Here is a 57,671-nt window from a genome sequence, read left to right as displayed (position 1 = left end):
GCATACGTACGAGAACCTCAAGAAGAAGTATGGAAGGGATACCGGATCGGTACTCAGCCACCTTGATGAATCCAGGAAGCAGCTTGATGAAATCGTCAACCAGGAAGCGATAATCGAGGAGATAAAGGGATCGATAGCTAAAACTGAAGATTCTCTGAGGGAACTTGGCAAAGTCATCACCCTTAAGAGGGAGGAAGGCGGAAGACTTCTTTCTGAACGGATAAACAGCGAAATGAAGTTCATCGGCCTTGAAAAGGCTGACTTCTCCGTAGAGGTGGCTAACGAAGGGAACCTTACCGAATCAGGAATGGACAGGGTCAGCTTCCTGATTTCCACGAACCTTGGTGAACCAAGGAAACCTCTGGAAAAGGTGGTATCGGGCGGAGAACTTTCGAGGATAATGCTCGCCATGAAGGTGGCATTCATTGCCAAGGACAGGACTCCATCGGTGATCTTCGATGAGATCGACACCGGTATCAGCGGCAGGGTGGCTGAAGCTGTAGGTGAAAAGATGTACTCGCTCTCAAACGGCTTCCAGGTCTTCTGCGTTACACATCTGCCCCAGATAGCCGCATTCTCGGACAACCATTTTGTAGTCGAGAAGCTTGAGAAGGACGGAAGGACGATAACAAGGGTCAGAAGCCTTGATCATGAGGAGAAGGCAATGGAGCTTGCAAAGATGATCGGCGGCAGCGTGATCTCGGATATAACAGTAAGCTCTGCCAGGGACATCATCGGGAAATCGGATGAGCTTAAGCGGAAATATGAAAAATGAATTCAATCAGGATTTCGGATTAAAATAATAATTCCAGATAATTAGCAATAATATAACAAATCGGATGATTTTTGAATTATAATAAAAATAATACGAAATTCTTGATAAGGGGACAATGACATGGGAAAGAAAATCAGCGTAGTCATTGCTGACGACAACAAGGACATCAGCAATTTGCTAAGGGAATACTTATCTACGGATCCTGAGATAAATGTGGTAGGCCTCGCAAGAAACGGACTGGAGACTATCGATATTGTCAGGGAGAAGGAGCCGGATCTTCTTCTCCTTGATATCATAATGCCTCAGCTGGACGGACTTGGTGTCCTTGAAAAGCTCAAGAATCTGGATAACAAGCCTAAGATCATTGTATATTCGGCAATTGCCCAGGATAAGATAACACAGACAGCAATCCAGCTTGGTGCCGACTACTACATGGTCAAGGACATTGACATGAAGGTCCTTAAAAGCAGGATAAAGCTCCTCTTCAACATGGAGGAGAAGCAGGAAAAGACTGAACAGCACTATGAACCGGCAGAGAAATTCCAGAGGAAGACTGAAATCGGTGAAGGCGCTGACCTTGTATCAGAGGTCTCATCCATACTCCAGGAGCTGGGGATACCTCCTCATATCAAGGGATACCAGTATCTGAGGGAAGCCATACTGCTTGTCATTGGTGACCTTGAGCTGCTTTCAGCAGTCACAAAGGAACTGTACCCTGCGATAGGCAAGAAGTTCAACACAACGCCATCAAGGGTTGAAAGGGCCATAAGGCACTCCATAGAGGTTGCATGGTCAAGAGGCCAGATAGACAACATGAACAGGATCTTCGGCTACAACATAATCCTTGACAAGGCAAAGCCAACAAACTCCGAGTTCATCGCCATGGTAAGCGACAATCTGAAGCTTACTATCGGAAAGAACCAGTAGCGGCCATTTCAAATGATTTGAATGCATAAGGCTCCGGGAAAACAGCCCGGAGCCTTGATTCTTGAAATTAATTCCAATAAATTCAGCCAGTTGTTCATTTTTATGTTGCTTTAGTCCCTGGATTTTGTTAAAATAACTTTGTGCTCCTGCGGGTATAGCTCAATGGTAGAGCATCGGCTTCCCAAGCCGGTAATGGGAGTTCGATCCTCCTTACCCGCTCCAGTGACCATGGGACGTTAACTCAGCTGGTAGAGTGTCATCTTGACGTGGTGAAAGTCACAGGTTCGAGTCCTGTACGTCCCACCAGAATAAAACCGCCTGTCGATTGAAAAATCGGCAGGCGGTTTTGTGTTGTCTTCATTTCTTAGCATTAGTGTGATATAAATACATTTATTTATTTCGACTTAACCAATCAAGATATAATATTGTGATATAATGGTAGAAGTCTCAGGATTGATTTGAAGTGAGATGGATAAAATATTATGTGAGCGCCAGGTTATTCTAAGATGTTACTAGATGTGGATCAAGGAATATAGATTCAATTCATCGTTGGGGGGAAGCTATTGGAAGTAATAAGAGTGAATAACATACTCAAATCGTATGGGAAATGTGATGTTCTTAAAGGTATCAGCCTTTATGTCAGAAAAGGGCGTATCGTCGGATTACTTGGGCCGAATGGTTCGGGTAAGAGTACACTTCTAAAGATCATTTCAGGGCTAGTGATACCTGATGCCGGGGATGTTGAAATCAATAAACTCAGCTTGAGGACTGACCTTAACAGGATAATGGAAAGCGTGGGTGTGCTTATCGAAGAACCAGGCATTTATGAATACATGAACGCCATGGGAAATATGAATGTCAGTTCCATGCTGCATGGAAAAAATGACAAGCAGAAATCCAGGAAACTATTGAACAGGTTTGAACTTGACCCAGATTCCAAGGTCAAGGCAGCCAAGTATTCGACTGGGATGAAGCAAAGGCTCGGTATTTGCATGGCAATGGTACATGATCCTGAGATACTTATCCTGGATGAACCTACAAACGGTCTCGATGCTGATGGAATAGTGCTGTTAAGGAATACACTTAAGAGATTCAAGGAGGATGGCAATACAGTAGTTATTGCCACCCACCTTCTTTCCGAAGCTAAAGAACTGTGTGATGATATAGTGCTGAATAACACTGGTGTAATCTTAGAAGAGTTCAGTTATAGAAATAATGAAGGCTCTGAAATGGAGATACATTCTATAAATCTTAGCGGCCTGGATCAAAGGCTTTTTGAAGAAAATCTAGCTCAAATCAGTACATACAGATATTGGTTAAGCAGTGAAAGATTGGAAGTCTTAATAGCCGAAAGCGAACTTGGAAAGCTTGTACTTAAGCTCAATGAAAGAGGAATGGAGTTAGAGAGCTCACAATTTTCCAAGATAAGCCTTGAAGAATTCTATTTGAGAAAGGTGAGTGGTGTGCAGTGATAAGAGTTCTGAAGGCTGAATTCTATAAGCACAACCATTCGGGCTTGTTTATAGGTTTATCTGCCGCTTTGACATTACTATCAACAATTCTGTATGGAGTAAGTTATGTAATCATGGATGGCAATATTGGTTTTTATTCGATTGCAATGACTAACCTGGTCTGGTTCATACAACTATACTTCCCTGTTGCCCTCATAGTAATTTATGCCTCGATATTTTCTCAGGAAGCAGGTAAGAAGGTAATCAGGAACAACATTATTGGGGGGGTAGACAGGACTAAGATTCTTGACGGGAAAATCCTATTCGGCGTTATGGTATCCGGAGCATGCATGGTAATGGTCACAATAATTCCATTACTTTTAGATATTTCAACGGGTGCAATATACATCGAAGAAAGCACCATACCTACTTCAGAGTTAATATTGAGGACTGGTGGGGCGTATCTATATTCATTCTTGTATCTCACTTCCTACGCTCTTTTTTGCACTATGGTCAGTCTTCTATTTAATAACCATAAAATAGCGATATTACTTACACTTTTTATTCATTTTTTTATCATTTATGTTTCGCAGTTTCCTGTAATTGGAGATGTGATAAGGCGATTAACATTCTGGACCGGGCCAGGATGGCTTGAAGCATTTTCGGTCAAGGACATCCCATCATTAGACTTGACCCGGAATATTGTGGTTTTTGCAGTCAATATTATTTTGTTTTACCTTGTATCCTTGAGGATAATGAATAATAAGGATTTTTAGGTATAGCTGAAAACTGAGGGAGTGAAGAATTGTTAATGAAAACTAGCAGGACAAAGTTCCTGACTATAATACTAATAGTACTGATAGTAGTAATTGGAGCATTCCCATTACTGCAGGATTTTTATGACAGCAAGGATGATCTGTACGGTAAGGATACCCAGCTTGAGGCAGTCTTGAAACAGGCGGATATTTCATCTATTACCGATGAACAACTAGTTGACTTTGCAAGAATATTGCTGATTAGACGAATGTCGAAAGAACTCCAGCCGTATCTATCCGAGCTTAAAAATAGAGCTGATGTGGGAAATTGGTATTATGTATTCAAATATCGGGATAAGCTCAATGGTTTCATGTATGATGATGCTTTTAGTATACTTACTGAGTGGATTTCAGCTTATCCTGATGATGCAGCAGCATTGCTGAGGTATTCGGAGCATGTGCTGGAATCCGATCCTGAAAGAGCGTTAATGGTTATTGAAAAAGCTAAAGCAAACTCACCTGCAGATTCGATATACTATGAGAAGCTAATCAGAACTGTCAAAGACTTCATCGATATGATGGAAGTTGACCAAGTTAAAGCATATGCCATATTCCTCGAAAGCGAGTTTAACCAACTTGAACCAATCCGGATCAAATATCTTGAACTACTTGTTAAGGAGAATGAGGTTAAAAACCTGTCAGGATACGGGAAATTCTACATCGAACTTGGAAACCTCTATAGCATCTTTGGAATTTCTGAAAAGGCTATTGAGGCATATGAAGGGGCAAAATTACATGGAAGTGATGCATCGGCTTATGTGGGGATGGAGTATTTTAAAAACAATGATATTGGTGGGATAAATGAATTGGTCTCAGCCGAAAGTCGAGATAGCAGCGACGGACTGATGCTCATGGGAGTAAAGGAATATCTATCAGAAAACTACGAGAGTGCCTGCAATTATTTTGAAGACTCTCTGGCTAAGGATCCGGACAATATTCTTAATAACTACCTCCTTGTCTACAGCTATGACGCTATTGGAAAAAAAGTTAAGGCAATCGATGCACGAGAAAAATTTGTAGGAGCATACGGTAACTACGAGCTGCAATTCTCCTTCGATTACTATAATGACCTGCTTTCAAGACAGAACCAGATTTTCGGAGATAACCCATGAAGCCGGGCATTGCATGGGTAGAGCTTTATAAGCTTAGCAAGAAGAAGGAGATGGCAGCGGTCATTATTCTTTTTCTCTTTTCATTCATAGGTAACATCGTCCTTAGCTACAAGAACAGAACTGATTTCCCCGTGAGTACATACTGGATCATTTTGTCTTACCTTAGCAATGTATATAACTTTGCAGTTCCTGCATCGATCTGCATGCTTATGGCAAGTTCCATAGCTGGGGAGAACAGCGCAGGAAACCTAAAGACAACCTTCTTAAGTGTGATTCCAAGGAAAAAAGTATACCTGGCAAAGCTTACAGTGACAGCTGGAATGATCATAACATTGAATATCATGCTGATAACGATACTCTTTGTTGTCCTCTTTGCTTTTTTGGGTTTGCTGCCGACAGCTGAGGAGCTTGCAGATATTCTTATCAAGACTGCTTATTACCATGTCCATATGGTCTCACTGTCTGCATTCGTCCTTGCAGTGACACTTTTGTTCAAGTCGAGCATGAAGGCAATGGTATCCATATACATCCTGATAAGTTTTTCAAGGGCAATAGCAGGAACTGGAATATTCGGGTCCAGATTAAGCCCCTTTATCAGGACTTGGATGAAAGTAGGGGTGATTCAAAGAGAGTTCATGACACTGACCATGGCTGTCTACACTATTGTGACAGTGCTATCAGTGCTTTTCGGCCTCTATGGATTTTCAAGGTACAGAGCAAGAGCCTGAGGACCGAAGGGTCATCAGGCTCTTGCTTTTAGTTAGCAGGTATATTTTTTAAAGTACTGGTCATTTGATCATACTCCGGATGTAGTTCTCTATTTCTTCAAGTGTTTTTGCTTCTGAAATTACAGGGTACATATCCCTTGCAAACAAAATTCCATCTCCTGATTTAAGGAATGCAAATCTCATACCGTCAGCTAACCCATATGGTGCGACGTCCTGAAGCTTCAAAGTGTATCCGTTCTGTTCCCAGTATGCACTTCCATCATACTCAATAGGCATGAAGATCCCAGTGGAACCGAGAGTGAGCTGTGAAATTATCTCAGTACCTGTCATCAGCATTCCTCCACTGATTGGACAGGGCAGAAGCACTGATACTGTATCACCTTTGTCAATGGCACCCCTAAATATGTTGTCGACTTTTATCTCCGCAATAGCCCTGTATGCTTTGTCACCCTTGAAGCTTATGACTATGTTGTTAAGCTTTGTGACAGTACCGCTGAATATTGCAGTGTTCCATTTGTTGAAGATATCTTCCTGTGAAAGCCACATGAGGTCAGCTTTGGTAAATGGCAGGTCCGTTGGCGGACTTTCGATGTATTTTGCTATGCCGCTTTGAAATGCCGCTGGCATGCTGGCGCTCTCAAGAGGCTTATTGATTGAAGGTAATGCAAGGGTGAATATGAGCGCCAGGCAGGCAGCCATCGTACCCAGAGTTATGATTATCCTTCCTGAATTTCTCCTCTTCTTATTTTCGCTTCGTTCCAGGATGTCTTCATCCAGCATGCTTATGCTTTCAAAAAGTGTTTCTCTGTTCATACTAAATAGACCTCCTTTTCCAGATGTTTCTTGAGCTTTTTTCGGGTTCGGCTCAGGGACACCACTACATTGCTTTCTGTAATTCCGTATTTAGCGGATATTTCCTGTACTGATTCTACGTAGAAGTATCTTCTGACAAACAAACTGCAGTCCCTTTCCGACAAGGTATGGACGAACTGGTTTATGCTTTCACCAAGCTCCTTCATGATAAGGTCTGATTCAACATCTGATGGGCCCGCCATGCACTCCTCAAGCTCATCAAGGACAGCTGATATCTTGCCGCCTCCACGCTTTATAGCCATAGCTGATTTGTATCTGTTGAATGAAAGGTTCCGGGTGATCTTTGCAAGATACATGCGCAGATTATCAGGAACATGGGGAGGTATTGAATTCCACGCATTAAGCCATGTGTCATTCAGGCATTCCTCCACACTTTCCCTGTCCTGAAGGATATTGTTTGAAATGGCACGGCAATAGGACCTGTATTTTCTTTCAGCCTCAATGATGGCCTTCTCATCTCTTTTATTAAACAGCTCGATTATATCAGAATCATCCAAATCATCACCTCCAGAATCCATGATAAAGGGCCTTACACTTATAATGACAGCAAATGGGCTAAAATATTACAACATGAATAAAAGAATTGGGAATATGAAACAATAAATCAAGTTGGTGTATAATATTATTATACATTGATGGCATAAAGATGTGTATAGATATATGAAGAATAAAATATGTTCCTTTATGGTATTATTGCTTGTTCTTTCAGCTGTCGGCTGCACAAAGTCAAATCAATACCGAAATCTGAACAAGGATGACCCGGACCTGTCTTATTCAATGGAAGCCTTCTTTTCACTTGGTATGGAGCCAGTGGTTAGTGAATCATTTCAGGCTGTCTTCAGCGACCTGACTGAAGTGAAGTATCATGATGCTGAAACCTCGGTTGGATACACATATTATGTATATGAGATATTTTTTGCACCAGTAACTTCAAGACCGCTTTCCCTGAAATCTGTGACAGTCTCACCGACCGGAGAGGCATATGGATATCTGAACAGAGACTTAAACAATGGAAGGAGCAGCCTCAAGGACTGGCAGGGATTTACTGATAAGCTGGTCATTCCCAAGTGGTCCGCAATCAGCGATTTTACCGCCTACAGGCTCCTCATTACCTATAGTGATTTAGGTAATGACACCATGGCATCATACGGTATAGATACTGACATGCTTGATCAGGGAATGGAAAATGTCATACTCAGGATCAGATATGACGGTGGTGAAGATGAGATTAACCTGAGCTTTGGAAAGAAGCCCCATGTAGTTGATTCTAAGGCTGACCCGTTATTGCTTGAAAAGCCATACCTTAAGCCAGTGCTCTCAGATGGCATACCTGAGTTCAGGCTCGAGCCATTGCGTTGATATGATTGCTTTATCTGTTAATCGTCATAATTATCGTTATTGTCATGACTAAATGACATAGGATCATGTTTTCATATCGGGTAATCAGGATTGGATTTATCGTATAAAGTGTCTGATACCTGAAAGCAAGAATCTACCAAAAATAGATTTCGATACAACGAAAAGTAAGACGGATCTTACACAGAGGTTTCGATATAACGAAAAGTAAGATGGAGTTGTCACTGAGATTTCGATATAAATAAAACTAAAAGCATGGTTTACATAACAATTAATATAATTAACAATTTATCCATTTAAACTCAGTGGAACAATATTGTAGAATTAGCGTGTAGACATGGATAATCGGCTTAAAATACTGATTCTTAGTAATAAATAAGGATGGTGGATCGATGGATTTTTTTGAACATACCCTCGAGAGGAATGAGGTGTTCCAGGGGAAGATCATTACCCTTGAGACCCAGACTGTGGAGGTCCAGGACGGGAACACAGCATACAGGGAGATAGTCAGGCACCCGGGTGGTGTATGCATACTTGCAAGGGATGAGAACGACAAGATCCTTCTTGTGAGGCAGTACAGGAAGCCCATGGAAGAGGCGTATCTGGAGCTTCCTGCAGGAAAGCTTGAGAAGGACCTTACACCCTATGAGAATGCTGTGAAGGAGCTGGAGGAGGAGACTGGCTACAGGTGCGATGACCTTATACATCTGGCGACTCTCGCAACCTCTCCTGGCTTCTGTGATGAGAAGATCCACCTGTACATGGCCAAGAAACTGGAAAAGGGGACCAAGGGCGGTGACGACGACGAGTTCATATCCATAGTCAGGCTTTCTGATGCTGAGTTCATAGAGCACATAAAGACCGGTCAGATAAAGGATGCGAAGACAGTTGCGGCATACAGCCTGAGCAAGATAATATGATGGACCCGTTTGTCGGTGAGTTTCTTGAAGAACTTAAGAGCAAGGGAAAGTCTCCAAATACCATTGATGCGTACGGGCGTGACCTGAAGCACCTGACTGACTTCCTGTTGGATGAGGGGATAGACCTTGAGGAATTCAATGAGATAGAAGTGTCCAACTTCATCAACAACCTGCTGGACCTAGGCATGTCAAGGACTACTATATCAAGGCATCTTGTAAGCGTAAGGAACTTCTACAAGTTCCTGAGGAGAAAGAACAAGGTGCTTGAAGCCCCCATACTTTACTTTGAGCTTCCCGAGATAAAGAGGGCGCTGCCAGTATCACTTACCATAGAGCAGGTGGAGGAGCTTTTGGCAATACCGGACACATCTACTGCGAAAGGCAAGAGGGACAGGGCCATACTTGAGATACTGTATGGTGCAGGACTCAAGGCAAGCGAGCTTATAGAGCTTAACTACAGGGATGTGGACCTGTCGAGGGGCTATGTCTCGATCAAGGGGCGGAAGAACAAGGAAAGGCACATTCCGATAGGGTCATATTCAGTGGGTACTCTCAGGGAGTACCTGTCAACCAGGGAGAATATCGTGGGAGCATCGATTCTCTTCCCTTCAATGAGGGGGGAAAGGATGACGAGGCAGGGCCTCTGGAAGATACTGAAGGACTATGCCGATGAAGCCGGTATTGAGGAGAACATCAACATCAACACTTTAAGGCACAGCTATGCGGTGCACATGCTTTCTGGAGGAGCCGACCTTACCACGCTGTCTCTGCTTCTGGGGCACAACGACATCAAGGCAACGTCGATCTACCTGAAGCTTGTCAAGAACAGAAAATTCAAGGATGTATATGAAGAGGCCCATCCAAGGGCATGATTCATCAGAAAGGAGTATTTATGAAAAGAGCGATACTAATAGTCCTCGACAGCGTCGGAATCGGTGAACTGCCTGATGCGGCCGATTACGGAGACGTGGGGAGCAACACATTGGGAAATATTGCGAAGGCAGCAGGAGGTCTCGAACTGCCTAACCTGAAGGGTCTTGGACTAGGAAACATAAGCCCGATACTTGGGGTGGAGCCGGTATCCGACCCGAAAGGAAGCTTTGGGAAATCCGATGAGCTTTCCAAGGGCAAGGATACGGTAACGGGGCATTGGGAGATGGCTGGAGTTATCCTTGAAAAGCCTCTTAATACCTATCCTGAAGGATTCCCGAAGGATATCATAGCTGAATTCGAGGAAAGGATAGGCAGAGGGGTAATCGGCAATACGGTGGCCTCAGGCACTGAGATCATAAAGGAGCTTGGAGATGAGCATGTTGCGACAGGAAAGCCAATAGTATACACATCTGCTGATTCAGTGTTCCAGATAGCCGCGCATGAGGAGGTTATCCCTCTATCAGAGCTTTACAGGTACTGTGAGATTGCAAGGGAGATGCTTGTGGGTGACAGGCAGGTAGGAAGGGTAATCGCAAGGCCTTTCATAGGGACAAGCGGAGCATATGCAAGGACCTCCAACAGGAAGGACTATGCTCTCGCACCGTTCAACAAGACCGTGCTTGAGTATGTCAATGAGGCAGGACTCAATGTCATGTGTGTCGGAAAGATCGAGGACCTGTTCAACGGGCTTGGAGTGACGCATGCAGTCCATACCAAGAACAATGAGATGGGAGTCGACGAGACGATAAAGTACATGGACATGAAGCTTCCTGGATTCATATTCACGAACCTTGTTGACTTCGACATGCAGTTCGGACACAGGAATGACTACATGGGCTACAAGAAGGCACTGGAGGATTTCGACAGGAGACTGCCTGAGATACTTGTAAGGCTGCAGGAGGGAGACCTCCTGATAATAACAGCGGACCATGGCTGTGACCCTACAACCGCCTCAACGGACCATTCAAGGGAGTATGTGCCTATGATAGTAGTGGCAAAGGGCTTAAGGAACGGCGTTGACCTTGGAATAAGGAGAACCTTCTCAGACATGGGAAAGACTGTGCTAGAACACCTGGAAGCGCAAAATGAGATGTTCGGGACAAGCTTCCTCGGACTCCTGAAGTAGGTGAGAATATGAGGATGCTCGACATCATACAGAACAAGAAGCATGGAATGGAGCTTTCAGCTGAAGAGATAGATTTCTTCGTGCAGGGCTATACCAAAGGAGAGATACCTGACTATCAGGCTTCAGCTCTCCTTATGGCCATATGGTTCAAGGGGATGAGTGAAGCTGAGACCGCAAACCTTACAAAATCCATGGTGAACTCGGGGGATACCCTAGACCTGTCTGGGATAAAGGGAGTGAAGGTCGACAAGCATTCCACCGGAGGAGTCGGCGACAAGGTAAGCCTTGTTGTCATACCACTTGTTGCTGCCCTGGGGATAAAGGTTGCGAAGATGTCAGGCAGGGGACTTGGACACACGGGAGGAACGATAGACAAGCTGGGGAGCATTCCCGGCTTCAACACTTCAATAACCATGGACCAGTTCATATCAAACGTCAACAGCCATGGCATGGCAATCGTAGGCCAGACCGCGAACCTGGTGCCGGCAGACAAGAAGCTTTATGCCCTTCGTGATGTAACTGCAACCGTAGACAGCATACCGCTCATAGCAAGCTCCATAATGTCAAAGAAGATAGCATCAGGCTCTGATGCGATAGTCCTTGATGTCAAGGTCGGAAGCGGAGCATTCATGAAGACGATTGAGGACGCAAGGACGCTTGCAAGGGCTATGGTCGGGATAGGGAATAACCTTGGCAGGAGGACTATAGCGATACTTTCCAACATGGACGAACCTCTTGGAAGTGAGATCGGGAATGCCAACGAGGTAAGGGAGGCGATACTGACCCTCAAGGGTGAGGCTGAGAAAGACCTTATCAACGTGGCCTGCGCAATAGCGGCACAGATGGCTGTGGCAGGAGGAGCGTTTACGGATGTCAGTGAAGCTGAAAAGGCTGTGATGGAACTCATAACATCAGGGAAGGCGGTTGACTTCCTTGCGGAGCTTGTGGAGATACAGGGAGGAGACAAGAGAGTCATATACGACCCGGAGCTTCTTCCAAAGGCAGGCTTCGTGATACCTGTGGTTTCGGAAAAGGAAGGATACGTCCATTCAATAATGGCGGAGGAGATAGGTACTGCGGCAATGCTGCTTGGAGCCGGAAGGGAGACCAAGGAGGATGAGGTCGACCATTCAGCGGGGATCACCCTGAAGAAGAAGGTAGGCGACAGGGTAGAAAAGGGAGATGTCCTCTGCATTCTTATGACGAACAGGGAGAACCATGATGCGGCACTCTCGAAGGCACATGAGGCCTATGTTGTCACAGAAGTCCCGCCGGATAAGGTCCCATACATTCTTGATGTGATAGGCTGATTGAAAGGGTATGCTCCCGTATGGAAGTATACCCTTTGTTCATTGTTTTGACTTTAGTTTGAAACCAAAGCAGAAGGCTCTGGTGATAGTATCAGTATGAAAACAGAATAAACTTCGATAGTTCATTCTTCTTGTTTCAAGGTTCCTCGGGAGGTGCTGAGATGAGACACGGAGGAAGAAAGGCACTTATTGCAAGATTTGCTGTTTCTGTTGTCATCACAATGCTCTTATCGGTAACCGGCACATTATCATCGGGACGATTTCATGATGTAACTGCTGCGGAGATTAAATTCACTACTGCTAACCTGAACCTCAGGACGGGACCGGGTACCATATATCCGGTAATAACAGTTATCCCGAAGGGGGCTGAGGTTTCTGTAGACAGCTATTCAGGGAACTGGGCCCATACAACGTATGGCTCATATGTCGGGTATGCCAGCAATACCTATCTGGCATCGCATTCAGATGGTACCGCCATGATGACTACCGCTAACCTAAACTTCAGGACAGGACCCGGTACGGGATATCCAATAATCATGGTGATTCCAAAGGGCTCGCAGGTCATGGTGGACAGCACCTCAGGAGGCTGGGCACACGCGTCTTACTCAGGGAAGACGGGATACCTCAGCGTGGCATATCTTACGGGCTCGCTTCCAGATACCGGGGGAGCTGTAACGAGGTATACCACAGCGGACCTTAACCTGAGGGCAGGACCGGGAACAGGTTACGCGATACTTGCGGTGATCCCGAGGGGTACTCCTATCAGCATTACGTCATCAGCCAATGGATGGGCAGCCACAACCTATGGAGGCAAATCTGGATACGTAAGCACATATTACCTTTCTACCACACCACCGGGAAGCACAACACCTTCAGGATCAGCTGCAGCCATAAGGAAGGGCAACGAACCATATTCAGGAAAGCGGATAGCACTCACATTCGACGACAGCGGAACTGTATCACAGATCAGGAACATCCTTGATATTCTCGATGCATACGGAGTCAGGGGCACATTCTTCCCTACCGGGTCGTTCGCTTCAGCCAATCAATCAATAATACGTGAGATATCGACAAGAGGGCATGAGGTTGAGAACCATACGCTTTCCCATGTGGAGCTCACAAAGTCAAGCGATGCCGAGATAAGGAGACAGATAAGGGAAGGAAACAACATAATACGAAATATAACTGGTAAGACGCCATACCTTCTCAGACCTCCGTACGGCTCATATGACTCGAGGGTCCTAAGGATCGCCGGTGAGGAGGGCATGAAGTATGCGGTCCTGTGGTCAGTTGACCCAGCTGACTGGGCATCCTATTCCACTGTCACAAGTATAATAAACAACGTCCTCAGCAACGCTTCTAATAACGGCATAGTGCTCTTCCACATGCATTCCTACAAGTCCCAGAAAGCTCTGCCGACCATAATACAGGGACTGAAGGACAGAGGCTACACATTCTGCACAGTTGAGGATATGGTGAACTGATTATATTGCCGGGAAATACCCGGCTTTTCTTTTTTTCTTTGGATGCATATAATTGAGGTGTGGGTTAAGGAGGGGTATAGTTGGCAAAGATAGACGAAGATAAGGATAAGTTCCGGAAAACAGTGAGAAGGATAGCGGATACGTTCGGTCATCTCAACATGACGGAATGGAGCGGTGAAATAGCGGAAAGGGTATTCACACTTCCCGAATACAAGGCAGCCAAGACCATATTCACCTTCATTGGAGTGGACAGTGAGGTTGATACGAGGCCCATAATTCAGAGGGCGATACTTGAAGGCAAGAGGGTTGCGGTGCCCAGGACCTTCGGTAAGGGGATAATGGTCCCATGTGAGATAATGGGGCTCCATGACCTGATACCTGGAAGGTATGGCATCCCTGAGCCACAGGATGATGCTCCTGAGGTTCTTCTGGGAGAAGGGGACCTGATCCTTGTCCCCTGCCTTGCGTGTGACCTGGAGGGAATGAGGATAGGTCACGGGGCAGGCTACTATGACAGGCTGCTGGCGGGAAGCAAGGCCTTTAAGGCTATCCTCTGCTTTGATGCGCTTGTGGTTGAGGATATTCCATACGATGAGCATGACATAAGGTCGGATATGGTTATTACAGAGAAAAGGCTGGCAAGGACCGGGAAAGGCAGTGAACAGCATGAAGCTATTTAAAGCCATTGGACTCAGGAAGGAAGCTGTGCTTTTGGATTCGTGGCTGTATATACTCAAGTCCATGATGGCTATAGCCGCCGGATTCCTTATAGGAAGGGTGGTGCCGATTGCGAACCTTGACATGATTACAGTTCTTGTAGGGGTCATGTACACCCTTGAACCGGTAAACCTGCACGGTATAAGGGGAGGTCTCAGTCAGCTGCTGACATCTGCTCTGGGTGCTGCAGCCACTGCAGCTGTGGTTCAGGTGTTCGGGCTGAACGCCTTCACAGTGGCCATATCGATGGGGCTTGTATTGTACGTATCGCTTAAGATAAACTGGAGGATGGTGTCACCTGCCGCCATCTTCACAAGCATATACATGACACAGAATATACGCATTGGTCCGCAGGGAACTCCCAGTATGATATATACCTTCCTGATCAGGATTGCGGCTCTCGGCTTGGGAGTCCTGGTGGCTATAATCTTCAACTGGCTATTCTCAGCTCTTTACTACAGGAGGCTTCCGGAGAAGAGGCTGGAGCTTGTAAAGATGAATACGATCGAAGGCTTTGAGCATTCAAGGGAGATATTGTCAGGTGATAAGGCCTTTTCAAGGGAAGAATTCACAAGTCTCCTTACAGGTATTTTCTCCAACATAGAGATGGTATCAGGAAACATGGCTGCCATGCTCGGCGAGGGGAAAAGGTCTGAAGAAATCAGACGATACATGGAGATACTATGGAGACTCAAGGAAGTCAACCACCTGACCTATGATACAGGGTACGCGGTTGGAGGGGGGCAGGAGGTAACCTTGGAACTGAAGGACAAGGTCCTTAAGGTGCTTATGGAGGCAGAGCGTATGCTGTCCATTATAGATTACTCAAGGAACAATGCAGCAGTGGATTCGGGCAGCATTGAAACCCTGTCTGGTTTTGCCTCCGATGTATCAGGGGCATCATATGGAAGGATCGAAGAGAATATCAGAAGGATCGCAAAGAACCTGCTTGAAATAATCGAAATTACGAATGTCAGATAATCAAACGTGACAAGAAAGGAAGCTGCCGATGTCTGAACTAAGGCTCAACATAACAAATTTCGAAGGACCGTTCGACCTCCTGCTGCATCTTATCAAGGCTAACAAGATGCAGATCAGGGATGTCAGGATCTCTGAGATAACATCACAATACATAGCCTATCTCAATGAGATGAACGAGCTGGACATGGAAATCGCTTCGGAATTCCTGGTGATTGCAGCTACACTCATAGAGATCAAGTCAAGGGAGCTGCTTCCGAGAAACGCAGAGCCCGAGGATGAGGATGACATCAAGGAGAAGCTGGTGCTGAGGATCGAGGAATACGAGGCGTTCAAGCTTATTGCAGAAAAGCTCTCTGAAAGGTTCGGCCGCGACATCTGGATCTTCACCAAGATGCCTGAGACCATCGAAGCGGAGGAGGTTCCTGTATCAGAGCTCCTGAAGGGACTCACCATGGAGAAACTGCACAAGACCTATGCGGACCTGATGGACAGGAAGAAGGCCAAGATCAACAAAGAGTCGACAATGACAAAAAGCATAGAGGCTGAAAGCTACAGGATTGAGGATAAGATGGAGGAGCTGGAGAGGGTGATCATAAAAGGGAAACCTCTGAAGCTGTTCGACATGCTTGAAAGGTCCAACTCAAAATACGAAGCAATTGTCATTTTCCTTGCAGTATTGGAACTTGCAAGAGGAAGAAAGGTGACACTGTCACAGGATGATATTTTTACGGAGATCATAGTAGCGAAGGGAGACGCGGATGGAGACCACAATACAGACGGAAATGACATTGGGCCATGACTTGAAGAAGCTTGAGGGCATCCTGGAAAGCCTGCTCTTCGCATCGGGGGAGGCTGTCAAAGGTTCTGACCTTGAAAGGATAATGGGGATTTCAGCTGATATCCTGGAACAGGTAGCTGAAGGCTACAGGTCTTCCCTGGCACAGGAAGGCAGAGGATTGAAGCTGATGCTGATAGAAGACAGGTATCAGCTTGGTACATGTGAAGAAAATGCTCCCTACCTGAGGCAGCTTCTTGGTGTCAACGAGCGTCAGAGCCTTTCAAAGGGTGCTCTGGAGAGCCTCTCGGTAATAGCGTTCAAGCAGCCTGTGACAAGGGTTGAGATTGATGAGATAAGGGGAGTCAGCAGTGAATATGTTCTGCAGAAGCTGATGGAAAAGGAACTCATCAAGGAAGTCGGAAGAAAGGATGCACCTGGAAGACCAAGGCTTTATGGGACAACTGACGAATTCCTTATGCAATTCGGATTTTCGAGCCTTAAGGAAATGAGGGGTGAAGTTACTCCCGTCCTCAAGAATGTGGAAAATGAATAGATAGGGAAAAGGCCGGACTGGCCTTTTTAAACGGATTCAATATTACATAATAAATATTATGGTGAATCGATTATTGTCTGCATGTAAAATCAGGATTCATATTTCAGAATCTTGATGCAGGAATATGGTCTTCCTGCAAAAAATAGGTTGCAGGAAATGCAAAATATAAATTCAAATGAAGCCGATTTGTAGTAGAATTGAATCAAGGAAGGTCTATAGGCCTTATAAGTTTGGAAGGTGGTATTTTATGGAAGGCAACAGAGACGACCTGATGCGCAACATACAGGGAAGATTCCCCAAGCTGAGCAAGGGACAGAAGCTCATTGCAGAATTCATACTCAAGCATTATGACAGGGCGGCTTTCATGACGGCGTCGAAGCTTGGCTCAAATGTAGGGGTCAGTGAATCCACAGTTGTCAGGTTCGCGAATGAGCTGGGCTATGAAGGATATCCTGAGCTGCAGAAATCCCTGCAGGACCTGGTAAAGGTGAAGCTCACCACAGTTCAGAGGCTTGAGATAACAAAGGACCTCGTAAGCTCTGAGAATGCACTGAAGGGCGTACTCAAGGCTGACATGGAGAATATAAGGGCGACACTTGAGAAGATCAACCAGAAAACCTTTGATTCCTTCGTGGAATCGATATTCAGCGCCAGGAACATATACATAATCGGCCTGAGGAGTTCAAGCACGCTTGCTGACTTCTTCGCGTTCTACCTGAACCTGATCCTTGAAAACGTAAAGTCACTTAATCACGGCATAAGCGACATCTTCGAGCAGATGCTGAAGATCAGCGACGAGGACCTTATCATAGGAATAGGATTCCCCAGGTACTCCAACAAGACCATAGAGGTCCTTGATTTTGCCAAGGAGAGGGGTACCAAGATCTGCGTAATTACTGACAGCCTGCTTTCACCCCTTGCAGCCAGGGCGGACCTCAGCCTCATAGCACAGAGCAACATGGCTTCCTTTGTCGATTCCCTTGTGGCACCGATGAGTGTGATCAATGCGCTTATCATCGCAGTCGGCCTGAAGAAGAAGGACCACGTTGCTGAAACCTTCAACACACTTGAAGACATCTGGAAGAGGTATGATATCTACAATTGACGAATAGTCAAAATTAGCGGGTTTGGATTCGATTTCACGAGTGAAATTCTCAATAATTTATGCAATAATTAATGATGTAAAGGTTTATATGGTAAGGTGACAAAGTTATCCATGATATTCATATCCTTCATCAAAAAGAGTAAAATGGAATTAAGGATATTGTGTGTTCAATCGATACATTGATTTGGGGGTAGTGAGAATGGCAAAGGCATTACTAGGTCCTAAGGAGTACATTGAAAAGGTAATTGAAGACGTAAAGCAGAAAAGTTCAGGTGAGCCTGAATTCATACAGGCTGTGGAGGAGGTTCTCCCGAACCTGGAGCCGGTACTTGCAATGCATCCTGAATACATCAGGATGAACCTTCTCGGGAGGTTCGTGGAGCCGGAAAGACAGATAATGTTCAAGGTTTCATGGATGGACGATGAAGGAGAAGTTCATGTCAACAGAGGGTACAGGGTCCAGTTCAATGGAGCCATAGGACCCTATAAGGGCGGCTTGAGGTTCCAGCCATCGGTAAACCTTTCAGTGATGAAGTTCCTCGGATTCGAGCAGACTCTGAAGAATTCACTCTCAGGGCTAGCAATAGGAGGAGGAAAGGGCGGATCTGACTTCGACCCGAGAGGAAGGTCAGATGAGGAGGTCATGAGATTCTGCCAGGCATTCATGACTGAGTTGTACAGGCATATCGGACCTGATGTAGATGTTCCGGCTGGTGACATCGGTGTCGGAGCGAGGGAGATAGGATATCTCTTCGGCTACTACAGGAGGATCAAGGGTGCATTCGAGAATGGTGCGTTCACAGGCAAGGGGCTGCAGTACGGCGGATCACTTATAAGACCTGAAGCGACAGGCTTCGGAGTGGTCTACTTCTGCAACGAGATACTGAAGCACGAGAACGATACGATTGAAGGGAAGACGATAGCTGCATCAGGCTTCGGAAACGTAACCTGGGGCGTATGCCGGAAGGCGACTGAGATGGGGGCAAAGGTAGTGACCCTTTCTGGTCCTGACGGCTATGTCTATGACGCTGACGGAGTAAATACCGAGGAAAAGTTCAACTATCTCGTAGAGATGAGGAACTCAGGAAGGGACAAGGTAGAGGATTACGCTGACAGGTTCGGCGCTGAGTTCTTCCCAGGAGAGAAACCATGGGGAAGAAAGGTAGACATCATAATGCCTTGCGCAACCCAGAACGACATCCATCTTGAACATGCGAAGAAGATTGTAGACAATGGAATAAAGTACGTATGCGAGGCTGCAAACATGCCATGCACCAATGAGGCCGTGAAGTACATGCAGGAGAACAAGGTCATAATAGGGCCTTCAAAGGCTGCCAATGCAGGCGGAGTATCAGTTTCAGCCCTTGAAATGGCCCAGAACAGCATGAGGCTTACATGGACTTTGGAGGAGGTTGACCAGAAGCTCCACCAGATAATGTCCAACATCCACAAGAACGCGAAGGATGCGGCTGAAGCATACGGATTCGGCTACAATCTGGTTGCAGGGGCAAACATAGCAGGCTTTGACAAGGTTGCCAAGGCGATGGCGGCTCAGGGAGAATATTAAAGTATATGAAAAGGACTGCCCGTCAATGGGCAGTCCTTTAGCATGTGGTCCGGTCAGAACTCCTGGGTCTCGTAGTCCTTGAGGCTCCTGCTCCTTATCACGAACAATGACTGCAGTGCCATGAGGATTCCGCAGACTACGAGAATTTGCTCAATTCGGATGACCTCGGCAAGAGGACCGAACAGCAGCATTCCAAGTGGCATCATTACAGAGGATGCGCTTATCAGGCTGAAAACCCTTCCCAGCTTATCCTCAGGGACATTTTCCTGAAGCAGCGAGTAAATGGGCACATTGAAGAACGGCATGAGGATACCCACAAGAAGCATCAGCCCGATATATACCGGGAATACCCTTGTAAGTCCCATCCCTACAGTGAGAACACCCATTGTGAAGATTGATGCACCGAGGGTATCTATCCTGTTGGTGAAGCCTTTCCAGTATCCAATCGCGATGCCTCCGAGGATAGTACCGCCGAAGAAGGAGATCTCGTTCACCGTCAGCCTCCAGTATTCCTCCCCATAGCTCCTTGCGACAAGGAGAGGGGTTAGCATCGCAAGAGGTGCCACCAGGAACGTGATGGCAAGCTGGGAGAAGATCAGCGTTATTATGAATTTGTTGTGTAACGCATAGCTCATTCCAAGCTTGAGCTCATCAAGGTATCCGGTATCTGGCCTTGTCGTCCTTGCATACGCAGGAATCTTGAGCGACATGAGAAGAAGGATCGCGGTCATGGCGGTTGCCACGTCTATGAAGAATATCCTGTCCATTGACGAGTAGGTCAGAAGCAGGGCACTCAGCGCCGGAGATGCTATCATAGTGGCAGACTGCAGCGACGAATTGAGCCCGTTGACCCTCATCAGCTTGTGCCTGGGCACCAGCTGAGGTAGTATCGCACTTACAGAAGGTGTCTGTATCCCGGCTCCTATTGAGCGTATGAAGGATACGGCGAAAATAGCCTCAAGGCTCCTCATCCCTGACATGAACATCAGGGCAAGGATGAAGGTCGACGACGCTATTGCAAGGTCAGACAGTATTATAAGCTTCTTCCTGTCATGCCGGTCAGCCCATACACCTGCAAAAACAGATACTACAAGCTGTGGAAGGAATCCGAAGAGCATTGAAAGGGTAAGCATGAACCCTGAATCTGTCGTAAGCGTTATGTACCAGGTTATCGCATATTGCACAAGGGAGGATCCGAACAGGGACAGGGACTGTCCTGCAAGGAATACTGCCGTATTCCTTTTCCAGTGGGTGAAGCTTTTGGTAATATTCTCTTCTTCTGATATGATTATGTTGTCATTCGTCATGTTCATTTGATACCTCGTCCATTCAAGTAAAATACGGTTGCATACAATTCATTATATGACATCCTGGTCTGAAGTGTATGACGAATACGTTAATTCGCAGAGAACTTTATTTTCATCTGTTCTGAAAACACTTGTTGAACCTTATCAGGTCCAAAGGCAAAATTCCCATACTGGATGAACGGCTGAAATAGGACTGTAAAAAACATGTCATAAAGTATAGAATGGTTATTGAAGACAAGTGAAAAAATGGATGAATACAGAGGATTGGACGTGATCTGGTGAAGGAGATAATAGTTGTGGGTGCCGGGCCTTCAGGCATCATGGCTGCAATAAGGGCAGCTGAGGACAGGAATAACAGGGTGACCCTGGTTGACAGGAACCCTGGCATAGGCAAGAAGCTGTTCATTACCGGCAAGGGCAGATGCAACCTTACCAGCAGCAAGGATATTGGTGAGTTTTTTGAGAACATACCGAGAAACAGGGAATTCCTGTATTCGGCACTGTATACATTCACGAATATGGATATCATGGATTTTTTCATCAAGCGCGGCTTGAAATTGAAGATTGAACGGGGAGACAGGGTGTTTCCCGAATCGGACAAGTCATCTGATGTCATAGACGTTCTCAAGCGGCAGCTTGAGGCTTCAGGGGTCAGGATGATGCTGTCAACGAAGGTTGAGGGCATAGAGGCTGATGGAGGCAGGATAGTTGCACTTGAGACGAGCAGGGGAAGGATTTCCGGAGACTCCTTCGTTTTCGCTACAGGCGGAGCATCATACTTCGGAACCGGATCGGACGGCATGGTCCTTGGTCTCATCGAGAAGCTCGGGCACAGCATTTCGCCGCTCAAGCCGTCGCTGATACCTTTTGTATGCAGTGAGCCCTTTGTCAAGGACCTTCAGGGACTCTCGCTGAGGAATGTGAGGTTCACATTAAGAGATGACAGGAAGGTCCTGTATGAGGATTTCGGAGAGCTGCTTTTCACACATTTCGGGATAAGCGGTCCTATAGTCCTATCATCCTCAGCCTACTACCATGGAGGCAAGGCGAGGGGGATCATTGACCTGAAGCCTGCTCTCGACAAGAATGAGCTAGATGCAAGGATACTCAGGGATTTCTCAAAGAACATCAACAGGGATTTCAGGAATTCACTTGATGAGCTGCTTCCATCAAAGCTGATACCTGTTATTGTCGCTCTTTCTGGAATTGATCCAGCAAAGAAGGTGCATAGCGTCACGAAGGACGAAAGGAGAACCCTTGTGGACCTCCTGAAGGGACTCACAGTCACTGTAACAGGTACTAAGTCACTTAATGAAGCGATAATTACACGAGGCGGTGTGGACACAAGGGAGATCGAACCTTCAACCATGAAGTCGAAGAAGGTGGAGAATCTCTACTTTGCAGGCGAGATGATTGATGTGGATGCGCTGACAGGTGGATTCAACCTGCAGATCGCCTTTTCAACCGGATATCTGGCCGGCAGCAACGCGTAAAGCCTTGCAGGTATGGCAGAACCTATTATTTTGTTGGATTATATTTTGAAAATATAGTATAATGTCTTAGTGCAGGCCAACTTATGTAGAAAAATGGGTTTATTATGAATTTTTAAATAACTCACTTTATTTTTCCATGAGGAAATATTAAACTATATACGTATAGCGTTGCAAATTTCTCTTTCCGGGAGTGAGCAAATGAGGGAGATCATCAGGGCTGAATACTCCGGCTTCTGCTTCGGAGTTGACAGAGCCGTGAAGGAGGCCTTTACAGTCAGGAAGTTCAAAGGCAGGACCTTCACCCTGGGGCCGCTTATCCACAACAAGGATGTCACAGACAGGCTGGAAGATTCAGGCGTGAATGTGATCACTGAAGCTGAGATAGGAAAACTTGACAAGGATGACACTGTCATCATCAGGACCCATGGGGTGACCAGGGCAGTCCATGACGGACTTAAGGCAATGGGAGTCGAGATAATCGACCTTACATGCCCTTATGTTATAAACATTCAGAGAAAGGTCAGTGAGTATCATGACAAGGGTTACCAGATAATAATCCTTGGAGATGGTAATCATCCGGAGGTGGTAGGTATCAATGGCTGGTGTGACAACACAGCTTACATCACACCAACGGGAGAAGTGGACATTCCTTTGAAAAGAAAGGTTTGTGTCGTTTCCCAGACCACTGAGAAGCAAAGGAACTGGTTGAACCTTATCATGAACATTGCTAAGACATCCAAGGAGTTCGTGGCTTTCAACACCATCTGCAAGGCTACTGAAGAACGCCAGAAGTCGGCTGAAGAGCTCTCGAAGGAAGTCGATGCGATGATAGTGATTGGCGGGAAATCAAGCTCCAACACTAAAAAACTCTACGAACTCTGCAAGGCTAACTGTGAGGAGACCTATATGGTCGAGAACGCAAAGGAGCTTGCAGCTATGATAAGCAAATTTGAAGGTGCGGTTCGAGTAGGGGTTACCGCAGGTGCATCCACACCCGAATGGATAATTAAGGAGGCAGTCGGATTATTATGATGGAAGAAAACAACAACATCGAGAAAAATGAGTCGGAGATGTCCATGCAGGACCTAATGGACCTTTATGAGAAGCCTGTAAGGATCGGACAGATTATAAAGGGCAAGGTCATCCAGCTGGATGAGAAGGAAGCTATTGTAGCGCTGGTAGGAGCAAGTCATGATGGTAAGATTGCTCTCGAGGAAGCAAGTGCAGGAAGCAGCGACAGCCTGGCTGAAGTTCTTCAGGTAGGACAGGAGATCGAGGCCAAGGTAATAAGAAGGCCTCAGGAGAATGACAGCTTCTTCATACTTTCCATGGTTGAAGTCCAGAGAGAGGAAGCCCTTGTTGATATAAGGAAGGCCTTCGAAACAAACGAGACCCTGACAGTAAAGATCAAGGAAGCGGTAAAGGGCGGACTTGTAGGATTCTATATGGGCCAGAGGGTATTCATACCTGCATCCCATGTTGAGCTCAACACAGTAAAGGACCTTAACGTATACCAGGGTCAGGACATGGAAGTCAGTGTCATCGAGATTGAAGAAAGAAGAGGCACCACAAGGATTGTTGCTTCAAGAAGAAAGAAGCTCCAGGCTGAGAAGGAAGTAATCGAGAGTTCAGCATGGGAAAACTTCGAAGAAGGGCAGGTCATCGAAGGAAGAGTCGAGAGACTTACTGACTTCGGCGCATTTGTCAATGTAAACGGAGTTGATGGACTTCTTCACGTTTCCGAAATTTCATTTGGAAAGGTAGGAAAGCCAAGTGACGTACTTAAGATCGGAGACTCTGTAAAGGTCAAGATCATATCCCTGGACAAGGAGAAGAAGAGACTGTCTCTCAGCCTCAAGGCTCTTGCTGAAAATCCATGGACCAACATCGAGGAGAAGTATCCTGCGGGAAGCATAACCCTCGGTAAGGTAGTAAGGTTCACGGACTTCGGAGCGTTCATAGAGCTCGAGCCAGGTGTGGATGGACTTGCCCATATTTCACAGCTCAGCCACAAGAGAGTAGAGTCACCTTCAGAGGTACTTACAATCGGTGAGACTGTAAAGGTCAAGATCCTTGATTCAAGCGAGGCCAACAAGAAGGTCTCCCTTAGCCTCAAGGCAATAGAGTAATATCGCACAAGCCCCGGCAAAAAGCCGGGGCTTGTTTCATCAAAGGAGATCCTTCAGCAGGATATAAGGCTCAAAAATCATTAAGTCAGGTCCATGAAAGGATAATTTGAGTTATAATGACAGTATAGCTATTAAGTACGAAAGTAGCAGGAGGATGCTATGGCTGTTGCCGAACATGTGACAAAGAAGGACATTGAAGAACTGGAAGGAGAGCTTGAGGGCTATAGGAGCTTCAACAAGTTCAATGAGGATTTTTTAAGCATATACAGGAATTCAAGCATGATAGTCAGGCACCAGATGAGGTCCTCGTCCAGGGTGATATGGATCGACGGAGTACAGGTTATGTTCCTTTGGTGTGATTTCAGGAGTTATTCGTCCACTATCAGGACAATGGTCCCGCTTAAAGCCCTGGGACCGGCAATGAAAGGCAGCAGTCTGCAGGAGATAATCCCGGCAGTCATGAGGAGCGCTTCTCTTTCTGACACCGGAAGATTCAGGTACAATGCTTCAGAAAGCCCGGAGAACAGGCAGCTGCTTGAAGAGATGGGCTTCTACCTTGATGAGATGTCACTCTCCATGAAGATAGATACTGCAGGTCTTCCTTCCATGGGCACCGTCCCTGAGGTCAGGCAGTACCGCGTTGAGGATATTGATGACAGGGTGAAGGTACAGAACCTGATATTCGAGGACAGGTACAGGATTCCCCTTGGAAGGGCAGACATACTGATTGAGATGGCCAAAAGGACATACATACCTGATGCAAGCTGGTTCCTAATCAAGTATGGCAGGATAGCGGGATACGGTCAGATAATGAAGAGCGGGTCAAGGAAGGTGCTTGTGAATTTCGGAGTCGTACCGGAGATGAGGGGCAAGGGGCTTTCAAGGGATTTTCTCATCTGGATACTTGAACAAGGCAAAGCGATGGGATATAAGGAAATCTACCTTGATGTCAATGCAGGAAACATACCTGCAGTGAATCTTTACCAGACCACCGGCTTCGAGATAGTCGAAAAAAAGGTGAAATGGTACTTCAAGGAATATTGAAGCCTGCATTCAGCTGAACCAGGGGTTCAGGTGAATGCAGGCTTTGTTGCTCTAGAAAAGTCTTGAATATTCTATAAGGGCGCTCCTTAGCACCTCAACAGCGATCTTCAGGTCTTCAGCCTTGATGCAGTAGGAGATCCTTACCTCATCCTCGCCAAGTCCCGGAGTATTGTAGAACCCACCTGCTGGTGCCATCATCACAGTGACACCGTTCAGGTCATAGGACTCAAGTATCCACTGGCAGAAATGCTCAGAGGACTTCACGGGGAACTTCGCGATGATATAGAATGCTCCCTCAGGCTTTCTCATGAACACGCCCGGGATGCTCGAAAGCCCTTCGAAAAGGATGTCCCTTCTGTGCTGGTACTCCGCCCTGGTCTTCTCGAAGAAGGATTCAGGCGTCCTGTAGAGGGCAGCTGCAGCGACCTGTTCGACAGTCGGTGCGCAGAGCCTCGCCTGTGTGAGCTTCATGATCTCATTGATGAGTGCCGTGTTCTTCGATGCAACAAGGCCGATCCTTGCCCCGCACGCGCTGAACCTCTTGCTTATGGAATCGGTGAGTACCACCCTGTCCTCTATCTCCTTGTAGGCGAGAGGGCTGTAGACCGTTAGGTCGTCATAAACAAGCTCCCTGTATACCTCATCAGTAATGAGGAAGAGGTCGTGCTCGATGGCAAGGTCCCTCAATAGCTCTATTTCAGCCTTTGTATAGACTGTTCCTGTAGGATTCGAAGGGCTTGAGTAGAGTATGGCTTTTGTATTCGGAGTGATACTGGCTTCTATCTCCGACTTTGAAGGCAAATGGAAACCATCTTCCTTGTAGGTCTTGAAGGAGGTCACCTTGCAGCCTGCCATCTCGGTGAAGGATGAATAGTTTGTGTAGAACGGTTCAGGCACAAGGACTTCATCCTCAGGATCGCATATAGCCATGAGGGAGAAGAGCAGGGCTTCAGACCCGCCGTTCGTTACGACCATGTTCTCGTCCTTGAAGTCATAGCCGAGCTTTGCGTAATAATCTGTGAATGCATCGAGCAGAACCCTCTGTCCCCTCGAGTCCGAATAAGCGAGGACCTTCTCCTCGTAATTCTTGAGCGTGTCAAAGAAAGCTGCCGGTGTTTCGATGTCCGGCTGTCCTATATTGAGCCCCAGGACCCGTTTCCCGTCTTCCCTTGCCTTGGCGGCATAGGGAGCGAGCTTCCTGATTGGCGAGAACTGCATTTTTGATATCCTGTTCGAAAGCTTCATAAATTTACCCCTTTGATGATAATCGTATTTCATGATACTACTTTTCCGTACTAAATTTCAAGACTTTGCAGAGTCTAATTGAATCTTCTCTTGAATTTCGTATTCTTCTGGTCTAATGATAGCACAATTGACAGCATTTGACCTTAATGTGCAGTATTTCTTCAAGCGGGTCAGTATCCTGTCAGAGGAGGGTTTTTGGCACTTCAATCATAATATGTGGTATTATATTGTAATGTGAAGATTCAATAATAAATTGTTTGAGAGGAAGATGATCTTGTCAAAGAGATACTACATAGAGACCTGGGGCTGCCAGATGAATGAGGAGGATTCTGAAAAATTAAGCGGAATGCTCGCAAACATAGGCTATGAGAAGACACTGTTCAAGGACCAGGCAAATGTCATAATATTCAACACCTGCGCTGTCAGGGAAAATGCTGAGCTGAAGGTCTACGGAAACCTTGGTGCGCTGAAGAAGCTGAAGAGAGACAATCCTGAGCTAATCATAGCCGTCTGCGGCTGCATGATGCAGCAGAAGGGAATGTCTGAGGAGATACTAAAGAAATACAGGCACGTGGACATAGTCTTTGGCACCCACAATGCCTATAAGTTCCCGGAATATCTGGAGAGGGCCAGGACCGAAGGCGTCCAGGTCAAGGAAATATTCGAAAAGGAAACGGACATAGTCGAGGGCATGCCAATAACAAGGGAATCCACTGTGACAGCTTACGTCACAATAATGTACGGCTGCAACAACTTCTGCACCTACTGCATAGTACCGTATGTCAGGGGCAGGGAAAGGTCAAGAAAGCCTGAAGACATACTGGCTGAGGTAAGGGACCTGGTATCTAAGGGGTACAGGGAGATAACGCTTCTTGGCCAGAACGTAAACTCATATGGCGTTAACCTTGAGCAGGACATCAATTTTGCAGGACTACTCAGGTTGGTCAATGAGGTCGATGGGCTTGAGAGGATCAGGTTCATGACAAACCATCCTAAAGACCTGACCGATGATGTCATCGAGGCCGTAAGGGACTGCAGCAAGGTAGTGGAACAGGTCCACCTTCCTGTGCAGAGTGGATCCGACACTCTTCTTAAGTCCATGAACCGCGGTTATTCGAAGGAAGGATACCTGGAAACCGTTCGAAAGCTAAAGGAAAGAGTGCCTGGTGTAGCGATAAGCACAGATATCATTGTGGGCTTTCCCGGCGAAACCGAAGAAGATTTTCTCGGCACCCTGGATGTCGTTGAAACAGTAGGCTACGATACAGCCTACACATTCATATATTCAAGAAGGAAACATACTCCTGCTGACAGGATGACTGAACAGGTGCCGGACAAGGTCAAGCATGAGAGGTTCAACAGGCTTGTCGAGGCAGTTAACAGGAAGTCACTGGAGAGGAATTCAGCCTGCCTCGGAAACATATGCGAGGTGCTTGTCGAGGGTCAGAGCAAGTACGACCCTGAGGTCCTCCAGGGCAGGACAAGGACTGGCAAGACAGTGAATTTCAAGGGAGAAGAGGAACTAATTGGAAACCTCGTCAAAGTGAGGATTTCAAAGGTGGGTACCTTCAGCATGAATGGAGACAGAGTGGTATAGGGAAAAAAACAGCCGGCATCTGATTTCAGATGGCGGCTGCAATGCTCTTTGGACCGGATTCTGAGGCGGGCTTCCTGTCCCAAGGTAAAGCGCTTTGCCGAAAATGCGTTCTACGGTCTCCCTGTCAGGGACCTCAAGTACAATGATGGTCTCAGATGCTTATTCGTGAAGCCCCGGAAGAAATCCTCTGTAACCGTCTTTTTGAAGCTGATTCATCTATGACGACCACAGCAGAGCTTCTGTCGCTGAAGCGGTCCTCCCTTTTGAATCCCGGTTCAGAGAGTAACCTTGTGCTCTTCTCAAGGTCTTCAGCATGCATGTGTTCAAGACAGGTCATCCTATGGGAATATTAATCAAAATGATGTACGGCATGTTTCTCATCTCGGACTTTCTTCATCTTTTCTGCAAATTGTGTAAAACCGTGGAGTGTATCTCCTGGGGAGGTAAGAAGGAGCATTCTTCAATAATTATAAGGTACAATGTAGAACACGTATTTGGTATACTATAAGGTAGTTAACGTTTGGAGGTCTGAAATGGCACTTACACCGATGATGCAGCAATATTTTGAAATAAAGGAAAAGTACAGGGATACCATACTGTTCTACAGGCTTGGAGACTTCTATGAGATGTTCTTCGAGGATGCGGAACTTGCATCCAAAGAGCTTGAGCTGGTGCTTACAGGAAGGGATTGCGGCCTTGAGGACAGGGCTCCAATGTGTGGGATACCATACCATTCGGCAAGGAACTATATAGGAAGACTTGTTACCAAAGGATACAAGGTAGCCATATGCGAGCAGGTGGAGGACCCGAAGCTTGCAAAGGGTATAGTCAGAAGGGATGTCATAAGGGTCATAACTCCCGGGACTTTCCTTGACGAGACATTCGTATCAGAGGAGAGGAACAACTACATAATGGGGGTTTTCAAGGAAGGCGGCAATTATGGGCTTTCATTCTGCGATATCTCCACAGGTGAATTTTACTCAACAATAATCAAGGCGGAAGCCGAGATGCTTGATGCTGAAATCGGGAAGTTCTCTCCGAAGGAGGCTGTCGCCTCATCTGATGAGCTTGCAGAATATATTTACAGCAGATATTCACTGCTCACGAATGCAAGAAGAATTCCTGATGAGTCCGAGCTGCTTCTTGAGGGAAGGTTCAAGAGCGTTTCAGGAGGTATAAACTCACTTATTGCATCCTCCTGCAGCATCCTTCTCGGATACCTCGAGGAAACACAGAAGACCGCACTGACGAACCTCACCCATCTGGAGGTCTATTCGTCGTCGGATTCAATGGCCATGGATCCAAATACGAAGAGGAACCTTGAGCTTACTGAGAACATAGTTGATAAGGGCAAGATAGGAAGTCTCCTTTGGGTTCTCGACGACACTGCGACAGCCATGGGAGGGAGAAACCTGAGGAGATGGGTAGAGCAGCCGCTCATCAGCCGCGAGCTCATCGACAGGAGGCTTGAAGCTGTCGAAGCACTCTATGGCAGCCTTGACATGCTGGAAGACCTCAGGGAGGCTTTGAAGGGTGTATACGACATCGAGAGGATAGTGTCAAAGGTAGCCCTAAAGTCTGTAAATCCCAAGGAACTGCTGACACTCAAGAATTCACTCGGAAGGCTGCCTGCTGTGAAGGAAGTTCTGAAGAGCCTTGATTACGGTGAGCTTTCAAGGTTGAACAGGAAAATGGACACCCTCTCGGACATATGGGACCTCCTTGATTCATCCATTTCAGAGGATGCACCCATGACCTCGAAGGACGGCGGGATAATAAAGAACGGCTACAGCGCAGAAGTAGATGAACTGAGGGACATCAGGCTGAACGGCAAGAGATGGATCGCTGAGCTTGAAGCAAAGGAAAGGGAATTCACAGGTATCAGGTCGCTCAAGATAGGCTTCAATAAGGTATTCGGGTACTATATCGAAATAAGCAGGGCCAACTTCTCAAGCATTCCCGAAGGGAGATATATAAGGAAGCAGACCTTAAGCAACGCAGAGAGGTACATCACAGAGGAACTCAAGGTGATGGAGGACAAGATACTGGGAGCGGAGGAAAAGCTCTCAGAGCTTGAATACGGTCTGTTCACGGGCATACGGGACAGGATCGAGGGAGAGATAGAGAGGCTTAAGTCAACCAGCAGATGCATTGCGGACCTGGACTGTTACCAGTGCCTCGCAAAGGTCGCAAGGGACAATGGTTATGTGAAGCCCTTATTCAGCATAGACGGTAAGGTCAACATAACGGAAGGAAGACATCCTGTAGTTGAGAAGATGATGGAAAAGGGAGCCTTCGTATCCAACGACCTGGTCATGGACAGCTCCAGTGAGAGGTTCCTCATAATAACAGGCCCCAACATGTCAGGAAAATCTACCTTCATGAGGCAGAGCGCACTTATTGTGCTGATGGCCCAGATCGGCTCCTTCGTTCCGGCGAAGAAGGCATCTCTATCAATATGCGACAGGATATTTACGAGGATCGGAGCCTCGGATGACCTTGCAGGAGGCAAATCCACCTTCATGGTCGAGATGAGCGAGGTTTCGGAGATCCTGAAGAATGCTACATCAAGGTCGCTTATCATCCTCGATGAGGTAGGCAGGGGTACCAGCACCTACGACGGTCTAAGCATCGCATGGGCGGTAATAGAGTACATACTTAAGCACATAAGGGGAAGCAAATCCCTGTTTGCCACCCACTATCATGAGCTTGTTGCCCTTGAAGGTGAGCTTGAGGGAATAAGGAACTATTCCGTACTTGTCAGGGAGGTTGGTACGACCATAGCCTTCCTCAGGAAGATAGTCCCTGGAGGTGCTGATGAGTCCTATGGAATAGAGGTTGCGAAGCTTGCAGGCATACCAAGGGAAATACTTACAAGGGCAAAGGATATCCTTAAGGACCTTGAGAAGAAGGGTAAGAAGCCCGCAAGAGCCCAGAAGGTCAAGGAGGACCCGCTTCAGATCGGGTTCGTGGACATAGGCCGCGAAGCCCTGTTTGAAAGGATAAAGACACTTGACGTCATGTCAATGACGCCCATTGAGGCCATGAACGCGCTGTACGAATTGAACAATGATGCGAAGGAATTGAATTAAATGGCAAGGATTAATGTCCTGGACAAGGACACATTCAACAAGATAGCGGCTGGAGAGGTGGTTGAAAGACCATCCTCAGTTGTCAAGGAACTGGTGGAGAATTCAATCGATGCAGGCTCGAAGGAGATACACGTAGAGATCCAGGGCGGCGGAGAAGAACTCATAAGGGTACTGGACAAAGGTGAGGGCATCGAGCCTGATGACATGCTGAAGGCCTTCATGCCCCATGCCACGAGCAAGATCATGACCGCGGATGACCTCTTCAGGATAAGGACCATGGGCTTCAGGGGTGAGGCCCTGTCAAGCATAAGCTCGGTATCCAAAGTCCTTATGAGGTCAAGGACGGAGGGCTCGGACGGCAGGGAGGTATACATAGAAGGCGGCGACCTCAAGTATGAGAAGTACTCGCCTATGGACAGGGGTACTCTTATCGAGGTCAGGGACCTGTTCTATAACGTTCCTGCAAGGAAGAAGTTCCTCAAGACCAGGTCAAAGGAAGCTGGGACCATCGGTGAGATACTTTCAAAGATAGCAATAGCCTACCCAGAGATCAGCTTCAGCCTGGTCTCCGACGGGAAGACACTTCTCAAGACCTATGGCACCGGAGACCAGAAGGATGTCATAAGGCAGGTCTACACGAAGAAAATCCAGGAAAACACATTCCCATTCCACGAGGAATTCGACTCCCTCAGGATAAGCGGCTTTGTCGGGAACGAGGAGATATCCAGGGGAAACAGGAGCCAGCAGAGCATATTCGTAAACAGGAGACTTGTGCAGTCAAGGACGATTACAGTTGCTGCAGAGAATGCATTCAGGGCCTTCGCCACTGTAAGCAGGTTCCCGTTCCTCATATTAAACATAGATATACTTCCGGAGATAATCGACGTGAACATCCATCCTCAGAAGGCGGAGATAAAGTTTGAGGATGACAGGCACATATTCAAGGTGGTGTTCGATACCATCCACAAGACCATGGCAGAAGGACTCAAGAGGACCTTTGATGTCGAACCGGAGGTCAGGCAGGAGGAAAGCCATGAGCAGATTTCAGCGGACTTGCCTGTAAGGCCTGTATATATCGACATGCCGGTGGATGTCACAGCTAGATCCTTACCTGATTCTGGAAGGCAGTGGACGGATGCATCCGATCACAATGACGAAGTGAGCAGGCCTGAACAAGCGTCTTCAGCACTGGAAGCGAGACCTGCAAGCTCATTTGTGGCAGAAGAGGCAGTTCCAATGAGGGAGGCAAAGTTCCCGATGCCAAGGATCATAGGTCAGTTCAGGAGCACATACATACTTGCCGAGATACATGACGAGCTGTATGTGTTTGACCAGCATGCCGCACATGAGAAGATAAACTTTGAAAAGTACATGAGGGACCTTTCAGCCGGGTCAGTAGCCTCACAGCCCCTGCTTGTGCCTGCAGTACTTGAATTGAGCCTTGAGGACTACAGCCTGATGAATGAGAACAGGCAGGCCCTTACAGAAGCTGGTTTCCTTGTGGAGGATTTCGGTGACAGGGCGATATCAGTGAGGGAAGTACCTTATTTTCTTGGTGAGGTCTCCAACATGTCCTACCTTACCGACATTCTGGACAACATAAGGAACCTAGGGAAAGGAACCAGAGAGGAAATAAGGCGGATGAGGATAGCGACCGCAGCCTGCAAGGCGTCTGTAAAGGCCTATGAGCCGCTTGTTATCAGGGAGATGGAACATCTCATAGAAGAGCTCAGGCATATAGACGAACCGTTCACGTGCCCCCATGGAAGGCCTACGATGATCAAGTACACCGAGAAGGATTTCGAGAAGGCATTCAGGAGGATCGTATGAAGCCGGGTCTTATAGTGATAGCCGGACCTACAGGAGTCGGGAAGACTGAAATATCAATAAGGCTTGCCAAGCTCCTTGATGGAGAGATCGTATCCTGCGACTCCATGCAGGTCTACAGGCTGATGGATATCGGCTCCGCCAAGGCAACATATGAGGAAATGCAGGGAATTCCTCACCATATGGTCGACATCATAGACCCGGAGACGCCCTTCACTGTCTCTGAATACAAGGCCATGGCTGAAAAGGCCATAGATGACATCATAGCAAGGGGGAAGGTCCCTATAATGGCAGGCGGCACCGGGCTTTATATCGACAGCGTCATAACTGACATGTCATTCGCTGAAGGCTCGGGAGACCCTCAGTTCAGGAGCAGAATGGAAGAGCTTGCAGCTGCTGGCGGAAAGGAAGATGTCCACAGGCTTCTTGTGGAAGTGGATCCTACAGCGGCTGAAAGGATACATCCTAACAACCTGAAGCGGGTGATAAGGGCCCTTGAAGTACATCATATGACCGGCAGGCCGTTCAGTTCATTCGCTGACGAGGGGATCCTCAATCCGAAGTATGAGGTCAGGTACTACTACCTTAACCGTAAAAGGGAAGACCTGTATGAGGCCATCGACAAAAGGGTCCTCAAGATGTTGAGTGATGGTCTTCTGGAAGAGGTCAGGATGCTGAAGGAAAGGGGCCTCACAAGGGAGCATCAGAGCATGCAGGGAATCGGCTACAAGGAGGTCCTTGACTATCTTGACGGAAAGAAGACCTATGAAGGGATGGTTGAGGAGATTCAAAGGCATTCCAGGAACTATGCCAAAAGGCAGCTTACCTGGTTTAGGAGGAAGAGCATCGCTGTAGAGATCAACAGGGATGAAATGAGTACCGAAGAGATCCTAAATATCATCAAAAGCATGGAAAGCTAAATCTACATGTTATATAATAAAGGATATACAAATTGAGATACTTTGACTGCCCGGAATAATGGGCATATTCAATAAAGAGGGGTGAGGGGATGAACAAGTCTACAAACAATCTACAGGATATTTTCCTCAATGGGGCGCGTAAGCAGAGGATGCAGGTCATCATACATCTTGTAAATGGATTCCAGCTCAGGGGCACGGTAAAGGGCTTCGACAATTTCACCGTGGTGCTTGACAGTGAAGGAAAGCAGATGCTCGTGTACAAGCATTCGATAACTACCATCACTCCTCAGAAGCCGATACTCTTCAACAACCCTCAGGTTCCTGAAGAGGTCGTCCCTGAAAGTGAACAGTAGAAAGAGAGGACCGGGAAACCGGTCCTTTGCAATGTAGGCATTTTCCTTTGCCTTGAGCCGGGACCTGTGTTAGACTGTTGTATTGTACAAATTATGGATTGAGGTAACTAACATGAATGAAATTACAGAAAAATTCCTTCTGAAGGAATATGGCATAAGCGAAAAGGTACTTTTGCTCCACAGGAAAGCTCTCAAGGAAGTCGAGGGGATGTTCGAGTACTATGACGGAATCAGGGAGTACAACCAGTTCAAGGTCCTGAAGGCATTCCAGGATGAAAGGATAAGCGATTACCATTTCACTAATTCCACAGGCTACGGGTATGGGGATGTCGGAAGGGATACGCTGGATGTCCTATATGCGAAGGTGTTCAAGGCGGAGGCAGCTCTTGTGAGGCCACATTTCGTAAGCGGGACACACGCCATCGCGGCTGCACTCTACGGGGTCCTGAGGCCGGGAGATACCATGGTTTCAGTATGCGGCAGACCCTATGACACCCTGCACAGCATAATCGGCCTGGCCGGGGATGAAGACACAGGGTCTCTTAAGGATTATGGAGTAGGCTACGTCGAAGTTCCTCTTAAGGAAGACAAGGTTGACGTTGAAGCAGTGCTTGATATCCTTCAGAAGGATCCTTCGGTAAAGATGGTACACATCCAGAGAAGCACCGGCTACGGCTGGAGAAAGTCCATGAACATAGCTGAAATAGAGGAAGTCATAAGGCAGGTTAGGTCAGCAAGGGAAGATGTCGTGGTCTTCGTGGACAACTGCTATGGTGAGTTCGTAGAGGAGAAGGAGCCAATTGAGGTTGGCGCTGACCTTGTTGCGGGATCTCTCATAAAGAATATTGGTGGCGGTATAGCACAGACCGGAGGATATGTGGCCGGAAGAAAGGACCTTGTTGAAAAGGCATCCTTCAGGCTTACCCTTCCTGGAATCGGCGGTGAAGCAGGTTCGACCTTCGGAGTCATGAGAAGCTTCTACCAGGGTCTCTTCCTTGCTCCCCATACCACAATGGAGGCAGTGAAGACATCCGTTTACGCAGCAAAGCTTCTGGAGCTTGCAGGCTTCGTAGTTCTGCCGAAGGCGGAAGACAAGAGGACTGACATAATCCAGGCGATAAGGTTCGGTGTAAAGGACAAGATGATCGAATTCGTGAAGGGCATCCAGTTCGGAGCGCCAATCGACTCATCTGCCGTCTGCGAGCCATGGGACATGCCGGGCTACGAGGACCAGGTAATAATGGCTGCAGGTGCTTTTGTCCAGGGAGCATCAATCGAGCTTTCCTGCGATGCGCCGATAAGGGAGCCATATATCGCTTACCTTCAGGGCGGACTGACCTTCGACCACGGAAAGCTTGGAGTGCTGATTGCACTTTCGAGGGTAATCTCCTGAGTTTGATAAAAATTTATTAAATTTTTAAAATTGATATAAAATTAACAATACTTGTGCTATGATTAAGCGGATGAGAAGCAAGGTCAGCCCTTCCTTCGAATCGGAAGACATATGAAGTACTCACCCCAAGGGACATCCTAGGGGGAAGGCGCAAGTAAACGGGTTTATTCACCGCGCCTTTGTGCGCGGTTTTTTTATTTTCCGCGCCTTAATCCGGAAGCATTGAACTTATGGAAATCAGTGATTGAGGGGGATCAGTTATGGAATCAAACATCATGCTCATCAGGAAGCTGGAAATGGAGCAGTCGCTTGAAATGGATGAGTTCGCAAGGCTCATAGGAACCTTTGACAGGGAAGACCTTGAGTATGCCGGTGAGAGGGCAAGGACTGTCAGGAAGATGCACTATGGGAACAAGGTGTATATCCGGGGCCTTGTTGAGCTTACCAGCTACTGCAGGTGCGGCTGCCATTACTGCGGAATCGGGAGTGCCGTGAAGTCGGCAGAAAGATACAGGCTTGATGCCGACCAGGTGCTGTCATGCTGTGAGAATGGCTACCAATTGGGATTCAGGACATTCGTAATACAGGGCGGGGAGGATCCTCACTACAGCGATGGAATGCTTACTGACATGATAAGGCGGATCAAGGATAGTCATCCTGACTGTGCTGTCACACTTTCACTAGGGGAACGTTCAAGGGAAAGCTACGAGAAGCTTTTTGAGGCCGGTGCGGACAGGTATCTCCTCAGGCACGAAACTGCTGATGAGGAACATTATTCAAGGCTCCATCCAGCCGTGCAGACGCTGAAGGAGAGGAAGAGATGTCTCTGCGACCTGAAGGACATAGGATTTCAGGTAGGCACTGGCTTCATGGTCGGATCTCCATGGCAGACCGCAGAGTGCCTCGCCAAGGACATGCTGTTCATGAAATCCCTTGATCCTGAGATGGTGGGAATCGGTCCGTTCATACCGCATCACGAGACACTTTTAGGGAATGAGAAGCCAGGAAATGTGGACCTGACGCTCTTCATGCTCGCACTGACCAGGCTGATGCTGCCGAAGGCCCTCATACCGGCAACCACGGCACTTGGCACACTCGACCAGAATGGAAGGGAGAAAGGCATGCTCCATGGGGCGAACGTTGTTATGCCTAACCTCTCCCCAATGGATGTCAGGAAGAAGTACCTCCTGTATGACAATAAAGCTTTCACGGGCAGTGAAGCGGCTGAAAGCCTCAGCAGCCTGAGGAAAAGCATGAATGAGACAGGATTCCGGGTTGTAGTTGACCGCGGGGACCATATAGGGACTTCTGTTAAAAGAACCGCTGTATCACATGAAGAGACCAGGAAGGGAGAAATGCAGCATGTATGATGTAAAATCAATGAAAGCCGAGGAGTTCATTTCCCATGACGAGATCCTTGAGACACTGAGGTATGCCGAGGAGAACAAGGACAACGAAGAGGTAGTGGACAGCATAATAAAGAAGGCAAGGCTCAGGAAGGGAATATCCCACAGGGAAGCCCTTGTGCTCCTGGACTGCACCCTTGAGGACAGGAACAGGGAAATTGCAGAGCTGGCCAGATCCATAAAGCAGGACTTCTACGGGAACAGGATAGTGATGTTTGCGCCGCTGTACCTGTCCAACTACTGCGTAAACGGCTGTGTGTACTGCCCCTATCACCTTGAGAACAGGAACATCGCAAGGAAGAAGCTTTCCCAGGAGGATATCATCCGTGAGGTAACAGCCCTGCAGGACATGGGCCACAAGAGGCTGGTGCTGGAGACTGGTGAAGACCCGATAAACAGCCCCATAGAGTATGTGCTTGAGAGCATCAGGACAATATATGGAGTAAAACATAAGAATGGTGCCATAAGAAGGGTCAACATAAACATCGCAGCAACTTCAGTCGATAACTACAGGAGGCTGTCTGATGCAGGCATAGGAACGTATATCCTCTTCCAGGAGACGTATCATAAGGAAAGCTACGAAAGGCTCCACCCGACAGGTCCGAAGCATAACTACAGGTATCATACCGAAGCCATGGACAGGGCGATGCAGGGAGGCATAGATGATGTGGGGCTGGGCGTGCTGTTCGGCCTTGAACTGTACAGATACGAGCTTGCTGGCCTCATTATGCATGCTGAGCACCTTGAGGCTGCGTTTGGAGTCGGTCCCCATACCATAAGCGTACCGAGGATAAGGAACGCGGACGACATTGACGCTGATTCCTTCAGCAACGGCATAGATGATGATGTATTCGCAAAGCTTGTCTCAGTTATAAGGATAGCGGTGCCCTACACTGGCATGATAGTATCAACGAGGGAAAGCCAGGCCTGCAGGGAAAGGGTGCTTGAACTCGGAGTGTCCCAGATAAGCGGAGGTTCGAGGACCAGCGTTGGAGGGTATATCCTTCCTGAGCCTGAAGATGAAAAGTCAGAGCAGTTCGAGGTCAGCGACACAAGGACACTTGATGAGATAGTGAAATGGCTTATTGACAAGGGCCATATTCCAAGCTTCTGCACAGCGTGCTACAGGGAAGGAAGGACCGGAGACAGGTTCATGATGCTCCTTAAGAGCGGCCAGATCCAGAACTGCTGCCAGCCAAATGCCCTTATGACATTGAAGGAGTACCTTATCGACTATGCTTCCCTGGAGACTCGGGAGGCAGGTGAAGCCATGATCGAGAGAGAACTTGGCAGGATAACAAACATGAAGGTGCTTGGAAAGGCACGAGAAAACCTCATTGCTATAGGAAACGGATCAAGGGACTTCAGGTTCTAGGAGGAGAAGAAATGGGACTTAATAACACGCCAAGCTCTGAAAGGGTGCATATAGGGATATTCGGGAGGAGGAATTCCGGGAAATCAAGCCTGATCAACGCCATAACGGGACAGGACCTTGCAATAGTATCCGAGGTCCTCGGAACCACCACAGACCCAGTATACAAGTCCATGGAACTCCTCCCGTTAGGCCCGGTTGTGATAATTGACACTCCCGGCCTTGATGATACCGGGAATCTTGGAAGGCAGAGGGTTGAAAAGGGATATCAGGTATTGGGGAAGACCGACATAGCTGTGCTGGTAGTGGATTCAACAGAAGGCAAGAATGTTTTCGATGAAGAGATCACAGCAGTGCTCAAGGAAAAGAAGATACCATTCATAACGGTATACAACAAGAGTGACCTTGGATGTAAGGTGTCAAAGCCGGAAGATGACTGCCCTTCGATATCTGTCAGCGCCGAAAACATGGAAAACATAAATGAACTGAAGGAAATGCTTGCAAGGATGGTTCCTCAGGGCACGGGCGAAAGGAAGCTTGTGGCTGACCTTATCCTGCCGGGTGACGTAGTGCTGCTTATAGTTCCAATTGATTCAGCAGCTCCGAAGGGAAGGCTGATCCTGCCGCAGCAGCAGGTCATAAGGGACATACTTGAAGCCGGTGCCTGCGCAATGGTCATCAAGGAGGACGGAATCGAAAGGACACTTCGCTCACTGTCAGTGAAACCAAGGCTTGTGGTCACAGACAGCCAGGTTTTTGAAAAGGTGAAAAAGGAGATCTCCGAGGATATTCCACTGACAAGCTTCTCCATTCTCTTCGCCCGCTACAAGGGCAGCCTGTCAGAGGCGATAAAGGCTGCGAAAATCCTCGATTCACTCTCTGATGGAGACAAGGTGCTGGTTTCCGAGGGCTGCACACACCACAGGCAATGTGATGACATTGGTACTGTCAAGCTGCCGAAGTGGATCTTGAAGTACACTGGGAAGGCAGTGGAGTTTGAGTTCACGAGCGGAACCGGCTTCAGTAGGGACCTTTCAGAGTACAGGATGGTTATCCACTGCGGAGGCTGCATGCTGAACGAAAGGGAGATTCAGTCAAGGCTCTGCTACGCTAAGGGAGAAGGTGTTCCCATTACCAACTACGGGATTTCAATAGCTTACATGAACGGTATACTTGCAAGGAGCATAGCTCCATTTCCTGAATTCGAAGGACTTTTGGAGTAAGAACATGTAAAAAACGCATGCTGGCGACATTTGTGCTAAAATATAGTTATTAAGCATAATGAAGGAGAAATGCACATACCTATGAGCACAACAGAACTCATATCCCAGATAGTCCTCATAATAGTCCTTGTACTTGTCAATTCGTTCTTTGCCATGGCAGAGATGGCAACCGTATCTTCAAACAGGACGAAGATAAGCGTCAAGGCGGAGGCGGGTGACAAGAAAGCCCTGAATCTAATAAAGATACTTGAGAGGCCAAGCGATTTCCTTTCAACTATCCAGGTAGGGATAACACTTGCTGGTTTCTTTGCAAGCGCACAGGCAGCTACAGGACTCGCCCGGGAAATGGGCAAGTTACTTCTAAAGTACAATGTGCCTTACAGCGAAACTATTTCAGTCGTCCTGATCACTATAATAATCTCCTATTTCACACTTGTCTTCGGTGAGCTTCTTCCTAAGAGGATGGCGCTCCAGAATCCTGAGAAGACGGCCTTGAGAGCCATCGGGGTCATCAGGGTAGTATCAGTCGTTGCACGGCCATTTGTCAAGTTCCTGAGTGCATCGACAAGCTTCTTCGCGAAGCTTATCGGAATACACTCCGACACTCTGGACCAGGAGGTTTCACTTGAGGAGATCAAGTCCCTGATCGAGGTTGGAAGAGAAAAGGGAGTGATCAACCAGACTGAAAGAGACATGCTTGAGGGAATCCTGGAATTCGACAACAAGCTTGCAAGGGAGGTCATGACACCAAGGACTGAAGTGGACATGATCTCTATGCAGGAGCCTGTCAACAACATAGTAACAAAAGCTATAAACAGCAACTTTTCAAGGATCCCTCTCTATGATGAGGATGTAGACAACATAATCGGAATACTGTATGTCAAGGACCTTTTCAGAAGGATAACAAACACCGGAAAACCAGGTAACCTTGAGAGCCTTCTCAGGAAACCGATGTTTGCTCCTGAGACCAAATATATCGATGACCTATTCAAGGAGATGCAGGGCAAGAAGCAGCAGCTGGCAATCCTTATCGATGAGTACGGCGGCTTTTCCGGAATTGTGACAATTGAAGATCTGCTTGAAGAAATCGTAGGGAACATGTATGACGAGCATGACATCATAGATGGATACATCAACAAGGTGACTGATAACATATTCATCGTTGATGGACTGGTGTCCATAGACGACTTTAACGACAGGTCAGGCCTCGACCTTTATTCTGAGAATACTGATTCATTGGGCGGCTATGTCATAGAAAAGCTTGGAAGGGTCCCGGTAAAGGGCGACAGGGTATTCCATCAGGGCACTGAACTCAAGGTTCTCAAGATGTCAGGGAAGAGGATAAAGGAACTGAAGGTAACCATAAAGACTGAGAATATCATTAAGGATGAAGAGAATGAACCGGTCTCATATGAGGATTCAGGTGGCTATTAACAGATAAGGGTGCACTTTGCACCCTTGTTTTTGTATGATCTTGGCTTCAGTTATAACAAACAAGTTATAACAAACCATATTGTCTGTTTTCCAGGTATATGGTAATATTCTACTGCCAATATATTGGCCAATAAATGCAATGAGGTATAAAATGACTGATAAATCGACTAATAATGGTGTAAGGCAGGGAAGGGAGACATTTTCATCCGGACTTGCTGTATTCTTTGCTACATTGGGTTCAGCAGTAGGCTTAGGAAACATCTGGAAGTTCCCGTACCTTACTGGCCAGAACGGCGGCGGTGCATTCATACTTGTCTACCTGATAAGCGTTGTCCTTGTGGGTGTCCCCATTATGATAGCGGAATTCTATCTGGGAAAGACAACCAGAGCTAACGCAGTAGGCGTATTCAAGAAGCTGAAGGCATCCAGATTCTGGAGGATCATAGGCTTCATGGGAATGATGTCAGCACTTCTCATAATGTTCTTCTATAGCTCTGTGGCAGGATGGGTGTACTCATACGTCCTGAAGGCTGTAAGAGGGGATTTCAAGGTGCTTTCAACCATGCCCTTTGATGCTGCGGGAAAAGCTGTGGAAGCTCAGTTCGGAAGCACCGTGGGAGGAACCTTCTCGCCATTTGCATGGCAGGCAGCTGCAGTAGCTGTGGTCACGGTAATTCTTGTGGCTGGAGTGAAGAAGGGCATAGAGAGGGTAACAAAGACTCTGATGCCTGTACTCCTAATCCTTATAGTAATCATCGCAGTAAGGTCGCTTACCCTTGAAGGTGCAGGAAAAGGACTGGATTTCCTGATGGGTGTGGATTTTTCAAAGATTACCCCTTCAGTAATACTGACAGCCCTGGGATTGTCCTTCTTCAAGCTTTCTCTTGGAATGGGGACCATGATAACATACGGAAGCTATTTCAACGAGGATAACAAGATAGTAAATACTGCCTTCAAGGTGGCGGCATCTGATACAATGGTTTCGCTTCTGGCAGGCCTGGCAGTATTTCCTGTCGTTTTCACCTTTGGGCTTGAACCTGGTGGCGGGCCGGGGCTTCTGTTCAATACGATTCCACTCGTGTTCTCACTGATTCCATTTGGAAATGTGCTTCTCATACTGTTTTTCAGCCTTGCTGCCATTGCTGCAACCACTGCAATGATCTCAATGGTTGAGGTTCCTGTTATTGTGCTTACTGAAGAACTTGGTATCAGCAGAAGAAATGCAGTAGTTTCAATTTCTGCAGTCATCCTGGCGGTAGGCGCGCTTACAGTACACCCTGAAAGCATGTTTGGATCGACAATGATATTTGGAAAGAGCTTCTTTGACTTCTTCGATTACCTGTCCTCGAACATATTCCTCCCGGTGGGGGGCCTTCTCATAGCGATATTTGTAGGATGGAAGGTAAAGACAAAGGACCTAAGCCTGTCATTTGGCAGCGCAAGCAATGATGGTGTTTCTAAGCTTGCCCCTGTTTATCACATTATCCTCAAATTTGTGACTCCGATACTTCTGCTTATAGTTTTCCTTAATGCAGTTGGAGTGATCGGCATATAATATTTGAGCATTAAGAAAGGCCCCCGGCAGTTTTTGCCGGGGGCCTTGGATTATCTAGAATTTCCTGTATAGTCCTACGAGTTTTCCAAGAATCTCGCATGATGGAACAATGATGGGCTCCATGGCTGAGTTTTCAGGCTGAAGCCTGATGTGTCCATGTTCCTTGAAAAATCTCTTGATTGTCGCTTCGTTTTCTATCATGGCCACGACAATGTCGCCATTGTTCGCTGAATTTACTTTCTCAACAATAGCCAGGTCGCCATTGATTATTCCTGCTTCGATCATACTGGTTCCGATTACCTTGAGCATGAAAAGGTCATTGTCATGCTTTACGAAATTCATCGGCATATGGAAGTACTCATCTATATTCTCTACAGCAAGTATCGGGACACCAGCCGTAACCTTTCCGAGGATTGGTATGTTCAGCATTTCTGCCCTGCTTCCAAGCTCAGCTATCTCGAGTGCACGAGGCTTGGTAGGATCTCTCTTTAGCAATCCATCCTTTTCCAGCTTCTGTAGATGATTGTGGACTGATGATGTGGACTTCAGGTCGACTGCAGCTGCTATTTCCCTTACCGAAGGCGGATAGCCCTTTTCCTCAGTGAATGCCAGCACATACTCATATACTTTCTTCCTGGTCTCCTTTTGAGCCATTCTTGCACCTCTCTTGATCATTTTCTAAATTATATCATGAGATAGCTGGAAATACAAACAAATGTTCAATTTTGAACATTTGGTGACGTTCTTAAATAGTCCCTGATTATGGTATAATCTAAGTGATGAGAGCCCTCACAGGGCGAGTAAGATGACGAGGAGTGATGATATGCCAACACCACATATCAATGCAAACAAGGGAGATATTGCAGAGTCCATACTGCTTCCGGGAGATCCTCTAAGGGCAAAGTTCATAGCAGAGAACTTCCTTGAAAATCCGGTACTGTACAATGAAGTCAGGGGTATCCTTGGATATACTGGTACATACAAGGGGGTACCTGTTTCCGTTCAGGGTACGGGTATGGGAATACCATCTATCTCAATCTACGCACATGAGCTGATCCATGAATTCGGAGTCAAGAACCTTATAAGAGTCGGAAGCTGCGGAGCGATGCAGGAAAATGTAAAGATAAGGGACGTCATAATAGCAAGCTCAGCTTCCACTACATCATCAATCAACAGGAACAGGTTCAAGGGACTTGATTTTGCACCTACTGCAGACTTTGACCTTCTTCTGGCAGCCTACAACAAGGCCAGGGATATGGGGATCAACGTGCATGTAGGCAATGTTCTCAGTTCAGACCTGTTCTACGATGACAGCAGTGCTGCCAAGATGTTCATGGATGCAGGTACTCTCGGCGTTGAAATGGAAGCTGCTGCCTTGTATACTGAAGCTGCACTTGCCGGGGCAAAAGCACTGACCATACTTACTGTTTCAGACAGCCTTATTACAGGTGAGGCTACAACACCTCAGGAAAGGCAGGAAACGTTCAAGGAAATGATGAAGATAGCGCTGGAGGCTATAGTCGCGCTTTCAGCAAAATGATTCCAAAGGTCCGCACCAGTGTGCGGACCTTTGCCGTCTACAGGAGAAAAATCATGGAAAGTGGTTCTAAGCGAGTCCTTCCTTTTGTTCATACCATATTGGCAGGATTGTTGGTATTTCTGGTATTCAGCCATATGAGACCCATATTTTCCGGTACGGCTGATGTTGTTTCCCGTCTTATATTGGCTGGAGCATTCCTTTCCCTTTCTTTAGTTTCTAATGGCAGAAGGAACCAAAACGCTGATAAGGGGTTATCAATGTCTTTCTTCATCGCAATGACAGCAATATCCCTGGATCTTTACCTGCCGACAAGCAGATGGATAGTAAAGGCAGTGGGTACCGACTACACCACTCCAATGGGCCTGGCGCTTGATAAACTGGACAGCAGCCTAATAATAATACTGACTATCATTATTCTCAACAGGCTTTCGGGAGGATCGTCAAAGGACCTGAGACTTCAGGAAGGTAACCTTAAGAGAGGGATTTCCATTGGGATTCCATCCTTTGCGGCAGCAGCTATCCTGTCACCTTACATGGCCGGAATTTTCGGAGCGCAAGGGTTCACTTTCACTGAGGTTCTGGAGTGGCTCCCATGGATCATAATATTTATAGCGGGTAACGCTCTCAATGAGGAACTTCTTTTCAGAGGGCTGTTCTTAGGTAGAATGGAGCCACTTATGGGAAGGAATCTGTCCAACCTGGCAGTGGCGATTCCTTTTGTTCTCCACCATACGGGAGTAACCTATACCACGGACTCGCTGATGTTTCTTGCCTATCTCCTGCCTTTGGCTCTTGTTTGGGGAAGGCTTACTCAGGATAATGACAGTCTCATCGGATCAGTACTTTTTCATGCAGGGACTGACATTACCGTAGCTCTGGCATTATTTTCCAGCTTGTGATGATCAGTCTTTAAATCAGAATGAAAGGGTCCATGCTGAATTTTGCTTAACACATTCCTTGAAAGATAAACCTTAAATGAAATATGAAAAGCAATTACAGCAAAAATATAATAAAATACGGCAATAATATATTGAATAACAATAAATTAAGTGGTATCCTGTTTTTGATGTGAGAGCTTAGACTAAAGCTTAGCGGAAATCATAGGAGGGAACCATGAAGAGATTTGCTATTCCAATATTAAGGTTCGGATTCATTTTGGGAGCAGGTATCGTGCTCCTGATTTGCGCTACGGTACTGCCGGAACTTGCTGAGTTCTATGCTGAGATCGCACCCGAGTGGGCATATTTGCGATACCCTCTTCTTTTGGCGATATACTCGACGCTCATTCCATTCATGGCAGCAGTTTTTTTTGCGATGAAGCTGACCTTCATAATCCAACGAAGTGATGAATTCTCTAACAATGCTGTATTTTGTCTAAAGGCTATAAGGGTCTGTGCTTTCGTTCTCGTGGCAATGTATTTCACCGGAACTGCAATAATGGCAAGGCTCGTGGATATAAGTCCTCCAATAGGTCTCCTTGTACTTATGATAATTCTGGCGTCAATAATGGTTGGTTCTTTCGCCGGCATTCTAGAAGAGCTTCTACGGAAGGTCATTGGATACAAGGAAGAAATCGAACTGACCGTATAGGAGGTCTGAAAATGGGAATTGTAGTGAATCTAGATGTAATGCTGGCGAGGCGGAAAATGAGTGTTACTGAGCTTTCCGAAAGAGTGGGGATTACACTTTCAAACATATCTAACCTTAAGACAGGAAAGGCAAGGGCTATTCGGTTCAGCACGCTGGAAGCGATATGCAGGGCTCTGGAATGTCAGATAGGGGACATACTGGAGTATCGAGAGGTAGAATAGAGCATTATTTCAGGAATTTAATAAGGGCATTGCTGAGTGCAGCAATGCCCTTAAAATATGATAGGAGTGATAATTGCTATTCTTCCGTTCCGCTTTTCAGACTGAAAAGGTATATGAAAAGGGCAACGCTGCCGAATACTGCTGAAGAAATGAATGGAGCAATCGATACCTCGCTGGCAGCATAGGTTGCGACACCTGATGAAGCAAGCACTGTGACTGAGGAGTCTGGCAACAGCTGCAAAGCAATGACAACGTGTGCAATAGAACGTATCGTGTTCTTAGTCAAGGTCATCACCACCAATTGTAATATTGCTTGTGTAAATCATTATAACAAGATTTATCTAAGCTTTTAACAGCAGGCCCCGTTTTGTCAATGACAGTTTTGGCACGAATCGTGACAGAAATCATTTACAGCCAATCCTGCGTTTGTTATCATCAAAGTGGAGGCGATTCAGTATGACATTTGCCGAAAAACTTGATTTTCTAATGACCCTTACAAAGACCTCAAACAGCGCTCTTGCGCAATGGTCCAACATTGATCCCTCATACATAAGCCGTTTGAGGAGAGGGGACAGGACCCCGGCTAAAAACGAATCATACACCATGTCAATGGCCATGTATTTCTCCAAGAACTGCAGCCAGGATTTCCAATGGAGTGCAATTGTTGAAATGATGGGCGGGAATGAAACATCAAAAAGCCTGAGTGACAGGGAAACCAGGAAAGACCTGATCCACAGCTGGCTCAATCAGGAGAAGCCAGGGAAGGGCAGTATGGTACGTGGCTTTCTTGACAATATGTCAATCTCCAATCCAATGAGTGCTGGAGGAGTGGTCATAGGTAGAGAAGAGCCTGCAAGTCCGGACCTCGAGAATGCCATGATTACATTTGGAAACCAGGGCATGAGGGAGTCTGCAAGGATTTTTCTTGATAAGGTCATCCACTCTGGAAAGAGGCATACATTGCTATTGTTCAGCGACCAGGATACCTCCTGGATCACAGAGGACCCTAGATTCATGAGGGAATGGGCTCAGCTTATATCAAAGGCTATCATGACTGGTAACAGGATAAGGATAATCCATACCGTAAGCAGGAACATTGATGAAATGATGACAGCCATAAGGGCATGGGTCCCCCTGTATATGACCGGAGCCATTGAGCCTTACTATTATCCGAAGATAAGGGATGGAGTATTCAAGCGTACATTGTATGTTGCTCCAGGCACAGCGGCTGTATCTTCTGCAGCTATGGGAAGCGACCTTTCAGATACGACTCTTTTCATCGTTACAGACCCGGTGTCAGTAGGAAGCTTTGAGAGAGAGTTTACTAGATATCTTAATATGTGCAAACCGCTAATGAGGATATATAAGAAAAACGATACTACAGAATTTTCAGAAGACCTCCTTGATTTTGAGGGGGAGAGCAGCAATGTAAGGGTTGAAGGGCCGCCATCGATATATACTCTACCGATATATATTATTGAAAGGATAGTCGGAAGCATGGGTACACTACCTGGTGAAGCCATCACGGAATTAATGAGGCAAAGGACTGAACTATTCGAGAAGAACCTCCTTGATAACGAATATCTGCACCAGATAGTCCTTCCTGAAATTGATGCTGTAAAAAATGGCATCGCAGAAATCGTACTTTCCGATTATTTCTGTGGAAGTCCGGGCTACTACACAGTTTCTGACCTTACAGCGCATATCCGGAATATCATCAGGTACCTTAAGGATTTCAGCAACTATCATGTAAGTGTCATCGAAAGCGGGCAGAACAAAGGCTACATTCTCTATGCAAAAGAGGGGAGTGGGGTGCTTGTCAGCAAGACCAGCCCTCCATCGGTTACCTTCATCATAAAGGAGTCAAACCTGACTGCAGCATTTTGGGATTACCTCGACAGGAAGGCTGATACTGGCTGGATTACAGAAGCCAGCCGAAATGAGACCATAGCTGTCCTTGAAAAATACATCGAATCACTTAACAGGGAATAAACAGAGACTATACCTTATTTTGAGGTATAGTCTCTGTTTTTCCGTGATTCGCCGCTCCTGGGAGCATTCTATTCATCTCCCTGATTTTCAGCTTCCGGTTTAATCGAGGTCTCTGCATTCCTGCTTGAAAAACGCTCAGTCAGATTAGCTGCATCATCAAGTAAAAAACTGAGGAGGGCAATACCAGAGGCGGCCATGAGGAAGTACATCGGCAAGTCGTTAGATGCAAACTTGAAATATCCTATTGCGATGCTTGTGAGTATACCTATGAAATATACTGCCATCGCATAGAACAGATACCTGGCCAACTGTGATGATAACTTGAAAAATCTGATCAAAATAATACCTCCCTGAAATTGATGAAATATCTTGCGCAAACTCGTGACTTTAGTCATGAGAGGTTCAAACAAATCAAGTATACAATTTATATGTGACAATCGTATGTCATAAAACATAGTACTTTAAAATGCAAAAGAGCATACGAATATATATGCTGTGTAATGATGTTTGCCAAGAGGGGAGTGGGGGAGAATCAGCTGATTTATAACGACATATCATTAATTATGTAAAGCTATTACGATGAATAACACAACTAGACCACTATATGTTGTGGTTCAATTGAATAGATTAATACAAGAGCCGAATCAGACAGATTCAGCTCTGAATTAATAAAGATCTTAGGTGATGCATTAATATTAAAATAAAATGGATACTATACATTTTCATCAGCGAGTGGATTGAGGTTCACGGCTTCTCTTAGGTCTTCATTATCGACGTGTGTATATATCTGAGTGGTCGATACGTTCTCATGTCCAAGTATCAGCTGCAGGCTTCTGATGTCCACCTTGCCATGTTTATACATTAGTGTAGCTGCAGTATGCCTGAGCTTATGAGGGGTGTAATGATTGTCATAAAGGCCTGCAGCGCTGATATGCTTCTTGACCAGGACCTCAACAGTGCGTTTGTTGATCGGCCTGAGATGCGTGGAAATGAACAGATAATCCTTGTTATCATCGGGAATCTGCTTCTTTTCACGTACAGGAAGATATTGGTTGATGCTGCTTATGCATGCCTGGTTGAGGTAAATAACACGTTCCTTGTTGCCTTTGCCGATGACAGTCAGCGTATCATTCCTGATTTTGCTGATCCTGATGTTGACAAGCTCAGACAGACGCATGCCGCAGTTCAGGAAGAGAGTAAGTATACAGTAATCACGATGGTAGTTTATGTTTTCCTTGTCCATAGACCTTAAAAGAGCCCGGCTCTGGTCCAGGGTAAGGTATACAGGATTTCTCTTCTTGATTTTGGGGCTTTCCAGCTCAGCAGTCGGATCTTTGTCGACTATACGTGCTTTTAGATTCAAGTATTTGAAGAAAGTTTTGATACAGGCCGTTTTTCTGGCGCGTGCATAAGCTGAATTCATTCGCTTTTTGTCTGCAAATGAAAGGAATGCATAGATATCAGACAGCGACACAAGCCTCAGGAAGTCATCATCAATACCGCTGATATCAATATTTTCGAATGGAATGTCAGCAGGAACCTGATGCCTGTATCTTTTCAGGAATCTTAGGAACAGTCCGAGGTCATATCGGTATGCATCTATAGTGCTGTCCGATTTTCCTCGTATTGTGCTTGAATAGTTCAGAAAATCCATGACGCGCTGGGGATATGGATCAAAATACGTGTTATTTTCGCTATTCATGATCTCATCCTTTCAACAGAATTCGATAGGGGGATTTGGGCTATTTTGGAGGTAATTTCTTCTGCTTCTTTAATTTTATCATAATTTATTCGCGAAATCTACATTTCGCGAAATAAATTAAATTTTGAGAAATTGCCCTTCCCACCCCTTTTTAAGTCGAAAAAGCCATGAATCTGCTCTGATTCAGGGATCTTTCTCGGGTAAGTTCGATCAAGATCACTGCAATATGTGCCAGTTCATTATCACAGGATAGAAAATTCGCTGAAGTACCAGTTCAGTTTAAGCTCGTTCCAATTAATCATGCTATCATTGACCCTTTCTTGTCCTTAGTCCGACCTCCGTGAAGTAATTAAACCTGTTGTCACTTTGTTCAACATATCCTTCATGTACATGTTGAACAATGTGACTGTGTAAATCCTATCAGGACCAGTCCTTCTGATTGAGTACCTTACTTAGATCATGTCTGATTGAATTTATGTACTCCACCGACTTAAAGACCTTGAGCTGCCATGATCAGTAAGATAAGTAAATTCCTCGTAAAAAACACCTGAGTTGCAGCCGTGTTCTGTATCTCCTTCTGTACCGCAGATTCCAGGTCAAGCGAGCTGATTTCTGATGAACCATATCTAAGAACAAATGTTCTATTGCGATATTACATGGACTAAAGGTCTTTTAGATTAATTGATGTAATCGTTTGCTAATGGCGATATAATTAAGAGGATGAATATACGGAGGTGATTTCTTTGAGCTTCAGAATCAATGACAATGTTACCTGGGTAGGTAAGATTGACTGGGAGCTATCATCATTCCATGGTGATGAGTATTCCATCCATCGCGGTACCCACTACAATTCATATCTGGTCAGAGATGAAAAGACGGTCCTTATCGATACTGTGTGGGATCCTTTCGACAAGGAGTTCGTGGAGAATCTGAAGAAAGAGATCGACTTGAACAAGATAGACATGATTGTAGCCAATCACGCGGAAATCGACCACAGTGGTTCTCTCCCACTTCTCCTTAAGGAGATACCAAATGTACCTGTTTACTGCACTGCTAATGGCATGAAGAATCTGAAGGGCCATTTCCATGAGGACTGGAACTTCGTCACAGTAAAGACCGGAGATTCAATTGAAATCGGTGAAAGAAAGCTGATCTTTGTTGAAGCCAGGATGCTTCACTGGCCTGACAGCATGATGACCTATATGACAAAGGACAACATCCTGTTTAGCAACGATGCGTTCGGACAGCATTTTGCTTCTGACTTGATGTACAATGATCTGGTCAAGCAGTGTGAACTTTTCGAGGAAGCGATAAAATATTATGCCAATATCCTGACCCCTTTCAGTGCCCTTGTTACTAACAAGATCAAGGAGCTTCTGTCATTCAATCTGCCTGTAGACATGATATGCCCGAGCCATGGCATTATATGGAGGGATAATCCGGGTCAGATAATCGAGAAGTATATGGAATGGGCGAACAGATACAAGGAAAACCAAATTACCCTGGTATATGACAGCATGTGGAAGAGTACCAGGAAGATGGCTGAGGCAATCGCTGAAGGGATCAAGTCTGTAGACAGTGAGGTTGCAGTTAAGCTCTACTCCGCATCACATGCTGACAAGAACGACATACTTACAGAGCTGTTCAGGTCCAAGGCTTTCATGGTCGGATCCTCTACAATCAATAAGAATGTGCTGTTTGCTGTCTCTGGAATGTTGGACATGGTCAAGGGAATCGGCTTCAAGGATAAGAAGACAGCTGCATTTGGATCATATGGCTGGAGCGGAGAGCATATAGGAGTCATTGAACAGAGGCTTAAGGAAGCAGGACTTGAGGTAGTCCAGCCGGGAATAAAGGAACTTTGGAATCCTGATGAAGATGGCCTTGTAAGATGCCGCGAGTTCGGAAAGAGTTTCGCAGAGAAGCTTTAGACAGGATAAGTTAAAAAAGGGAGCGCAGATGCGCTCCTCTTCAATAATAGATATGATCCTTTTATCCTGTTTGATTTTATATTATTTTACTTAGGTTTGTGATAGAAGCCATTCCCTTGAAGCCAATACCTCTTCCTTTGTTAGGGAGTGTCCCTTATCAAACCAGCTGATAACTGCATCAGCACCATTCCCTTTGAGAAGCTCGTATAGTCTCTGAGAATTCTCGCCAGTGACAATAGGGTCGTTTGTTCCTGCACCTATGAACACTGATGTACCTTCAAGATTAATATCACCAACCTGAGAGAGCGGAACCATGGGGTGATGAAGTATGGCCTGTCTGAATATGCCGCCTTTCAGGAGCAGCATTGCGGCAATCATGTTGGCTCCGTTTGAATAGCCAAGGGCAATGAGGTCATTAGGATTGAATCCATACTTTTCCGATGCTTCAAGTATGAAGTCTGAAATCTCCCCTGCCCTTTGCCTGATATCGTCCTCGTCAAATATTCCCTCTGCAATCCTCCTGAAGAACCTGTTCATGCCGTTTTCTGAGACCGCACCTCGGATCGATAAAATGCCGTTGCCCTTATCGACCATATTTGCCAGAGGGACAAGGTCCATCTCATCCCCACCAGTACCATGGAGCAGAAGGAAGGTCTTCTTTCCTTCCTCAGCTTTCTTGAAATAATGTATCATCATGACCTCCTGACCGCTGTATCAAGGGGCTTCAGTACCTTCTCTATGTACTCTCTCCTGTTCTCAAGGAATGGAGGCAGAGAAAGCCTTTCACCCAGGAATTCCAGTTCCTCATCAGTATCAAAGCCCGGACCGTCGGTTGCCAGCTCGAATAGTATTCCGTTAGGCTCCCTGAAGTAGAGTGACTTGAAATAGAACCTTTCAACAAATCCGGAGTTTCTGATCCGGTTATCATCTATCCTGCTTATCCACTCCCTGAGTTCAGCCTCATCCTCCACCCTGAAGGCGACATGATGAACTCCGCCATATCCCTGCCTTTCAAATGGAAGGTCGCTGCGCTCTTCAAGATGGATCTCTGTTCCTGAGCCACCCTCGCCTGTTTCAAGCACGATTATGTCCTTCTGCCCTTGAACTTCAGCCCTGTAGGATCCTTTAAGCCTATATCCCATGATCTCCGTGAGCACGTATAGCGTATCCCCTGGCTCCTTTACTGTCAGCCTGACAGGTCCAAGCCCCATTATCTGATTCTCAATTGGAACCGATGAGAGTTCCCATGGTATGAATGATTCAGATACGGCACCATTGTCCGAAACAAGCATAAGCCTCTGGCCTTCAGGGTCCTTGAAGTAAAGGGTCTTTCTTCCTGCACGCTCCGCGATATCCTCATGCCAGACTCCGAACTCATCGAATCTTCTTGCGAAGTATTCAAGGGCTTTATCATCCCTCACTCTGAAGGATATGAGCGATATGCTTGATATCCCCTCCCTGTTACTTGAAGTCCCGGGAAATTCGAAGAATGTAAGTGCTGTTCCCGGTGTGCCCTTCTGGTCACCGTAATACAGGTGATAGACAGAGACGTCATCCTGGTTTACGCTCTTCTTGACAAGCCTCATCCCCATTACCTTAGTGTAGAACATATAGTTTTCAGCAGCGGATGCCGTAATAGCAGAAACATGATGTATTCCTTTAAGTTTCATTGTTTTTCTCCTTTTTGCCCGATATCTTCCTTAGCATCTCGAGCATCATTTTCTTTTCATTTTTTGACAAACCCTGGAAGAACTCTCCCTGGAACCTTTCAAGATCGGGTACGAGCCTGTCATGAATCTCCCTACCCTTTTCCGTGAGGGAGACATACTTGGTCTTCCATTCCTGTCTTCTTTCAACAAGGTCTAAGCATTCCATGGCCTGCAGCAGCTGGCTGATTCCGCCTTTTGTCACAAGAAGTCTTTCTGCAAGCTCATTCTGGGTCATTTCCCTTATCCCGAGCTGAGCGATGACATCTGATTGGGCAAGCGTAAGTCCGTATTCCCTTGCTATGATACCGGATTCCCTTATGTTGTCAGAGTGTATTCCAGATATCTTGAACCAGATAAGAATGCTGTCCACTATGTCCTCTCTTTCCATGTCATCAACTCCTTAGTATCAGTTTAAATCTAAACTGATAAAATGTCAATGATAAAATCGAATTGAATAAAATATAATATCAGACCCAAAAAAAGGAGCAGATCCCTGGTCAAGGGTTCTGCTCCTATTTTGGTTCAAGCTTTGAAAGTATTGAACCTGTCTCCGTGGAAATGACATATTTGCATTTGAATTTGCCTGCGTTTGCAGTTGCAAGAGTAAAGTAGAAGTTGTACACCTTTTTTCCATAGTATATGTCAACTTCACTGCTTATCTTGTCTGTACTGAGCTGAGTAATGTATGGTTTCATCAGTTCAGACGTTTCAAGGTAGTCAAACAGTATCTTCCTTGCCTGCTCCATTGAAATGGTGCTCTGCTTGTTTAGAATCGCAGGATCCTCGTACTTCATGGATATGCTGATAAGGGTACCATCCTTTATGTATTGCAGGTACACATTGTTGCCTGTGAAGTATTCTCCGCTTTTATGACGGGCTACAGCGGTTACCTGTTCCTTGCTGCTGCTGATCGCATAGGTGATTTCATAGGTTTCAGGATTGACCCCAAGCCTCAACAGGTAATCCGTTGTCTTCTCCTGGAGCACTTCGGACTTAACGTCATTCAGGTCTTCCTTCTTCGGTTCATCCTTTACGAAGATGCTAAGGAACCTTCCTGCCTCATCCAGTTCATATATGTATTCATCATCGGTGAATTCCATTACAATTCTGCCATCATAGGTCTTGTTCCTGACGAAGCTAATGCTTTCATCAGGAAGTTCTGAAAAGGAAGCGACCTTGAATATGTAGACATCCTGCGGATTCGGCTTTCTTGTTTCACATGAAGCGAACAGAAATGATGCGGCGATCACTGGTGCAAGATATTTTAAGCTTCGAATCATACTATCCCTCCAATCCACAATATATTATATGTCTAAGATATGAATTACTTATAAAGAATGAGTGTTTATAGGCATAAGCTTATGCCATCACTGAAAATAGTATCATGTTTCAGGTGCCAATTGAATCAGGATTCCAGAAATCATATAAATAATTATAAGAAAAGAAGGCCTAAGGCCTTCTACTTCACATATTGTTCAGCTTCACTGACTAGTTCGTCTACCAGCTCCTGAACCTTGACTATCTTTTCAACCCTGTACGCATTGCTTCCTGCAAATACAAGTCCCTCACCACCGGATACCGAACTCATCAGAGCATCAGATATGCAGTAAGGGGTGGTCCTTGGGTCACAAGGTATGAGGCAGTTGTAGCATCTCCTTACCTTGATGTCCCCTTCATCGAGCTGCTTGGTGAAGCTGTTGTTCACAGCTCTTCCGGGCATGCCGACAGGGCTCTTCACGAGTCTTATGTCTTCCTTCTTCGCATTGACATAAGCCATCTTGAAGCTTAAGTCCGCATCGCATTCCTCAGTGGCTACGAATCTGGTTGCCATCTGTACGCCTGCTGCACCGAGATTGAGGTATTCAGCAATATCCTTGCCTGTAAACACTCCGCCGGCAGCTATGACCGGTATCTTTACCCCGTATTTTTCCTCATATGGCTTGATAGCCTCAAGCACTTCCGGTATAAGCTCCCTGAGCGGCTTCACGTTTCCTGACTCAATGTCTTCCCTCTTGAAGCCGAGATGTCCTCCTGCTTCCGGACCCTCCACTATGAACATGTCTGTGGTCCTTCCGAACTTCTTGTCATATACCTTGGAAATAAGTGCTGCTGCCTTGCCTGACGATACTATCGGCGCAATCTTCGTTTTAGTTCCCTTTACAAGCTCCGGAAGGTCAAGAGGAAGACCTGCCCCTGATACTACAAGGTCTATGCCTTCAGCTATTGCTGTCATTACCAGCTCCTTGTAGTTGTTCATTGCAGCCAGCATGTTTATCCCTATGATCCCGTCTGAAAGCTCCCTCGCCCTCCTGATCTGGGCTATCATCGCCCTCTTGTTGGCTTCGAGGTTGTTCTTCACGAAATCAGGCTCCTTGAAACCTGTCTGCACTCCCGAGATGACTCCAATGCCTCCGGCATTTGCCACCGCTGCAGCAAGTCCTGAAAGTGAAACCCCTATTCCCATGGCTCCCTGAACTATCGGAACCCTGGCGACAAGGTCGCCTAATCTTAACTCATTCAATTTCCCTATGATAATCAATCTCCTATCGCTATTGCTGTAGATACAGCTCTTATTATAGTGCCAGGATTGTTTGAATATCAAAATGTTAAGACTTTATTAAGAAATTAATTTCACTTCACCGGATCTGCCGAGGACAAGGCGACCATGGTATTGTACAGAGTCTTATCATCCCTGAAGTTCAGGTATACAGGATAATCGAGTGTCTCAATCAGTATATAGGGACCTCCTGACTTGTATAGATACAGATAGGCCCTGTTAGCACCGACCAGTTTAAACCTGCCCTTAAGGACGCTGCCTATAGCTGCACCATTGGTCCTCATGGTCACAACAGGAAGCGTCTCTACAATCCTGATGTCCTCAATATCACCAAGAGGGATGCTTCGGCCGAAGATCCCTGAAACCTTCACACTATCCCCTTCAATGGCAACACTGCTCTCCTTGATTGTCGTCAGGAACAGTATTCCGATCCCGATAACAATGACCAGGGTGAATGAGGCAGCAAGTATAGTCTCTCCTTTAGTCTTCCTGTTAGTATCATATTTTCTTATTTTCACTATTGTTATTATTGGGACAAGGATGTTTGCAGCCATAGCGATGAAGAACGATGACTCTCCGGTCTTCCAGGTCAATGCTGAAATAAGATTGATGAGAGCGAGTGAAAGGCTCATCTTACCAACAGCCTTACCTATCGATTCAAGGTCCATATTGGCCTTCTGCTCCTCTGAAGCTGTATTGACTCCTGCAATGAGCCAGTACATCTTCTTCCTGTCCACAAGGTACCAGATGATTAGAAATGTGAATGAGACAATTCCAAGTACGATGCCAGTCATGTTTTTGATACCTCCAGATTTCTCTATCTATATTGTAGACCAACATGTGGTCAATGAGAGCAAAATTACTGACCTTTTGAAAATTAAAATATATGAAAGCGATGAAGCAACTCAATTGGGTTCACCTGTTGGGGTTCAATTTGCAGTAGGTCAATCTATGCTTTAATTACGCCATCATTCGGTATTCCATTAGCGGTCATAATTCCCATAATACTCTAGGACATTAATCGCTCTCATGGTTATCCGCTTAGATGGACTCCCCTTCTTCTCGATATCTGCAATCATTTTCCCGCTGTTTGAGGTCTCCATGATCCACGTCCCTTCTGGAGTCATCTTACCTCTAAGTACGTCGAGTGCATCCTCGAGTCTTTTGTCCTTTATCCCAAGAGCAGCCATTATCATCAGGAGCTCGAGGATGTCCGTCTGGTACATTAGCGGGAATCCAAGTCTGAGCCATCCAGGTTTGGATGTTTTCTCGAGGTCGTGGCTCTTCTTGAACAGCCTGTGTATGAGGAAGTACTCGACAAGCTCGTCATTCTTTACCCTTATCTGCTCTGTCCTCATGCCTTCAGGAATGGCTGCAAGCGCCTTGAGTGCCTTTGCAGCTCCCATGTGGCACGTATGCCTTCCGAAGCATGGTGTGAGCTTTTCATAGTCCGTAGGAAGGCTTGTGATGTACTCGCCATCATCGGTCCTCTGGAATTTTATTATCCATTGAATCTCCCTTAATAAAA

General features: G+C 46.3%; 52 protein-coding genes, 2 tRNA genes and 2 pseudogenes (1 of these 56 running past the window's edge). 40 read left to right on the top strand and 16 right to left on the bottom strand.

The genetic code is table 11. The features are described from left to right. The 8 genes from recN to T472_RS17790 all read left to right on the top strand — a co-directional run. A protein-coding gene (gene recN / locus T472_RS17825; RefSeq protein ID WP_023388286.1) for a DNA repair protein RecN crosses the window boundary here: on the top strand, positions 1-775 show its 3' portion. 905 nt of this gene lie to the left of the window's left edge; 775 of the gene's 1,680 nt are visible here — the last part of the coding sequence; the start codon falls outside the window, past its left edge; it ends in the stop codon at positions 773-775. Positions 776-895: 120 nt separating this feature from the next. Further along, positions 896-1,702, top strand: a complete 807-nt coding sequence (gene spo0A / locus T472_RS17820) for a sporulation transcription factor Spo0A (RefSeq protein WP_023388287.1) — start codon at positions 896-898, stop codon at positions 1,700-1,702. 148 nt (positions 1,703-1,850) lie between these two features. After that, positions 1,851-1,924, top strand: a tRNA-Gly gene (locus T472_RS17815). An 8-nt stretch (positions 1,925-1,932) separates the two neighbouring features. Beyond that, positions 1,933-2,008, top strand: a tRNA-Val gene (locus T472_RS17810). A gap of 257 nt (positions 2,009-2,265) precedes the next feature. Further along, a complete protein-coding gene (locus T472_RS17805; RefSeq protein WP_023388288.1) occupies positions 2,266-3,174 on the top strand; it encodes an ABC transporter ATP-binding protein in 909 nt (302 codons plus the stop codon). Continuing rightward, the gene (locus tag T472_RS17800; RefSeq protein ID WP_023388289.1) at positions 3,171-3,929 is read left to right on the top strand and encodes a DUF2705 family protein; all 759 of its coding nucleotides are present in this window, start codon (positions 3,171-3,173) and stop codon (positions 3,927-3,929) included. The genes T472_RS17805 and T472_RS17800 overlap by 4 nt, the downstream gene beginning before the upstream one ends. Before the next feature lie 35 nt (positions 3,930-3,964). Beyond that, positions 3,965-5,080: a tetratricopeptide repeat protein gene (locus T472_RS17795; RefSeq protein ID WP_152975206.1), complete on the top strand. Its 1,116-nt coding sequence runs from the start codon at positions 3,965-3,967 to the stop codon at positions 5,078-5,080. After that, the gene (locus tag T472_RS17790; protein WP_023388291.1) at positions 5,077-5,808 is read left to right on the top strand and encodes an ABC transporter permease; all 732 of its coding nucleotides are present in this window, start codon (positions 5,077-5,079) and stop codon (positions 5,806-5,808) included. Before T472_RS17795 ends, T472_RS17790 begins: the two co-directional genes overlap by 4 nt. A 60-nt stretch (positions 5,809-5,868) precedes the next feature. Here T472_RS17790 and T472_RS17785 read toward each other — a convergent pair whose 3' ends face one another. Together T472_RS17785 and T472_RS17780 are read right to left on the bottom strand one after the other, a co-directional pair. Continuing rightward, positions 5,869-6,621, bottom strand: coding sequence for a hypothetical protein (locus T472_RS17785; protein ID WP_023388292.1), 753 nt, complete (start codon positions 6,619-6,621; stop codon positions 5,869-5,871). After that, on the bottom strand, positions 6,618-7,178 hold the full coding sequence (locus T472_RS17780; RefSeq protein WP_023388293.1) for an RNA polymerase sigma factor: 561 nt from the start codon (positions 7,176-7,178) through the stop codon (positions 6,618-6,620). The genes T472_RS17785 and T472_RS17780 overlap by 4 nt, the downstream gene beginning before the upstream one ends. Positions 7,179-7,365: 187 nt before the next feature. Here T472_RS17780 and T472_RS17775 point away from each other — a divergent pair, with 187 nt between their 5' ends. The 12 genes from T472_RS17775 to gdhA all read left to right on the top strand — a co-directional run bounded on the left by T472_RS17775 (position 7,366) and on the right by gdhA (position 19,511). Next, a complete protein-coding gene (locus T472_RS17775; protein WP_207643992.1) occupies positions 7,366-8,040 on the top strand; it encodes a hypothetical protein in 675 nt (224 codons plus the stop codon). Between the two features lie 389 nt (positions 8,041-8,429). Then, entirely contained in the window at positions 8,430-8,957 is a 528-nt protein-coding gene (locus T472_RS17770; RefSeq protein ID WP_023388295.1) for an NUDIX hydrolase, read from the top strand. Further along, positions 8,954-9,829 carry a tyrosine-type recombinase/integrase gene (locus T472_RS17765; protein ID WP_023388296.1) on the top strand — a complete coding sequence of 292 codons (876 nt, stop codon included), beginning with the start codon at positions 8,954-8,956 and terminating at the stop codon, positions 9,827-9,829. The genes T472_RS17770 and T472_RS17765 overlap by 4 nt, the downstream gene beginning before the upstream one ends. Positions 9,830-9,849: 20 nt before the next feature. Further along, a complete protein-coding gene (locus tag T472_RS17760; protein WP_023388297.1) occupies positions 9,850-11,016 on the top strand; it encodes a phosphopentomutase in 1,167 nt (388 codons plus the stop codon). Between the two features lie 8 nt (positions 11,017-11,024). Next, complete coding sequence (locus tag T472_RS17755) at positions 11,025-12,326, top strand: pyrimidine-nucleoside phosphorylase (protein ID WP_023388298.1); 1,302 nt, start codon at positions 11,025-11,027, stop codon at positions 12,324-12,326. 161 nt (positions 12,327-12,487) lie between these two features. Beyond that, positions 12,488-13,810 (top strand): SH3 domain-containing protein, encoded by a 1,323-nt coding sequence (locus T472_RS17750; RefSeq protein ID WP_023388299.1) that lies wholly within the window; start codon positions 12,488-12,490, stop codon positions 13,808-13,810. An 80-nt stretch (positions 13,811-13,890) separates the two neighbouring features. Further along, on the top strand, positions 13,891-14,490 hold the full coding sequence (locus T472_RS17745; RefSeq protein WP_023388300.1) for a 5-formyltetrahydrofolate cyclo-ligase: 600 nt from the start codon (positions 13,891-13,893) through the stop codon (positions 14,488-14,490). After that, positions 14,477-15,508 (top strand): aromatic acid exporter family protein, encoded by a 1,032-nt coding sequence (locus T472_RS17740; RefSeq protein WP_023388301.1) that lies wholly within the window; start codon positions 14,477-14,479, stop codon positions 15,506-15,508. The genes T472_RS17745 and T472_RS17740 overlap by 14 nt, the downstream gene beginning before the upstream one ends. Positions 15,509-15,536: 28 nt before the next feature. After that, positions 15,537-16,307: a segregation and condensation protein A gene (locus T472_RS17735; RefSeq protein WP_023388302.1), complete on the top strand. Its 771-nt coding sequence runs from the start codon at positions 15,537-15,539 to the stop codon at positions 16,305-16,307. After that, positions 16,267-16,839 carry an SMC-Scp complex subunit ScpB gene (gene scpB, locus T472_RS17730; RefSeq protein WP_023388303.1) on the top strand — a complete coding sequence of 191 codons (573 nt, stop codon included), beginning with the start codon at positions 16,267-16,269 and terminating at the stop codon, positions 16,837-16,839. Before T472_RS17735 ends, scpB begins: the two co-directional genes overlap by 41 nt. 247 nt (positions 16,840-17,086) lie before the next feature. Next, positions 17,087-17,944 (top strand): MurR/RpiR family transcriptional regulator, encoded by an 858-nt coding sequence (locus T472_RS17725; RefSeq protein ID WP_023388304.1) that lies wholly within the window; start codon positions 17,087-17,089, stop codon positions 17,942-17,944. A gap of 199 nt (positions 17,945-18,143) precedes the next feature. After that, positions 18,144-19,511 carry an NADP-specific glutamate dehydrogenase gene (gene gdhA, locus T472_RS17720; protein ID WP_023388305.1) on the top strand — a complete coding sequence of 456 codons (1,368 nt, stop codon included), beginning with the start codon at positions 18,144-18,146 and terminating at the stop codon, positions 19,509-19,511. A gap of 53 nt (positions 19,512-19,564) precedes the next feature. Here the strand turns inward: gdhA and T472_RS17715 are convergent, their stop codons facing one another. Next, positions 19,565-20,824 carry an MFS transporter gene (locus tag T472_RS17715; RefSeq protein ID WP_023388306.1) on the bottom strand — a complete coding sequence of 420 codons (1,260 nt, stop codon included), beginning with the start codon at positions 20,822-20,824 and terminating at the stop codon, positions 19,565-19,567. Positions 20,825-21,096: 272 nt separating this feature from the next. On the opposite strand from T472_RS17715, the gene T472_RS17710 reads away from it, so the two are divergent. The 3 genes and pseudogenes from T472_RS17710 to T472_RS17695 all read left to right on the top strand — a co-directional run bounded on the left by T472_RS17710 (position 21,097) and on the right by T472_RS17695 (position 25,484). Further along, on the top strand, positions 21,097-22,311 hold the full coding sequence (locus tag T472_RS17710) for a BaiN/RdsA family NAD(P)/FAD-dependent oxidoreductase (RefSeq protein ID WP_023388307.1): 1,215 nt from the start codon (positions 21,097-21,099) through the stop codon (positions 22,309-22,311). Positions 22,312-22,509: 198 nt separating this feature from the next. Then, a pseudogene (locus T472_RS19975) lies at positions 22,510-24,440 on the top strand (bifunctional 4-hydroxy-3-methylbut-2-enyl diphosphate reductase/30S ribosomal protein S1). A gap of 159 nt (positions 24,441-24,599) precedes the next feature. Beyond that, positions 24,600-25,484: a GNAT family N-acetyltransferase gene (locus T472_RS17695; RefSeq protein ID WP_023863760.1), complete on the top strand. Its 885-nt coding sequence runs from the start codon at positions 24,600-24,602 to the stop codon at positions 25,482-25,484. Positions 25,485-25,535: 51 nt separating this feature from the next. Here T472_RS17695 and T472_RS17690 read toward each other — a convergent pair whose 3' ends face one another. Beyond that, complete coding sequence (locus T472_RS17690) at positions 25,536-26,729, bottom strand: pyridoxal phosphate-dependent aminotransferase (RefSeq protein WP_023387905.1); 1,194 nt, start codon at positions 26,727-26,729, stop codon at positions 25,536-25,538. 268 nt (positions 26,730-26,997) lie between these two features. Here T472_RS17690 and miaB point away from each other — a divergent pair, with 268 nt between their 5' ends. Beyond that, the gene (miaB, locus tag T472_RS17685; protein WP_040908135.1) at positions 26,998-28,326 is read left to right on the top strand and encodes a tRNA (N6-isopentenyl adenosine(37)-C2)-methylthiotransferase MiaB; all 1,329 of its coding nucleotides are present in this window, start codon (positions 26,998-27,000) and stop codon (positions 28,324-28,326) included. A gap of 151 nt (positions 28,327-28,477) precedes the next feature. Here miaB and T472_RS20160 read toward each other — a convergent pair whose 3' ends face one another. Continuing rightward, on the bottom strand, positions 28,478-28,663 hold the full coding sequence (locus tag T472_RS20160; protein ID WP_207643991.1) for a VOC family protein: 186 nt from the start codon (positions 28,661-28,663) through the stop codon (positions 28,478-28,480). 196 nt (positions 28,664-28,859) lie between these two features. Here T472_RS20160 and mutS point away from each other — a divergent pair, with 196 nt between their 5' ends. The 10 genes from mutS to T472_RS17635 all read left to right on the top strand — a co-directional run bounded on the left by mutS (position 28,860) and on the right by T472_RS17635 (position 42,901). Beyond that, the gene (mutS, locus tag T472_RS17680) at positions 28,860-31,418 is read left to right on the top strand and encodes a DNA mismatch repair protein MutS (protein ID WP_023387902.1); all 2,559 of its coding nucleotides are present in this window, start codon (positions 28,860-28,862) and stop codon (positions 31,416-31,418) included. After that, complete coding sequence (gene mutL, locus T472_RS17675) at positions 31,419-33,248, top strand: DNA mismatch repair endonuclease MutL (protein ID WP_023387901.1); 1,830 nt, start codon at positions 31,419-31,421, stop codon at positions 33,246-33,248. It abuts the gene before it with no gap. Further along, the gene (miaA, locus tag T472_RS17670; RefSeq protein WP_023387900.1) at positions 33,245-34,165 is read left to right on the top strand and encodes a tRNA (adenosine(37)-N6)-dimethylallyltransferase MiaA; all 921 of its coding nucleotides are present in this window, start codon (positions 33,245-33,247) and stop codon (positions 34,163-34,165) included. Before mutL ends, miaA begins: the two co-directional genes overlap by 4 nt. An 89-nt stretch (positions 34,166-34,254) precedes the next feature. Next, positions 34,255-34,518: an RNA chaperone Hfq gene (gene hfq, locus T472_RS17665; RefSeq protein ID WP_023387899.1), complete on the top strand. Its 264-nt coding sequence runs from the start codon at positions 34,255-34,257 to the stop codon at positions 34,516-34,518. Between the two features lie 112 nt (positions 34,519-34,630). Further along, positions 34,631-35,911 carry a methionine gamma-lyase family protein gene (locus T472_RS17660; RefSeq protein ID WP_023387898.1) on the top strand — a complete coding sequence of 427 codons (1,281 nt, stop codon included), beginning with the start codon at positions 34,631-34,633 and terminating at the stop codon, positions 35,909-35,911. A gap of 260 nt (positions 35,912-36,171) precedes the next feature. After that, positions 36,172-37,281: a [FeFe] hydrogenase H-cluster radical SAM maturase HydE gene (hydE, locus tag T472_RS17655; protein WP_023387897.1), complete on the top strand. Its 1,110-nt coding sequence runs from the start codon at positions 36,172-36,174 to the stop codon at positions 37,279-37,281. Further along, a complete protein-coding gene (gene hydG, locus T472_RS17650) occupies positions 37,274-38,692 on the top strand; it encodes a [FeFe] hydrogenase H-cluster radical SAM maturase HydG (protein ID WP_023387896.1) in 1,419 nt (472 codons plus the stop codon). The genes hydE and hydG overlap by 8 nt, the downstream gene beginning before the upstream one ends. 11 nt (positions 38,693-38,703) lie before the next feature. Then, entirely contained in the window at positions 38,704-39,912 is a 1,209-nt protein-coding gene (hydF, locus tag T472_RS17645) for a [FeFe] hydrogenase H-cluster maturation GTPase HydF (protein WP_023387895.1), read from the top strand. Positions 39,913-39,993: 81 nt separating this feature from the next. Next, a complete protein-coding gene (locus T472_RS17640; protein ID WP_023387894.1) occupies positions 39,994-41,346 on the top strand; it encodes a hemolysin family protein in 1,353 nt (450 codons plus the stop codon). 151 nt (positions 41,347-41,497) lie between these two features. Then, positions 41,498-42,901: a sodium-dependent transporter gene (locus tag T472_RS17635; RefSeq protein ID WP_023387893.1), complete on the top strand. Its 1,404-nt coding sequence runs from the start codon at positions 41,498-41,500 to the stop codon at positions 42,899-42,901. A gap of 54 nt (positions 42,902-42,955) precedes the next feature. Here the strand turns inward: T472_RS17635 and lexA are convergent, their stop codons facing one another. Next, a complete protein-coding gene (gene lexA, locus T472_RS17630; RefSeq protein WP_023387892.1) occupies positions 42,956-43,555 on the bottom strand; it encodes a transcriptional repressor LexA in 600 nt (199 codons plus the stop codon). 169 nt (positions 43,556-43,724) lie between these two features. Here lexA and deoD point away from each other — a divergent pair, with 169 nt between their 5' ends. The 4 genes from deoD to T472_RS17610 all read left to right on the top strand — a co-directional run bounded on the left by deoD (position 43,725) and on the right by T472_RS17610 (position 46,252). After that, complete coding sequence (gene deoD, locus T472_RS17625; protein ID WP_023387891.1) at positions 43,725-44,441, top strand: purine-nucleoside phosphorylase; 717 nt, start codon at positions 43,725-43,727, stop codon at positions 44,439-44,441. 257 nt (positions 44,442-44,698) lie between these two features. Beyond that, positions 44,699-45,340, top strand: a complete 642-nt coding sequence (locus T472_RS17620; RefSeq protein WP_207643990.1) for a CPBP family intramembrane glutamic endopeptidase — start codon at positions 44,699-44,701, stop codon at positions 45,338-45,340. Positions 45,341-45,554: 214 nt separating this feature from the next. Further along, positions 45,555-46,031: a DUF2975 domain-containing protein gene (locus T472_RS17615; protein ID WP_023387461.1), complete on the top strand. Its 477-nt coding sequence runs from the start codon at positions 45,555-45,557 to the stop codon at positions 46,029-46,031. An 11-nt stretch (positions 46,032-46,042) separates the two neighbouring features. Next, positions 46,043-46,252, top strand: a complete 210-nt coding sequence (locus T472_RS17610) for a helix-turn-helix domain-containing protein (RefSeq protein ID WP_023387462.1) — start codon at positions 46,043-46,045, stop codon at positions 46,250-46,252. Between the two features lie 76 nt (positions 46,253-46,328). Here the strand turns inward: T472_RS17610 and T472_RS17605 are convergent, their stop codons facing one another. Beyond that, complete coding sequence (locus T472_RS17605) at positions 46,329-46,538, bottom strand: hypothetical protein (protein ID WP_023387463.1); 210 nt, start codon at positions 46,536-46,538, stop codon at positions 46,329-46,331. A gap of 170 nt (positions 46,539-46,708) precedes the next feature. On the opposite strand from T472_RS17605, the gene T472_RS17600 reads away from it, so the two are divergent. Then, positions 46,709-48,244 carry a hypothetical protein gene (locus T472_RS17600; RefSeq protein ID WP_023387464.1) on the top strand — a complete coding sequence of 512 codons (1,536 nt, stop codon included), beginning with the start codon at positions 46,709-46,711 and terminating at the stop codon, positions 48,242-48,244. 68 nt (positions 48,245-48,312) lie between these two features. On the opposite strand, the gene T472_RS17595 is transcribed toward T472_RS17600, so the two are convergent. Then, positions 48,313-48,582, bottom strand: coding sequence for a hypothetical protein (locus T472_RS17595; RefSeq protein WP_023387465.1), 270 nt, complete (start codon positions 48,580-48,582; stop codon positions 48,313-48,315). A 374-nt stretch (positions 48,583-48,956) separates the two neighbouring features. Next, on the bottom strand, positions 48,957-49,946 hold the full coding sequence (locus tag T472_RS17590; protein WP_040908133.1) for a tyrosine recombinase XerC: 990 nt from the start codon (positions 49,944-49,946) through the stop codon (positions 48,957-48,959). A gap of 743 nt (positions 49,947-50,689) precedes the next feature. On the opposite strand from T472_RS17590, the gene T472_RS17585 reads away from it, so the two are divergent. Next, positions 50,690-51,877, top strand: a complete 1,188-nt coding sequence (locus T472_RS17585; RefSeq protein WP_023385054.1) for an anaerobic nitric oxide reductase flavorubredoxin — start codon at positions 50,690-50,692, stop codon at positions 51,875-51,877. 90 nt (positions 51,878-51,967) lie between these two features. Here T472_RS17585 and T472_RS17580 read toward each other — a convergent pair whose 3' ends face one another. From T472_RS17580 to T472_RS19835, 7 genes and pseudogenes are all read right to left on the bottom strand, one after another. After that, complete coding sequence (locus tag T472_RS17580; protein ID WP_023385052.1) at positions 51,968-52,570, bottom strand: alpha/beta hydrolase; 603 nt, start codon at positions 52,568-52,570, stop codon at positions 51,968-51,970. After that, on the bottom strand, positions 52,570-53,547 hold the full coding sequence (locus T472_RS17575) for a ring-cleaving dioxygenase (protein WP_023385047.1): 978 nt from the start codon (positions 53,545-53,547) through the stop codon (positions 52,570-52,572). The genes T472_RS17580 and T472_RS17575 overlap by 1 nt, the downstream gene beginning before the upstream one ends. Then, positions 53,537-53,974, bottom strand: a complete 438-nt coding sequence (locus tag T472_RS17570) for a MarR family winged helix-turn-helix transcriptional regulator (protein ID WP_023385045.1) — start codon at positions 53,972-53,974, stop codon at positions 53,537-53,539. Before T472_RS17570 ends, T472_RS17575 begins: the two co-directional genes overlap by 11 nt. A 124-nt stretch (positions 53,975-54,098) precedes the next feature. Next, the gene (locus T472_RS17565; RefSeq protein WP_023385042.1) at positions 54,099-54,866 is read right to left on the bottom strand and encodes a hypothetical protein; all 768 of its coding nucleotides are present in this window, start codon (positions 54,864-54,866) and stop codon (positions 54,099-54,101) included. A 179-nt stretch (positions 54,867-55,045) separates the two neighbouring features. Then, on the bottom strand, positions 55,046-56,116 hold the full coding sequence (locus T472_RS17560) for a nitronate monooxygenase (protein ID WP_040908146.1): 1,071 nt from the start codon (positions 56,114-56,116) through the stop codon (positions 55,046-55,048). Positions 56,117-56,217: 101 nt separating this feature from the next. Beyond that, positions 56,218-56,937: a DUF3784 domain-containing protein gene (locus tag T472_RS17555; RefSeq protein ID WP_023385036.1), complete on the bottom strand. Its 720-nt coding sequence runs from the start codon at positions 56,935-56,937 to the stop codon at positions 56,218-56,220. Between the two features lie 189 nt (positions 56,938-57,126). Continuing rightward, positions 57,127-57,671 (bottom strand): annotated as a pseudogene (locus tag T472_RS19835) (nitrogen fixation protein NifH); the annotation flags it as partial.

Origin of the sequence: Youngiibacter fragilis 232.1, assembly GCF_000495435.3 — a bacterium.
Lineage (GTDB): Bacteria > Bacillota > Clostridia > Clostridiales > Clostridiaceae > Youngiibacter > Youngiibacter fragilis.
The sequence above is the reverse complement of the archived record's forward strand: the minus strand, read 5'-3'. Positions and strand labels throughout refer to the sequence as shown.

Coding starts and splice junctions, on each gene's coding strand:
- hydE (WP_023387897.1), top strand. CDS start 36,172: ATGGAATCAAACATCATGCTCATCAGGAAGCTGGAAATGGAGCAGTCG.
- T472_RS17590 (WP_040908133.1), bottom strand. CDS start 49,946: ATGAATAGCGAAAATAACACGTATTTTGATCCATATCCCCAGCGCGTC.
- T472_RS17615 (WP_023387461.1), top strand. CDS start 45,555: ATGAAGAGATTTGCTATTCCAATATTAAGGTTCGGATTCATTTTGGGA.
- deoD (WP_023387891.1), top strand. CDS start 43,725: ATGCCAACACCACATATCAATGCAAACAAGGGAGATATTGCAGAGTCC.
- T472_RS17735 (WP_023388302.1), top strand. CDS start 15,537: ATGTCTGAACTAAGGCTCAACATAACAAATTTCGAAGGACCGTTCGAC.
- gdhA (WP_023388305.1), top strand. CDS start 18,144: ATGGCAAAGGCATTACTAGGTCCTAAGGAGTACATTGAAAAGGTAATT.
- T472_RS17790 (WP_023388291.1), top strand. CDS start 5,077: ATGAAGCCGGGCATTGCATGGGTAGAGCTTTATAAGCTTAGCAAGAAG.
- hfq (WP_023387899.1), top strand. CDS start 34,255: ATGAACAAGTCTACAAACAATCTACAGGATATTTTCCTCAATGGGGCG.
- mutS (WP_023387902.1), top strand. CDS start 28,860: ATGGCACTTACACCGATGATGCAGCAATATTTTGAAATAAAGGAAAAG.
- T472_RS17775 (WP_207643992.1), top strand. CDS start 7,366: ATGGTATTATTGCTTGTTCTTTCAGCTGTCGGCTGCACAAAGTCAAAT.
- T472_RS17695 (WP_023863760.1), top strand. CDS start 24,600: ATGGCTGTTGCCGAACATGTGACAAAGAAGGACATTGAAGAACTGGAA.
- spo0A (WP_023388287.1), top strand. CDS start 896: ATGGGAAAGAAAATCAGCGTAGTCATTGCTGACGACAACAAGGACATC.
- hydF (WP_023387895.1), top strand. CDS start 38,704: ATGGGACTTAATAACACGCCAAGCTCTGAAAGGGTGCATATAGGGATA.
- T472_RS17760 (WP_023388297.1), top strand. CDS start 9,850: ATGAAAAGAGCGATACTAATAGTCCTCGACAGCGTCGGAATCGGTGAA.
- T472_RS17570 (WP_023385045.1), bottom strand. CDS start 53,974: ATGGAAAGAGAGGACATAGTGGACAGCATTCTTATCTGGTTCAAGATA.
- T472_RS17620 (WP_207643990.1), top strand. CDS start 44,699: ATGTCTTTCTTCATCGCAATGACAGCAATATCCCTGGATCTTTACCTG.
- T472_RS17660 (WP_023387898.1), top strand. CDS start 34,631: ATGAATGAAATTACAGAAAAATTCCTTCTGAAGGAATATGGCATAAGC.
- T472_RS17635 (WP_023387893.1), top strand. CDS start 41,498: ATGACTGATAAATCGACTAATAATGGTGTAAGGCAGGGAAGGGAGACA.
- T472_RS17565 (WP_023385042.1), bottom strand. CDS start 54,866: ATGATTCGAAGCTTAAAATATCTTGCACCAGTGATCGCCGCATCATTT.
- T472_RS17575 (WP_023385047.1), bottom strand. CDS start 53,547: ATGAAACTTAAAGGAATACATCATGTTTCTGCTATTACGGCATCCGCT.
- T472_RS17580 (WP_023385052.1), bottom strand. CDS start 52,570: ATGATACATTATTTCAAGAAAGCTGAGGAAGGAAAGAAGACCTTCCTT.
- mutL (WP_023387901.1), top strand. CDS start 31,419: ATGGCAAGGATTAATGTCCTGGACAAGGACACATTCAACAAGATAGCG.
- T472_RS17740 (WP_023388301.1), top strand. CDS start 14,477: ATGAAGCTATTTAAAGCCATTGGACTCAGGAAGGAAGCTGTGCTTTTG.
- T472_RS17795 (WP_152975206.1), top strand. CDS start 3,965: ATGAAAACTAGCAGGACAAAGTTCCTGACTATAATACTAATAGTACTG.
- T472_RS17725 (WP_023388304.1), top strand. CDS start 17,087: ATGGAAGGCAACAGAGACGACCTGATGCGCAACATACAGGGAAGATTC.
- miaB (WP_040908135.1), top strand. CDS start 26,998: ATGATCTTGTCAAAGAGATACTACATAGAGACCTGGGGCTGCCAGATG.
- T472_RS17755 (WP_023388298.1), top strand. CDS start 11,025: ATGAGGATGCTCGACATCATACAGAACAAGAAGCATGGAATGGAGCTT.
- T472_RS17770 (WP_023388295.1), top strand. CDS start 8,430: ATGGATTTTTTTGAACATACCCTCGAGAGGAATGAGGTGTTCCAGGGG.
- T472_RS17785 (WP_023388292.1), bottom strand. CDS start 6,621: ATGAACAGAGAAACACTTTTTGAAAGCATAAGCATGCTGGATGAAGAC.
- hydG (WP_023387896.1), top strand. CDS start 37,274: ATGTATGATGTAAAATCAATGAAAGCCGAGGAGTTCATTTCCCATGAC.
- T472_RS20160 (WP_207643991.1), bottom strand. CDS start 28,663: ATGACCTGTCTTGAACACATGCATGCTGAAGACCTTGAGAAGAGCACA.
- T472_RS17765 (WP_023388296.1), top strand. CDS start 8,954: ATGATGGACCCGTTTGTCGGTGAGTTTCTTGAAGAACTTAAGAGCAAG.
- miaA (WP_023387900.1), top strand. CDS start 33,245: ATGAAGCCGGGTCTTATAGTGATAGCCGGACCTACAGGAGTCGGGAAG.
- T472_RS17640 (WP_023387894.1), top strand. CDS start 39,994: ATGAGCACAACAGAACTCATATCCCAGATAGTCCTCATAATAGTCCTT.
- T472_RS17555 (WP_023385036.1), bottom strand. CDS start 56,937: ATGACTGGCATCGTACTTGGAATTGTCTCATTCACATTTCTAATCATC.
- T472_RS17610 (WP_023387462.1), top strand. CDS start 46,043: ATGGGAATTGTAGTGAATCTAGATGTAATGCTGGCGAGGCGGAAAATG.
- T472_RS17715 (WP_023388306.1), bottom strand. CDS start 20,824: ATGAACATGACGAATGACAACATAATCATATCAGAAGAAGAGAATATT.
- T472_RS17690 (WP_023387905.1), bottom strand. CDS start 26,729: ATGAAGCTTTCGAACAGGATATCAAAAATGCAGTTCTCGCCAATCAGG.
- T472_RS17750 (WP_023388299.1), top strand. CDS start 12,488: ATGAGACACGGAGGAAGAAAGGCACTTATTGCAAGATTTGCTGTTTCT.
- lexA (WP_023387892.1), bottom strand. CDS start 43,555: ATGGCTCAAAAGGAGACCAGGAAGAAAGTATATGAGTATGTGCTGGCA.
- scpB (WP_023388303.1), top strand. CDS start 16,267: ATGGAGACCACAATACAGACGGAAATGACATTGGGCCATGACTTGAAG.
- T472_RS17600 (WP_023387464.1), top strand. CDS start 46,709: ATGACATTTGCCGAAAAACTTGATTTTCTAATGACCCTTACAAAGACC.